General features: G+C 69.2%; 53 protein-coding genes and 2 pseudogenes (1 of these 55 running past the window's edge). 25 read left to right on the top strand and 30 right to left on the bottom strand.

Features of this window, described 5'->3' with window-relative positions:
- The 3 genes in view from ABZX61_RS41065 to ABZX61_RS41055 are tightly spaced (at most 3 nt apart) and all read left to right on the top strand, a layout consistent with a single transcriptional unit that may run on beyond the window.
- Nucleotides 1-1,076 carry the 3' portion of an activator-dependent family glycosyltransferase gene (locus tag ABZX61_RS41065; protein WP_355202125.1) on the top strand. The gene continues 490 nt to the left of window position 1, outside the view, so 1,076 of the gene's 1,566 nt are visible here — the last part of the coding sequence; the start codon falls outside the window, past its left edge; its stop codon occupies nt 1,074-1,076.
- Nucleotides 1,077-1,078: 2 nt separating this feature from the next.
- Nucleotides 1,079-2,347: an activator-dependent family glycosyltransferase gene (locus ABZX61_RS41060; protein WP_355202122.1), complete on the top strand. Its 1,269-nt coding sequence runs from the start codon at nt 1,079-1,081 to the stop codon at nt 2,345-2,347.
- Between the two features lie 3 nt (nt 2,348-2,350).
- Nucleotides 2,351-3,598, top strand: coding sequence for an activator-dependent family glycosyltransferase (locus tag ABZX61_RS41055; RefSeq protein ID WP_355202119.1), 1,248 nt, complete (start codon nt 2,351-2,353; stop codon nt 3,596-3,598).
- A gap of 5 nt (nt 3,599-3,603) precedes the next feature.
- Here ABZX61_RS41055 and rfbB read toward each other — a convergent pair whose 3' ends face one another.
- Both rfbB and rfbA read right to left on the bottom strand, forming a co-directional pair.
- Nucleotides 3,604-4,584 carry a dTDP-glucose 4,6-dehydratase gene (gene rfbB / locus ABZX61_RS41050; protein WP_355202116.1) on the bottom strand — a complete coding sequence of 327 codons (981 nt, stop codon included), beginning with the start codon at nt 4,582-4,584 and terminating at the stop codon, nt 3,604-3,606.
- A 14-nt stretch (nt 4,585-4,598) separates the two neighbouring features.
- Nucleotides 4,599-5,471, bottom strand: coding sequence for a glucose-1-phosphate thymidylyltransferase RfbA (rfbA, locus tag ABZX61_RS41045; protein WP_355202113.1), 873 nt, complete (start codon nt 5,469-5,471; stop codon nt 4,599-4,601).
- Between rfbA and ABZX61_RS41040 the strand changes: the two genes are divergently transcribed.
- On the top strand, nt 5,410-6,813 hold the full coding sequence (locus ABZX61_RS41040; protein WP_355202110.1) for an activator-dependent family glycosyltransferase: 1,404 nt from the start codon (nt 5,410-5,412) through the stop codon (nt 6,811-6,813). The genes rfbA and ABZX61_RS41040 overlap by 62 nt on opposite strands.
- 27 nt (nt 6,814-6,840) lie before the next feature.
- Here ABZX61_RS41040 and ABZX61_RS41035 read toward each other — a convergent pair whose 3' ends face one another.
- From ABZX61_RS41035 to ABZX61_RS41025, 3 genes are all read right to left on the bottom strand, one after another.
- The gene (locus tag ABZX61_RS41035) at nt 6,841-7,791 is read right to left on the bottom strand and encodes an aldo/keto reductase (protein ID WP_355202107.1); all 951 of its coding nucleotides are present in this window, start codon (nt 7,789-7,791) and stop codon (nt 6,841-6,843) included.
- A gap of 94 nt (nt 7,792-7,885) precedes the next feature.
- The gene (locus ABZX61_RS41030; protein ID WP_354914796.1) at nt 7,886-8,017 is read right to left on the bottom strand and encodes a hypothetical protein; all 132 of its coding nucleotides are present in this window, start codon (nt 8,015-8,017) and stop codon (nt 7,886-7,888) included.
- Between the two features lie 49 nt (nt 8,018-8,066).
- Nucleotides 8,067-8,189 (bottom strand): hypothetical protein, encoded by a 123-nt coding sequence (locus tag ABZX61_RS41025; RefSeq protein WP_354914798.1) that lies wholly within the window; start codon nt 8,187-8,189, stop codon nt 8,067-8,069.
- A 135-nt stretch (nt 8,190-8,324) separates the two neighbouring features.
- On the opposite strand from ABZX61_RS41025, the gene ABZX61_RS41020 reads away from it, so the two are divergent.
- The 7 genes and pseudogenes from ABZX61_RS41020 to ABZX61_RS40990 all read left to right on the top strand — a co-directional run bounded on the left by ABZX61_RS41020 (nt 8,325) and on the right by ABZX61_RS40990 (nt 16,206).
- Entirely contained in the window at nt 8,325-9,566 is a 1,242-nt protein-coding gene (locus tag ABZX61_RS41020; protein WP_355202104.1) for a beta-ketoacyl-[acyl-carrier-protein] synthase family protein, read from the top strand.
- Between the two features lie 56 nt (nt 9,567-9,622).
- Nucleotides 9,623-9,856 carry an acyl carrier protein gene (locus ABZX61_RS41015; RefSeq protein ID WP_354914802.1) on the top strand — a complete coding sequence of 78 codons (234 nt, stop codon included), beginning with the start codon at nt 9,623-9,625 and terminating at the stop codon, nt 9,854-9,856.
- A 14-nt stretch (nt 9,857-9,870) separates the two neighbouring features.
- Entirely contained in the window at nt 9,871-11,010 is a 1,140-nt protein-coding gene (locus tag ABZX61_RS41010; protein ID WP_355202101.1) for a long-chain fatty acid--CoA ligase, read from the top strand.
- Nucleotides 11,007-12,551 carry an aromatic amino acid ammonia-lyase gene (locus ABZX61_RS41005; protein ID WP_355202098.1) on the top strand — a complete coding sequence of 515 codons (1,545 nt, stop codon included), beginning with the start codon at nt 11,007-11,009 and terminating at the stop codon, nt 12,549-12,551. The genes ABZX61_RS41010 and ABZX61_RS41005 overlap by 4 nt, the downstream gene beginning before the upstream one ends.
- Nucleotides 12,552-12,577: 26 nt before the next feature.
- On the top strand, nt 12,578-13,690 hold the full coding sequence (locus tag ABZX61_RS41000) for a nucleotide disphospho-sugar-binding domain-containing protein (RefSeq protein ID WP_355202095.1): 1,113 nt from the start codon (nt 12,578-12,580) through the stop codon (nt 13,688-13,690).
- A gap of 231 nt (nt 13,691-13,921) precedes the next feature.
- Nucleotides 13,922-14,545: pseudogene (locus ABZX61_RS40995) on the top strand (transposase family protein); the annotation flags it as partial.
- A gap of 926 nt (nt 14,546-15,471) precedes the next feature.
- The gene (locus ABZX61_RS40990; RefSeq protein ID WP_355202092.1) at nt 15,472-16,206 is read left to right on the top strand and encodes an LmbU family transcriptional regulator; all 735 of its coding nucleotides are present in this window, start codon (nt 15,472-15,474) and stop codon (nt 16,204-16,206) included.
- 144 nt (nt 16,207-16,350) lie between these two features.
- Here ABZX61_RS40990 and ABZX61_RS40985 read toward each other — a convergent pair whose 3' ends face one another.
- Both ABZX61_RS40985 and ABZX61_RS40980 read right to left on the bottom strand, forming a co-directional pair.
- Nucleotides 16,351-17,202 (bottom strand): alpha/beta hydrolase, encoded by an 852-nt coding sequence (locus tag ABZX61_RS40985; RefSeq protein WP_355202090.1) that lies wholly within the window; start codon nt 17,200-17,202, stop codon nt 16,351-16,353.
- Between the two features lie 120 nt (nt 17,203-17,322).
- On the bottom strand, nt 17,323-17,475 hold the full coding sequence (locus ABZX61_RS40980) for a hypothetical protein (protein ID WP_355202087.1): 153 nt from the start codon (nt 17,473-17,475) through the stop codon (nt 17,323-17,325).
- A 410-nt stretch (nt 17,476-17,885) separates the two neighbouring features.
- Between ABZX61_RS40980 and ABZX61_RS40975 the strand changes: the two genes are divergently transcribed.
- Entirely contained in the window at nt 17,886-18,731 is an 846-nt protein-coding gene (locus ABZX61_RS40975; protein ID WP_355202084.1) for a hypothetical protein, read from the top strand.
- Nucleotides 18,732-18,755: 24 nt separating this feature from the next.
- A pseudogene (locus ABZX61_RS40970) lies at nt 18,756-19,094 on the top strand (tyrosine-type recombinase/integrase); the annotation flags it as partial.
- A 927-nt stretch (nt 19,095-20,021) separates the two neighbouring features.
- Here ABZX61_RS40970 and ABZX61_RS40965 read toward each other — a convergent pair.
- On the bottom strand, nt 20,022-20,264 hold the full coding sequence (locus ABZX61_RS40965) for a hypothetical protein (protein ID WP_355202677.1): 243 nt from the start codon (nt 20,262-20,264) through the stop codon (nt 20,022-20,024).
- Between ABZX61_RS40965 and ABZX61_RS40960 the strand changes: the two genes are divergently transcribed.
- Nucleotides 20,224-21,012 carry a DUF5994 family protein gene (locus tag ABZX61_RS40960; protein ID WP_355202081.1) on the top strand — a complete coding sequence of 263 codons (789 nt, stop codon included), beginning with the start codon at nt 20,224-20,226 and terminating at the stop codon, nt 21,010-21,012. The genes ABZX61_RS40965 and ABZX61_RS40960 overlap by 41 nt on opposite strands.
- Nucleotides 21,013-21,132: 120 nt before the next feature.
- Nucleotides 21,133-21,456, top strand: coding sequence for an STAS domain-containing protein (locus ABZX61_RS40955; RefSeq protein WP_355202079.1), 324 nt, complete (start codon nt 21,133-21,135; stop codon nt 21,454-21,456).
- A gap of 197 nt (nt 21,457-21,653) precedes the next feature.
- On the opposite strand, the gene ABZX61_RS40950 is transcribed toward ABZX61_RS40955, so the two are convergent.
- The 4 genes from ABZX61_RS40950 to ctaD all read right to left on the bottom strand — a co-directional run bounded on the left by ABZX61_RS40950 (nt 21,654) and on the right by ctaD (nt 26,415).
- A complete protein-coding gene (locus ABZX61_RS40950) occupies nt 21,654-22,946 on the bottom strand; it encodes an ISL3 family transposase (RefSeq protein WP_355202076.1) in 1,293 nt (430 codons plus the stop codon).
- Complete coding sequence (locus tag ABZX61_RS40945) at nt 22,859-23,062, bottom strand: transposase family protein (protein ID WP_355202658.1); 204 nt, start codon at nt 23,060-23,062, stop codon at nt 22,859-22,861. Before ABZX61_RS40945 ends, ABZX61_RS40950 begins: the two co-directional genes overlap by 88 nt.
- Nucleotides 23,063-23,617: 555 nt before the next feature.
- Entirely contained in the window at nt 23,618-24,181 is a 564-nt protein-coding gene (locus ABZX61_RS40940) for a hemerythrin domain-containing protein (protein ID WP_355202073.1), read from the bottom strand.
- Between the two features lie 542 nt (nt 24,182-24,723).
- Nucleotides 24,724-26,415, bottom strand: a complete 1,692-nt coding sequence (gene ctaD, locus ABZX61_RS40935; protein ID WP_355202655.1) for a cytochrome c oxidase subunit I — start codon at nt 26,413-26,415, stop codon at nt 24,724-24,726.
- Between the two features lie 345 nt (nt 26,416-26,760).
- Between ctaD and ABZX61_RS40930 the strand changes: the two genes are divergently transcribed.
- The gene (locus tag ABZX61_RS40930) at nt 26,761-26,946 is read left to right on the top strand and encodes a hypothetical protein (RefSeq protein ID WP_355202070.1); all 186 of its coding nucleotides are present in this window, start codon (nt 26,761-26,763) and stop codon (nt 26,944-26,946) included.
- On the opposite strand, the gene ABZX61_RS40925 is transcribed toward ABZX61_RS40930, so the two are convergent.
- The gene (locus tag ABZX61_RS40925) at nt 26,913-27,866 is read right to left on the bottom strand and encodes an LLM class F420-dependent oxidoreductase (protein ID WP_355202067.1); all 954 of its coding nucleotides are present in this window, start codon (nt 27,864-27,866) and stop codon (nt 26,913-26,915) included. The two genes, ABZX61_RS40930 and ABZX61_RS40925, sit on opposite strands and share 34 nt — an antisense overlap.
- A 498-nt stretch (nt 27,867-28,364) precedes the next feature.
- On the opposite strand from ABZX61_RS40925, the gene ABZX61_RS40920 reads away from it, so the two are divergent.
- Nucleotides 28,365-29,390 carry a DNA topoisomerase IB gene (locus ABZX61_RS40920; RefSeq protein WP_355202653.1) on the top strand — a complete coding sequence of 342 codons (1,026 nt, stop codon included), beginning with the start codon at nt 28,365-28,367 and terminating at the stop codon, nt 29,388-29,390.
- Between the two features lie 12 nt (nt 29,391-29,402).
- Here ABZX61_RS40920 and ABZX61_RS40915 read toward each other — a convergent pair whose 3' ends face one another.
- Complete coding sequence (locus ABZX61_RS40915; protein ID WP_355202064.1) at nt 29,403-30,902, bottom strand: PucR family transcriptional regulator ligand-binding domain-containing protein; 1,500 nt, start codon at nt 30,900-30,902, stop codon at nt 29,403-29,405.
- Between the two features lie 138 nt (nt 30,903-31,040).
- Between ABZX61_RS40915 and ABZX61_RS40910 the strand changes: the two genes are divergently transcribed.
- Together ABZX61_RS40910 and ABZX61_RS40905 are read left to right on the top strand one after the other, a co-directional pair.
- Nucleotides 31,041-32,132 carry a Zn-dependent alcohol dehydrogenase gene (locus ABZX61_RS40910; RefSeq protein ID WP_355202061.1) on the top strand — a complete coding sequence of 364 codons (1,092 nt, stop codon included), beginning with the start codon at nt 31,041-31,043 and terminating at the stop codon, nt 32,130-32,132.
- 13 nt (nt 32,133-32,145) lie between these two features.
- Nucleotides 32,146-33,573: an APC family permease gene (locus ABZX61_RS40905; RefSeq protein ID WP_350737900.1), complete on the top strand. Its 1,428-nt coding sequence runs from the start codon at nt 32,146-32,148 to the stop codon at nt 33,571-33,573.
- Between the two features lie 194 nt (nt 33,574-33,767).
- Here the strand turns inward: ABZX61_RS40905 and ABZX61_RS40900 are convergent, their stop codons facing one another.
- The 8 genes from ABZX61_RS40900 to ABZX61_RS40865 all read right to left on the bottom strand — a co-directional run bounded on the left by ABZX61_RS40900 (nt 33,768) and on the right by ABZX61_RS40865 (nt 40,721).
- Nucleotides 33,768-34,049 (bottom strand): YciI family protein, encoded by a 282-nt coding sequence (locus ABZX61_RS40900; protein ID WP_192783864.1) that lies wholly within the window; start codon nt 34,047-34,049, stop codon nt 33,768-33,770.
- 94 nt (nt 34,050-34,143) lie between these two features.
- Nucleotides 34,144-35,052, bottom strand: a complete 909-nt coding sequence (locus ABZX61_RS40895) for an amidohydrolase family protein (RefSeq protein WP_355202056.1) — start codon at nt 35,050-35,052, stop codon at nt 34,144-34,146.
- Between the two features lie 5 nt (nt 35,053-35,057).
- Nucleotides 35,058-36,173: a VWA domain-containing protein gene (locus ABZX61_RS40890; protein WP_355202053.1), complete on the bottom strand. Its 1,116-nt coding sequence runs from the start codon at nt 36,171-36,173 to the stop codon at nt 35,058-35,060.
- Nucleotides 36,166-37,023 carry a MoxR family ATPase gene (locus ABZX61_RS40885; RefSeq protein ID WP_355202050.1) on the bottom strand — a complete coding sequence of 286 codons (858 nt, stop codon included), beginning with the start codon at nt 37,021-37,023 and terminating at the stop codon, nt 36,166-36,168. The genes ABZX61_RS40890 and ABZX61_RS40885 overlap by 8 nt, the downstream gene beginning before the upstream one ends.
- The gene (locus ABZX61_RS40880) at nt 37,013-38,029 is read right to left on the bottom strand and encodes a molybdopterin cofactor-binding domain-containing protein (RefSeq protein ID WP_355202047.1); all 1,017 of its coding nucleotides are present in this window, start codon (nt 38,027-38,029) and stop codon (nt 37,013-37,015) included. The genes ABZX61_RS40885 and ABZX61_RS40880 overlap by 11 nt, the downstream gene beginning before the upstream one ends.
- Before the next feature lie 3 nt (nt 38,030-38,032).
- Nucleotides 38,033-39,412, bottom strand: coding sequence for a molybdopterin cofactor-binding domain-containing protein (locus tag ABZX61_RS40875; RefSeq protein ID WP_355202044.1), 1,380 nt, complete (start codon nt 39,410-39,412; stop codon nt 38,033-38,035).
- Complete coding sequence (locus tag ABZX61_RS40870) at nt 39,412-39,912, bottom strand: (2Fe-2S)-binding protein (RefSeq protein ID WP_355202042.1); 501 nt, start codon at nt 39,910-39,912, stop codon at nt 39,412-39,414. Before ABZX61_RS40870 ends, ABZX61_RS40875 begins: the two co-directional genes overlap by 1 nt.
- 11 nt (nt 39,913-39,923) lie before the next feature.
- Nucleotides 39,924-40,721: an FAD binding domain-containing protein gene (locus ABZX61_RS40865; RefSeq protein ID WP_355202039.1), complete on the bottom strand. Its 798-nt coding sequence runs from the start codon at nt 40,719-40,721 to the stop codon at nt 39,924-39,926.
- Between the two features lie 90 nt (nt 40,722-40,811).
- On the opposite strand from ABZX61_RS40865, the gene ABZX61_RS40860 reads away from it, so the two are divergent.
- From ABZX61_RS40860 to ABZX61_RS40840, 5 genes are all read left to right on the top strand, one after another.
- Nucleotides 40,812-41,483, top strand: coding sequence for a GntR family transcriptional regulator (locus ABZX61_RS40860; RefSeq protein ID WP_355202036.1), 672 nt, complete (start codon nt 40,812-40,814; stop codon nt 41,481-41,483).
- A 232-nt stretch (nt 41,484-41,715) separates the two neighbouring features.
- Nucleotides 41,716-42,930: an ROK family protein gene (locus tag ABZX61_RS40855; protein WP_355202034.1), complete on the top strand. Its 1,215-nt coding sequence runs from the start codon at nt 41,716-41,718 to the stop codon at nt 42,928-42,930.
- Between the two features lie 223 nt (nt 42,931-43,153).
- Nucleotides 43,154-46,390: an AAA family ATPase gene (locus tag ABZX61_RS40850; protein WP_355202032.1), complete on the top strand. Its 3,237-nt coding sequence runs from the start codon at nt 43,154-43,156 to the stop codon at nt 46,388-46,390.
- Between the two features lie 63 nt (nt 46,391-46,453).
- Complete coding sequence (locus ABZX61_RS40845) at nt 46,454-46,882, top strand: transposase (protein WP_355202029.1); 429 nt, start codon at nt 46,454-46,456, stop codon at nt 46,880-46,882.
- 122 nt (nt 46,883-47,004) lie between these two features.
- A complete protein-coding gene (locus tag ABZX61_RS40840; protein WP_355202027.1) occupies nt 47,005-47,331 on the top strand; it encodes a hypothetical protein in 327 nt (108 codons plus the stop codon).
- A gap of 328 nt (nt 47,332-47,659) precedes the next feature.
- Here the strand turns inward: ABZX61_RS40840 and ABZX61_RS40835 are convergent, their stop codons facing one another.
- From ABZX61_RS40835 to ABZX61_RS40800, 8 genes are all read right to left on the bottom strand, one after another.
- Complete coding sequence (locus ABZX61_RS40835; protein ID WP_355202024.1) at nt 47,660-48,082, bottom strand: lasso peptide biosynthesis B2 protein; 423 nt, start codon at nt 48,080-48,082, stop codon at nt 47,660-47,662.
- Nucleotides 48,079-48,354 (bottom strand): lasso peptide biosynthesis PqqD family chaperone, encoded by a 276-nt coding sequence (locus tag ABZX61_RS40830; protein WP_350737859.1) that lies wholly within the window; start codon nt 48,352-48,354, stop codon nt 48,079-48,081. The genes ABZX61_RS40835 and ABZX61_RS40830 overlap by 4 nt, the downstream gene beginning before the upstream one ends.
- Nucleotides 48,351-50,165 carry an asparagine synthase-related protein gene (locus tag ABZX61_RS40825; protein ID WP_355202021.1) on the bottom strand — a complete coding sequence of 605 codons (1,815 nt, stop codon included), beginning with the start codon at nt 50,163-50,165 and terminating at the stop codon, nt 48,351-48,353. Before ABZX61_RS40825 ends, ABZX61_RS40830 begins: the two co-directional genes overlap by 4 nt.
- 13 nt (nt 50,166-50,178) lie before the next feature.
- Nucleotides 50,179-50,292 (bottom strand): lasso RiPP family leader peptide-containing protein, encoded by a 114-nt coding sequence (locus tag ABZX61_RS40820; RefSeq protein ID WP_355202018.1) that lies wholly within the window; start codon nt 50,290-50,292, stop codon nt 50,179-50,181.
- An 82-nt stretch (nt 50,293-50,374) separates the two neighbouring features.
- Entirely contained in the window at nt 50,375-50,500 is a 126-nt protein-coding gene (locus ABZX61_RS40815; RefSeq protein ID WP_355202015.1) for a lasso RiPP family leader peptide-containing protein, read from the bottom strand.
- Between the two features lie 305 nt (nt 50,501-50,805).
- On the bottom strand, nt 50,806-51,018 hold the full coding sequence (locus ABZX61_RS40810) for a hypothetical protein (RefSeq protein ID WP_355202012.1): 213 nt from the start codon (nt 51,016-51,018) through the stop codon (nt 50,806-50,808).
- Between the two features lie 403 nt (nt 51,019-51,421).
- Nucleotides 51,422-51,994, bottom strand: coding sequence for an NUDIX domain-containing protein (locus ABZX61_RS40805; protein WP_355202010.1), 573 nt, complete (start codon nt 51,992-51,994; stop codon nt 51,422-51,424).
- Between the two features lie 649 nt (nt 51,995-52,643).
- A complete protein-coding gene (locus ABZX61_RS40800) occupies nt 52,644-53,987 on the bottom strand; it encodes a GRAS family protein (protein ID WP_355202007.1) in 1,344 nt (447 codons plus the stop codon).
- Between the two features lie 501 nt (nt 53,988-54,488).
- Here ABZX61_RS40800 and ABZX61_RS40795 point away from each other — a divergent pair.
- Nucleotides 54,489-55,532 carry a hypothetical protein gene (locus tag ABZX61_RS40795; protein ID WP_355202004.1) on the top strand — a complete coding sequence of 348 codons (1,044 nt, stop codon included), beginning with the start codon at nt 54,489-54,491 and terminating at the stop codon, nt 55,530-55,532.
- The last annotated feature ends 138 nt before the right edge of the window (nt 55,533-55,670 follow it).

Below are 55,670 nucleotides of genomic sequence, written 5' to 3'. Positions count from 1 at the left end.
CGTTCGAGGGCCGGGAGAACGTAAGGAACTCGCGGACCGCGCCCCCGTTCCATCTGGTGGGGGAGCCGGTCGAGAAGATCTCCGCGGCGGAGTTGCAGGAAGGCTACTACGAGACGGTTCGCTGGTGGTGGCGGCTGGTCAACGATCCGATGATCGAGGACCTGGTGGAGTTCTGCCGGTTCTGGCGGCCGGACCTGGTGATCTGGGAACCGGTGACCTACGCCGCTCCGGTCGCGGCCACGCTGGTCGGCGCCGCGCACGCGCGCATGCTCTGGGGCCTGGACGTGTTCGCCCACTTGCGCGGCCACTACCTGCGGCTGCGTGCCGGGCAGCAGCCGGACGGCACGGAGGACGTGCTGGCGGGCTGGCTCGACATGGTGGCCGCCAAGTACGGCGGCGGGTTCCGCGAGGAGATGACCTCGGGCCAGTTCACGATCGACCAGTTGCCCCCGTCCGTACGGCTGGATACGGACGTGACGTATGTCCCCATGCGCTACGTGCCCTACAACGGGCGATCGGTGGTGCCCCGCTGGTTGTGGGAGCCACCTGAGAGGCCCAGGCTCGCCTTCACCCTCGGCACCAGCGCCGTCGAGCGTACAGGCGGGTACGTCGTGCGCGTGGGCGACCTGCTTGGCGCGCTGGCGGACCTCGACGCGCAGATCGTGGCGACCCTGCCGGCCCAGGAGCGGGACAAGCTCGGGCCGCTGCCGCCCAATGTGCGTGTGGAGGAGTACGTGCCGCTGCGCGCGCTCGCCTCCACCTGCGCGGGCGTGATCAGCCACGGCGGGTGGGGAACCGTGCTGACCAGCGCCATGGCCGGTCTGCCGCAGCTCACCCTCACCCACCAGTTCGACGAGCCGCTGCTGGGACGCAAGCTCGCGGAGCAGGGCGGCGCGCTGACCATGGGGGCCACGGACGTCACTCCGGACGGTCTGAGGGAAATGGCCCAGCGCCTGCTCACCGACGCCTCGCTCAAGGCCGGCGCCGCCTCGTTCCGCGACCAGTTGACGGCCATGCCCACCCCCGCCGCGCTCGTCCCCGAGCTGGAACGGCTCACCGCCGTGCACAGGAGCTGACGATGCGCGTACTGATGACGTACTACTCGGAGCGCACCCACCTGTTCTGCATGGTCCCCCTGGCCCAGGCGCTCATCGCCGCGGGGCATGAGGTCCGCGTGGCCAGCCAGCCGAGCCAGGCCGAGTTCATCATGGACACCGGACTGCCGGCCGTGGCCGTCGGCAAGGACCACGTGGTCTGGCGGCTCGTACAGGCCCGCGAGGACGTCTTCGCCAATTTACGCACCATGGGATGCCCGCCGTTCGACCGCACGGACGAGCCCATGGAGAACATTACCTGGGACGACCTGGCCGAGGGCTACTCCAGCATCGTGCCCTGGTGGTGGCGGCTGGTGAACGATCCGATGATCCCGGACCTGGTGGAGTTCTGCCGGTGCTGGCAGCCGGACCTGGTGATCTGGGAGCCGGGCACGTACGCGGGGGCGGTGGCCGCCCGGGTCACCGGGGTCGCCGGCGTGCGGGCGCTGTGGGGGTCGGACATGTTCGGCTACATGCGGCAGCTCTTCGTCCGGCTGCGCGACGCCCAGCCGGAAGGCAGCCGGACGGATCCGCTCGCCGACTGGCTGGGACGCTGGGCCAGGAAGTACGGCGCCACCTTCGACGAGGAGATGACCTGCGGTCGGGTGACGCTCGACCAGCTGCCCGAGTCCGTGCGGCTGCCCACGGGGCTCCCGATCCGGTCGATGCGGTACGCGCCCTACAACGGGCGATCGGTGGTGCCGCGCTGGCTGTGGGAGCCGGCCGAGCGCCGCCGCGTCTGCCTCACCCTTGGTACGAGCTCCTCCGAGCGTATGGGGGGCTACTCGGCCCCCGTCGAGGACATCCTGGGCTCGCTGGCCGAGCTGGACGTCGAGGTCGTGGCCACCGTGCCGGAACGGGAGCGGGCGGGACTCGGGACACTGCCGCCCAACGTGCGGCTGGTGGAGTTCGCGCCGCTGCACGCGCTGGCGGCCACGTGCGAGGTGGTGATCCACCACGGCGGGTGGGGATCGGCGTCCACGTCAGGGATCAACGGGGTTCCGCAGCTTGTACTGGCGCAGCAGTTCGACGCGCCCCCGCTGGCGCGGAGGCTGGCGGCCAGGGGCGGGGCGCTGCAGATGCATGAGTCGCAGGCGACGGGCGCGAACGTGTGCGAGCACGTGGTACGGCTGCTGGAGGAGCCCGCCTTCGCCCGGGAAGCCGCTGGGCTGCGTGACGAGATGCTGGCCATGCCGTCCCCGTCCGAGATCGTCCCGGAGCTGGAGCGGCTGGCGGCGGAGCGGCGGAGCTGAGACATGCGGGTGTTGTTGGCTGCGTACGCGGCGAGATCGCACCTGCTGCCCATGGTGCCGCTCGCGCAGGCGCTGGCGGCGGCGGGGCACGAGGTCCGCGTGGCCAGCCAGCCCGCGCTCGCCGGCGACATCGCCGCCGGCGGGCTGACCGCCGTGCCCGTCGGCCGCGACCATATCGTCAGGCGCGTGCTGGGCGCTCGCCCCGACATCGCCGGCCGGCTCAGGAACGCCGGGATGCCGCCGTTCGATCTCGCGCAGGGCCCGCCGGAGAGCGTCACCTGGGAGGCGCTGTCGGCGGGCTACCGCGATTTCGCCGTGCCGTGGCTCTTCAGGCTGGTCAACGAGCCGATGCTGGCCGATCTCGTGGAGTTCTGCCGCTTCTGGCGGCCCGACCTGGTGATCTGGGAGCCGATCACGCTGGCCGCGCCGCTGGCTGCGGCGGCGGTGGGCGCCGCGCAGGTGCGGCTGCTGTGGAGCGCCGACCTGTTCGGCCACCTGCGGGCGAGCTTCACCGAACTGCGCGGGACCCGGCCCGTGGAGGATCGGGCCGACCCGCTCGCGGAGCTGATGGAGCGGTGGGGCGCCCGGTACGGGGTCACCTTCACCGAGGAGCTGCTCTCCGGTCGGCTCACCGTGGACCAGACACCCCCGTCCATCCGGATGGAACCCGGGTTGCCCTGCCTGTCCATGCGTTACGTCCCCTACCACGGTCCCAGCGTCCTGCCCCGGTGGTTGTGGCGGCGGCCGGAGCGTCCCCGCGTCTGCGTCACGCTGGGCATCACGGACGGCCAGTTGCACGGCCGGTCGAGCCTGCCGCTGGATGAGCTACTGTCGGCGCTGGCCGGCCTCGACGCGGATGTCGTCACGACGCTGCCGGCACACCACCACCGGAAGGTGCCGGCGAACGTCACGGCCGTCGGGTGGGTGCCGCTGCGCGCCCTGGTGTCCGGCAGTTCCGCGGTGATCCACCACGCTGGATGGGGGACGGTGTGCACCACCGCGTACTGCGGCGTGCCCCAGCTCGCCCTGGCGCAGCGGGAGTTCGACGGGCCGTTGCTGGCCCGGTCGGTCGCCGCCCAGGGGGCCGGGCTGGTGCTGGAGCCGGAGAACCTGGAGGGTGACCGGGTACGCGACTGCGTGCGCAGGCTGCTGGAGGATCCGTCCTTCCGGCGGGGCGCGGCACGCCTGCGCGAGGAGATGCGCTCCATGCCGTCCCCGGCCGAGGTGGTGGCGGAGCTGGAAGGTCTCTGATCACGTCATCGGGGTGCGCTCTTCAACGGAGCCCACCAGGCGCGGTTCTCGGAATACCACCGGACGGTCTGGGCGAGGCCGTCGGCGAAGGACGTCGCCGGCCTGAACCCCAGCTCCGCGGCGATCTTCCCGGAGTCGAGCGAGTACCGCCTGTCGTGGCTCTTGCGGTCCTCGACGTACTCGACCATGGAGCGGTCGTGATCCAGGAGCCGCAGCAGCAGGTCGGTGACCTCGCGGTTCGTCATCGTGTGACCGCTGCCGACGTTGTAGACGTGGCCGGCTCGCCCACGGTGCGCCGCCAGCGCGATCGCCCGGCAGTGATCATCGACGAACGTCCACTCTCTGACGTTGCCGCCGTCGCCGTACAGGGGCACTTTCCGCCCGTCCAGCAGGTTGGTGACGAACAGCGGGATCAGCTTTTCCGGGTGCTGGTAGGGCCCGTAGTTGTTGGACGACCGCACGATCGTCACGGGGAAGCCGTGGGTGTGGAACAGGGCGCGGGCGAGCAGGTCGCCGGCGGCCTTCGAGGCCGAGTACGGCGAGGTGGGATCGAGCGGATGGTCCTCCGGCCAGGAGCCGGCGTCGATCGATCCGTACACCTCGTCGGTCGAGACGCTCACGCAGGTGTCCACCCCGTGCCGGCGCGCGGCGTCGAAGAGCGTGTAGCCGCCCAGGACGTTGGTCCTGACGAACTCCAGCCCGCCGTCGATCGAGCGGTCGACGTGGGATTCGGCGGCGAAGTGCACGACCGTGCGCACGCCGTGCATGACCTTGTCCACCAGTGCGAGGTCGCAGAGGTCGCCTTCCGCGAACTCGAGCCGGGGGTCGTCGATGACGGGAGCGAGGTTGGCCAGGTTGCCGGCGTAGGTGAGCCGGTCGACGACCACGACCTCGCCCCCGGGCAGCCAGGGGTAGCCGTCCGACAGCAGCCGGCGGACGAAATGGGAGCCGATGAAGCCCGCGCCCCCGGTGATGAGATAACGCATGCCAGATCCTCCGATCACGCGATCGAGCCAGCGATGCTCATCACATATCTGCCGTACTCGGAATTAGGCATTTCCGCTCCCAGGCGATAACAGGAATCCGCGTCGATAAGACCCATGCGCAGCGCGATCTCCTCGATGCAGGCCACTCGCACGCCCTGGCGGCTCTCCATGATGCGGACGTATTCGCTCGCCTCCAGCAGCGAAAGCTGGGTGCCCGCGTCTATCCACGTGAATCCGCGGCCGAGCTCCATCACCTTGGCCCGGCCGTCTTTCAGATAGATCCGGTTGATGTCGGTGATCTCCAATTCACCGCGTGCCGACGGATGCAGCTCGCGAGCTATGTCCACGACGTCGGACCCGTAGAAGTAGAGCCCGGTGATGGCATTGCTGGACAGCGGCCGGACCGGTTTCTCCTCGATGGAGACGAGATTGCCGTGCGCGTCCAGCTCGCCGACGGCGTAGCGCTCCGGGTCGGTGACGGGATAGCTGAACAGCGTGCAGCCGTCGAGGCTCTCCCATCCCCGCAGCAGCAGCTTGCGGAACCCCGAGCCGTGGAAGAAGTTGTCCCCGAGGATGAGGGCCGAGGGCTGTCCCGCCACGTGGGCGGCGCCCAGGAGATAGGCCTCCGCGATGCCCCGCGGCTCGGGCTGGGCTCGGTAGCCGATCGACAACCCCAGATGGGAGCCGTCACCGAAGAGCCGCTGGATGTCGGGCAACGACTCGGGGGTGGAGATGATCAGTATGTCGTGGACGCCGGCCAGCATCAGGGTGGCCAACGGATAATAGATCATTGGTTTGTCGTAGACAGGTAAGAGCTGTTTCGACATGGCCAGAGTGAGCGGCTGCAAACGCGTTCCGCTGCCGCCGGCCAGAAGAATTCCCTTCATGGCGCCGTCCATTAACGGTAGATATTGGATGGGGCCCTATCGTAAGGCTGTCGCGAAACTTTCGGGAGGTGTCATGAGAATTTTGTTCGCCACTTATGCGGAGCGTACTCATTTCCATGCCATGGTGCCGCTGGCCAGGGCGCTGGAAGCGGCCGGTCACGAGGTCGTGGTGGCCAGTCAGGCGTCAATGTCGGGCGTTATATCGGGCGCCGGTCTCACGGCTGTCGCGGTGGGCCGCGACAGTAATCTGTGGCGCGTTCTCCAGCTTCATGCGGAGGCGTGGAAATCGGCTCGGACGGAGCTGTTCCCGCCATTCGACCTCCTGTCCGCCCCACGGCGGGAACGGGTGTACCCGGCCTTCCGCCACGGTTACGAGCAGGTGGTGAAGTGGTGGTGGCGGCTGGTGAACGACGCCATGGCCGGTGAGCTGACCGCGTTCGCCCGGCACTGGCGTCCGCGACTGGTGATGTGGGACGCGGGTACGTTCAGCGCGGCGATCGCGGCCTCCGCCGTGGGCGCGGCGCACGCGCGGATCCTGTGCGGCCTCGACCTGTACGGAGCGGCCCGCCGGGAGTTCCTCACCCTGCTGGAGCGGCAGCCGCCGGAGGAGCGGGACGATCCGCTGGCCTCCTGGCTGGGCCTGTGCGCGCACCGGGCGGGGGTGCCTTTCGCCGAGGAGATGACGACCGGGCACTTCACCGTCGACCAGCTTCCCCCCTTCATGCGCATGGAGACCGGCCTGCGCCGCCTGCCCATGCGGTACGTGCCCTACAACGGCGTGGCCGTCGTGCCCCGCTGGTTGTGGCGGCGCCCCGAGCGGCCCCGCGTGTGCGTGACCCTCGGCACCATGAACGCCGAGCGGCTGGGCGGTTCCCCGATCTCCGTGCGCCAGGTGCTCGACGCGCTGGCCGACTTCGAGGTGGAGGTCGTGGCCACGGTGCCGCAGGCGGAGCGGGAAGGGCTGGGAGCGCCGCCGGCCAACGCCAGGATCGTGCCGCACGTCCCGTTGCACGCCCTGATGGGTACGGTGGCGGCGGTGGTCCATCACGGGGGGTGGGGCACCATGAGCACCGCGGCGCTGTGCGGCGTGCCTCAGCTCGTGCTGGCTCAGCAGTTCGACGCCCCGATGCGCGGGCGGCGGCTGGCCGGGCAGAGCGCGGGGTTGTGCCTGCCGCTGGACGAGGTCGGCGTCGAGCGGCTCCGGGAGTGCGTGCGGCGCCTCATTGAGGACCCGGTGTTCGTGGCGGGGGCTGCGGGGGTGCGGGAGCAGATGAGGGCGATGCCGGCGCCCGCCGCGGTGGCCGCCGAGGTGACCGCGCTGGCGGCCGGGTTCGGCTCGTGACCCCGAGATCTCGCCGGCCGGGGCCGGTCAGCTCCAGCGGCGATGGCCGGCCGGGCGGGGCACCGCCGCGAGCTCCCGCAGATCGTCGGGACCGAGTTCCAGCTCGGCCGCCGCCACGTTCTCCCGCAACCAGCGCATCTTCTTGGTGCCGGGGATCGGGATGACGTCCTTTCCCTGAGCGAGCACCCAGGCGATCGCGACCTGCGCCGGAGTGGCGTCCAGCCGGCGGGCGACCGCGCGGACGGTCGTCAGGATCCTCTCGTTCGCGGTCATCGCCTCCACGGTGAAGCGCGGGTCACGGGAGCGCGAGTCGTCGCCGGAGAAGGCCGCGGGCGGGAGCCTGCCGCTGAGGTACCCGCGTCCGATGCAGGCGAAGGCGAGAAAGGCCGCTTCGTGCCCGCGGCACCAGGGGATCACGTCGCGCAGCGTGTAGTCGGCCCAGATCGACAGCTCGTACTGGACGGCCGAGACGGGGTGGATGGCGTGCGCCTCGTCGAGTTCCTCGACGGTGGCGTGCGAGATCCCGAGGCGGACGACCTTTCCCTCCGCGACCAGCTTGGCCATCGCACCCCATGTCTCGGACAGGGGTACGGCGGGATCGATGCGGTGCAACTGGAGCAGGTCGATGCGATCGGTGCGCAGCCTGGCCAGCGAGGCGTCACACGCGGAGCGAATGTGTTCCGGGGTGCCGTTCCTGCGCAGGACGCCCCGGGGACCGGAGACCAGGCCGCACTTGGTGGCCAGGACGACCTCGTCGCGGCGCGTGCGCAGGGCGCGCCCGATGAGTTCCTCGTTGGTGTACGGCCCGTAGATGTCGGCGGTGTCGAAGAGCGTGACCCCGAGGTCGACCGCGTGGTTGAGCACGCTGACGGACTCAGCGTCGTCCCGTTCGTGCGGGCTGTAGGCATGCGACATGGACATGCAGCCGAGCCCGATGCGGCCGACTTCCACTCCGTCGGGCAGGACTGTCGTGCGCATGGCACCTCCCAGAGAGGCTGAGCGGGTACGGAGGCGAACAGAGAAGGGGTGCGCGGGCCGGCGCTGAGCGGCCGGCCCACGCACCCCTCGGCAATTAGATGCGCGCGTAGCCGTAATCCACGGTCGCGGCCTCGACCGTGTCGGACGACTCACGCTTGTCAGCACCGGCCAGAACGTCGTTGTCGTCGGCTGTCCATGAGGCGCTGGTAATGGTCAGATTACGCATCTTGTCACCTCCTCAGGCTGAACCAGATGGAATTGCGGGGCAGGCGGTATCAGATACGCGCGTATCCGTACGAGACCTCGGCGGCCTCGACGGCGTCCGCCGAGTCGTGCCGACCGGCCTGCTCGTTTTCGTTGAGGTTCCAAGAGGGCTCCTGGACGGTGATATTCCGCATTTCCTTTCACCTCCTTCGGGCTTTGGGGTGAGAGTAATGACCGCAATCGGCGATGACAATTCTCCGGGCTTCCTATATTCCATTGGGAGATGTCCCGCCGGCGGGACGGCCGTGGATTGGAAGAGGGGTGCGGAAATGCGGAAAGTCGTTGTCACCGGGCGCGGTGCGATATCGCCGATCGGTCTGACCTGGGCCGAGACGTGGGCGGGCATGTGCGCCGGCCGCAGCGGCATTCGGCGGCTTTCCGGAATCGACGTCGCCGGTCTGCCCGTGCGGATCGGGGGGCAGATCGACGGGTTCGACCCTATGGAGCACCTGCCTGCCGCGCTGGTCCGCCGTACCGGCAGGACGGTTCACCTGGCCCTGGCCGCCGCCAGGGCGGCCCTGGACGAGGCCGGTCTGCCGGAGGGCGGGCTGGGCCCGCGCGCGGCCGTGGTGATCGGCTCGGTCGGCGGTCACGGCCAGAGGGCCGCCGAGGCGCGGAGCGCCTTCGCGCGCAACGGAGTCAAGGGCCTCAGTCCCTACACGTTCGCGGCCACGGGCATCGTCGGACCGGCCTCGGAGGTGGCCCTGCTCGTCGGCGCGCAGGGGCCCGTGAGCACGGTCGCGACCGCCTGCGCGACCGGCGCCACCTGCGTAGGCGAGGGGATGAGGCTGATCAGGGAGGGCCGGGCCGACGTGGTGCTGGCGGGCGGCGCGGACGACACGCTGACCGCGTTCGACCTGGCGGTGGCCGCCCGCGCCGGCGCGCTGTCGCGCAGGAACGATCACCCCGAGGCGGCGAGCAGACCGTTCGACCGGGGCCGCGACGGCTTCGTGATGAGCGCGGGAGCGGGCGTCCTCGTGCTGGAGAGCGCCGAGCACGCCGCGGCACGCGGGGCGAGGGTGTTCGGCGAGTTGGCCGGATACGGCGCCACCACGGACGCGCACCATCTGACGGCGCCGCACCCGCAGGGCACGATGGCGCGGGAGGCCATGCGGGCGGCCCTGGCGGAGGCCGGGGTCGCCGTGCGCAGTGTGGGCTACGTCAACGCGCACGGCACGAGCACCAGGCACAACGACGCCACCGAGATCGTGGTGCTCCGGGCGGTGCTGGGAGAGCGCGCGGCGTCCGTACCCATAAGTTCGACGAAGAGCGTGACCGGGCACATGCTCGCGGCGGCGGGCGCCGTCGAGGCCATGGCCATGCTCGAGGTCATTCGTACCGGCATCGTCCCGCCGACGGCGAACTGTGACGATCCGGAGGACCCGGAGCTGGATTTCGTCCCGCAGCACGCGCAGGCGCGCCGCGTGGACGTGGCCGTGAGCAATTCATTCGGCTTTGGCGGGCACAATGCGGTGCTCGTCGGCAGCGGCGCGGGCGTTGACAGGGGTTGAATCAGGAAGTAATTGTTCGTAGATGTTTCGCGCCCCTCGACAGAAAGGTGGGACCAGTGCCGGAGAGCGATCCCGAGAAATTTGAAGTCCTCGTGCGGACCTTTCATGAGGTGGCCGGGGTGTCAACAGACTCCATACGGCCGGACAGCCTTCTCATCGAGGAGGTCGGCCTGGACTCGCTGTCGCTCGTCGAGGTCGTTTACGTGTTGGAAGACCGCTTGAAAATCGCCGTACCCGAGCAGTCACTGACGGACGTGAAGACCGTCAAGGACCTTTTTGACCTTTTCTGACGCTGGAGGCTCCCGTGTCATTCACCGAATACACGCCCACGGAGTTGCTCAGGCTCGGGCTGGACCATCCGAAAATCACGGACATCCCCTGGACGGTCCGCTGGAACGAGGTCGGCGCCCCCGTGCTCGCCAGGACCGACATCGCACGGCTCATGCTGAGCCTGTTGCCGGTCACCACCCGGTTCGGGACCTCGGGCAGCACCGGGGAAAGCCAGACCTGGCTGCGCACCCGTGAACAGTTGTGGACCGAGGCCGGCTTGCTGGCCGGGCTGCTGGCCGCTGACCGTCCGCAGGGACTGTTGTCGTTCGCGCCGCCGCGCCATTTGTACGGAGCCCTGGCGACGGTGCTGCTTCCTGCCCTCCTGGGAGTGCCCGTGTGGTACCGGCCACAGTACTTCGGCGCGATGCCGCCCACCGGGCCGCGCCGGTGGGCGGTCGTGGCGGTGCCCTGGACGTTCTCGATCCTGCGACGCAACGCGAGCTGGCTGACCGGGATCGACCGGCTGTCGGTGCTCCACAGCACGGCGATCCTGCCCGAGGCCGCGGGGCAATTCGTCAGCGAGGTCGGTGCGGATCGCATGAGCCTGGTCGAGATCTTCGGCTCGACGGAGACCGGGGGCGTGGCCCACCGCAGATGGCGGCCGGACGACCCGGACTGGGAGCTCTTCCCCGACGTGCGTTTCGGCGGTGATCTCAGCCTGGACGTGCCGGGGGAGCAGCCGCTGGTCGTGAGCAGCCCGCGCCTGGCCTACCGCGCGAACGGCAAGCGGCTGGAGTGCTGGGAGATGGACGACTACGTCGTCAAGTCCGGGGAACGCGGCTTCGTCTTCTCAGGGCGGCGAAGCCGGCTGGTCAACCTCAACGGCCGTCGCGTCGATCTCGACGAACTCGAGGTACGGGCCAGGGCGCTGCTCGACTGCCGGGACATAGCCTTCCTACCCATCAGACATGAGATGTCTGGGGAACACGTGGAGATGCTCGTCGTCCCGAACGACCACGTCGCGCTGACAGAGTCCACCGTCCGCGCCGCGTTGACGGCACTGAGCGTGCGACCGCACCGGGTGCATCTGGTGGATCACATCGACCGGTCGGAGACGGGCAAGTTGCTGAAGAAGAGTTCATTTCCCTCGATGAGCGCGGGAGCGACATCATGAGCGCGGTCAACGGGAGCCGCGCGTCCCTCGCGTCGCTGGCCGACGTGCTCGCCGCGGCGGGAAGACACGCCGAGCTGCCCCCGTGCGACGTGGAGACGGCCACCCGGATGCGAGAGAGCGTCGCCGTCCTGGCCAAGGCGCTCGTCGCCGACGAACCTGTCTATGGCGTGACGCGCGGCTTCGGCCCGTTCGTCGTGTACGACGCCGATGAGTCCGCCGTCGCGCAGGGCCGGGGTCTCATCTCGCACCTGGCCTCCGGCCAGGGCCGCCCGTTGGATCCCGGCATCAGCCGGCTGGTGGTGTGGCTGCGCCTGATGAGCATGCGGCAGGGGTACTCCGCGGTCTCGCCGGAATTCTGGCACGTGCTGGCCGATCTGTGGAATCAGGGCTTCACCCCCGCCATCCCACGCGACGGCACCGTGAGCGCGAGCGGCGACCTGCAACCCCTCGCCCATGCCGCGCTGAGCTTCGCCGGCGACGGGGAGGCCTGGATCCCGGAGCCGGGCGGCGGCTGGAAGCCGGCGCCGGCGGATGAGGCACTGCGGGCGGCGGGGGGCCACGCGGTCGAGTGGCCGGCGCGCGAGGCGCTCGCCTTCGTCAACGGCGGCAGCGTCGCTCTGGCCGTCACGATCAGCAACCACCAGCAGGTGGCCAGGCTCAGCCGGGCGGTGGCCGTCCTCACGGCCCGGATCGTGGACCTTCTGGGCGCGAGCCTGGAGGCCTACCATCCGGGGATCAGCATCGTCCGAGGCCAGGCGGGTCAGGCGCGGGCCGCCGAGTGGATCAGGCTGGACGTGCCCGCGAGCTTCGCGCGTGACACGACCCGCCCGCTCCAGGAGCCGTACAGCCTGCGGTGCGCCCCTCAAGTCCTGGGCGCGGTCCTCGACCAGCTCGCCGCCACAGAACAGATCCTCCTGCGCGAGGCCACGGGCTGCACCGACAATCCCATCTGCTTCCAGGGAGAGCTGCTGCACGGCGGCAACTTCCACGCCATGCCGGTCGGGCTGGCCTCCGACCAGATCGGCCTGTGCCTGCAGCAGGTCGCCTTCCTCGCCGAACGCCAGCTCGCCCTCATCTGCGCGTCCGCGACGAACGGCGGCCTGCCGCTGATGCTCACCCCCCGTCCGGGAGCCGGCAGCGGCCTGGCGGGCGTGCAGATCAGCACGACCTCGTTCGTGTCGCGCATCAGGCAACTCCTCTACCCGTCCTCCCTCACCGCGCTGCCCACGAACGGCGGCAACCAGGATCACGTTCCGATGGCGCTCAACGGCGCGAACGCCGTTACCGACGCGGTCGAGCTGGCCTGGCACGTGGTGGGTTCGCTGGCCGTGGGCGTGACCCAGCTCGCCGCGCTCAAGCGCCGGCCGATCGGCACGGGCGGCCTGTGGGCGGAGCTGGCCCGGATCTCCCCGCCTCTCGCTGCTGATCGGCCGCTCACCAAGGAGGTACGCCTGGCCGCTGACCTGGTCGCCGGGCACGCGGCGGAGCTGCTGAGCATCGAGACGGCGACCGGTCGTTACGCTATGGCCGACGACCGCTGACGAGATCGAGAGCTGGGCGAGGTTTTATGCGTGTCCTGTTCACGTCGGTGCCGCTGGCCGGGCACTTTCTCCCCCTGGTGCCACTGGCCTGGGCCTTTCGCGCCGCGGGACACGACGTGCTGGTGGCCTCGACCGAGGAGCTCCTCCCCGCGGCGTTGAGATCCGGCCTGCCGGCGGTGGCGTGCGTGCCCGCGGGCCGCTTCCACGAGCACCTGGCCGAGGTCGTGATGTCCGAACCCGGCCGGCAGCGCAGCGCGCACGGCCGGGCCTTCGGGGCCCTCGCCGCGGATGGCCGCGAAGGCATGGGCGATCTGCTGCGGCGTTGGCGCCCCGACCTGGTGGTGAGTGAACGGGCCGAGTTCGCCGGGGCGCTGGCCGCCGCCGAGAGAGGTGTCCCGTCAGTGCGCTACCACTGGTCGGTCTCCGACGAGTACGAGCTCAACCGGGCGGCGGCGGAGGTACTCGGCGGCGATCTGACGAACCTGCCCGATCCCGTGGCGGTGCTGGACCCCTGGCCGATCGGGCTGCGCCTGCCGCAGGCGAGGCAGCATCTCGGCATCAGGCACGTGCCGCACCACGGTGACACGGCCATTCCCTCCTGGGTCTTCGAGCGCGGGGAGCGCCCGCGGATCTGCCTGACGTTCGGCACCGTCCTGCCCAGGTTCGGCGGGGACTCGGCGTCCAGGCTGATCGTGGCGCTCCTGGAGAGCCTGAGCCGCCTGGACGTCGAGCTGGTCGTGGCGGCGGATGACGAGCTGGTCGCCACCTGGCCGCCGTTGCCCGTCACGTACGCCGGCCGCATGCCGCTCGGCGCGGTGCTGCCCACCTGTGCTGTGGCGATCCACCACGGCGGGCAGGGAACGGCGCTGACCGCGATGCTCGCCGGCTGCCCGCAACTGGTGCTGCCGCAGGTGGACGACCAGTTCGACAACGCGCGGGCGGTGGCGGGGTCCGGCGCGGGACTGGCCCTGGCGCCGGACGAAGCCACGCCTGACCTGGTCGTGAAGGCGTGCGGGGAACTGCTCCGGATCGCGGGCTACCGCACCGCCGCGGTGTCACTCGCGGCGTCGGCGGCCGCTCTGCCGGCGCCCGCCGAGGTCGTCACGCTGCTGGCGGAGGGGCGTACCGACCGCCGTTGACCCGCTGCGCGTCGATCCCGGAGAGCGGAATGACGAGCGGGAGAATCGCCGGTCCGGCGGCCGGGATGGCCGTTACTATAGGCGTGGAATGGCGATGACGATGAGGCGTACCGAATAATGCTCTAGATGGCAAACGTAGATTTGCCCCCATTGAACCTTTTTCAGGCTCCTTGGCGAGCACTCCTGGTCACAGCATGATCGCGATGCTGGTGTTCGGCTGGTGACGTACAGAAGCTCGGCGAGACGTTCCACGAGCTCGGAGCCGGGTTCGGGGTGTCGACGGCGACCGCGTGGCGGTATGTGGAGGAGACGGTCGCGCTGCTGTCGGCCCGCCGCCCAAGCTCGGCCAGGCGCTGCGCAAAGCCAAGCGGGACGGGCTGCACTACCTGGTGCTGGACGGCACGCTGATCCGCACCGACCGGGTCAAGGCCGACCGGCCGTACTTCTCCGGCAAGCATCGCGTGCACGGGATGAACGTGCAGGTCATCGCCTCACTGGACGGGACGATCGTGTGGACCTCCGGAGCGCTGCCCGGCAAAGCCCACGACCTGAGCGCCGCCCGCATCTGGGACATCCTGCGCGCGCTGCAGCAGGCCGGCATCATCACCCTGGCCGACAAGGCGTATCAAGGAGCCGAAGGCCCGATCCGCATCCCATACAAGGGCAAGAACAAGCCTGTATCCCAGAAGCAGGCCAACCGTGCTCACGCAAGGCTTCGGGTCCCGGTGAACGAGCGAACGCCCAGCTGAAGAGCTGGAAGATCCTCCGCAAGCTACGCTGCGGCCCGAGCAAGGCCGGCACCTCTGCAAGGCCATTGCCGTCCTTCAGAATCACCGAGCTCCGCAGGCAGCGTGAGGATGAAAAAGGGTCATTGGTACCGCTTTTGTACGCCTCTTCAAGGGATTGGCTGTCCCCTGTCAACACCGCCTTATTCAAGGCTCGTCGACATCCCCCGCTGACAGCGCTTCGACGAAGAGCCCATGAATGCTTTTCTTCCTCGCGCCGCCTGCGCAACTCGGTGGTTCTGAAGGACGGCCACGGCCTCCGGGCGAGCGCGCGAACGCCCCCTTGAAGATCCGGAAGACCCTCCGCAGTCGCGAATCCTGGCGTGCGCGCGGACTGCGGCGGCACGGCGTTGGAGGTGTTCCTGCCCGCAGGCACTCAAGGAGATGGGGCGCTAATCCCGCGACCGGCGCGGCTTTCAGGGCGAGCATTAAGATTTTATATAGTCGCCGATGCATATACTGACGCCTCAAGCGCGGGCGAGCAGGCTTCCCGCGGGTGTACAGGCAGGTGGTAAGGGGGAACGAGAGTTCTTCGCGCTAGCCCTTCTGCATTTTCTGATGTCCAACGAAAACGACTGTGCGACCCTGACGACCCAACAGAGCATGGGATGACTGTGCGACACACGCAGACGGCCGCAGGACTGTTACCCGATCTTCTCGGCCTCCCGGTCGAGGACAGACACGCTGTCCACCCGGATCCTGACGGCCGCCACGTCGATAGTCGCCCAGGTCCCGGCACTCCCGCCGGCGGACCGTGTCGAATCCTTCCCCTGATTCGCTCTCAGCACCACCGCCACGCCGGCGGGGATCGTGAGCGTGGCGGTGACCCGGTTCGATTCGTCAGGGGTTTCAGTTGTGGCTTTCAACCTGGAGGAACGGGGCTGCGCCAGGTCCTGCCCGCCTGGGCGAGCAGGAAAAATCCGGTCGTACGACCTGAGCCGAGCGTGGGGAACGACGCTTCGGCGAAGGCGGAACTTAAGGGAAGAAGGAAGAAGGATGACCGATGAGAGCCAAACGCTCACCAGTCGGAGAAGACACGAGGCAGTTCGTGTCGCCCAACCAGGGTCGGGGGAGCAGCCAAGGCTCGGCCTCGACCGTACCGTCATCCCGCGCAGGACCGGATTGCAGTTTCCTGTGCCCATCGCGCTGGACTGCTGGGAACGGATCGGGCGTCAGCTGTCGCTCATCTCCGACTCTTCCTCCTGGTGGCTGGGCGACTGGCTGGTCTACGGAGAGAGCCAGTACAGCGACCGATACCGCACCGCGATCCAGCGCACTTCCCTCGACTATCAGACGCTGCGCAACTACGCCTGGGTGAGCCGCCGTTTCAGCCTGCCCCGGCGCAGGGACAAGCTGAGCTTCGCCCATCACGCCGAGGTCGCCGCGATGAGCGAGGCCGAGCAGGACTTGTGGCTGGACCGGGCGGAGAAGCTCCGCTGGTCCAGGAACCGGTTACGGAGAGAACTGAGGGGCGCGAGCACGCCCGAACACCAGGAGGAACACGAACAGGAGGCCACCGAGGCGCGCCCCGTGGGCCCGATGCGCGGTGACGCGTCCGGGCTGGCGTTGAGCCCCAGCCAGGAGCAGCTCGAACGCTGGCAGCTCGCGGCGCGACTGGAGGACTGCGAACTGTCGAACTGGGTCATGCAGGTGGCGGAGTCGTTCGCCCTGGAGATCATCAAGCGGCACCATGACGACGGCCGCGAGAAGCTCTCCATCCGCAGCTCCTAGAACAGAGTGTCCGTGGCCATGTAGAAGCCCCTGCGAAGTGGCCGGTTCGGGGTCACCACTGATGGCCGGTCCAGGTCTCCGCTCGTCCTTCGGCTGGTGGGTGTGACACGCGGCGGTGTGCTCCCTGAGCGGATCGTGACAGTGTCAGCCAGTCACTGGATCACCGCTCAGGGCCCGCTCGGCGACCTCGGCCGCGTTGTCCGCGACGCCCGTGCGACCGGGCGCGTCGTAGGCGGTGCGGAGGCGGTCGCCGATCATCGTGATGGCCGTGCGGGCGCTCTTCACAGGCTTGATGTGGGTGAACCCGTGGTCGGAGCCGGCAAACTCGTGGTGGTTGACCTCGGCGCCGTTCGCGCGCGCCTCCTCGGCGAACGCTCGCATGTCATGGCGGAGGGTGCCGAGGCCGCCGGTGAGGACGAGCAACGGCGGGAAGTCTCCCAGTTTCGGGTACTTGGCCGGTGACACGACCGGGTCGGTCAGGTCGGCGCCCAGGAGGTAGGTTTCGCGGATCGTGCGCAGCATCCAGGGGCCGATGACCGGGATCTTGCGCGGGGAGGTGCGGCTCTCGTCGGGCAGGGAGAAGTCCGACGCGCCGTACTCCAGGCTGGCCGCCACCGGCGTGGGCGTTCCGTCCTGCAGCGCCTGGACGATCACGCTCAACGCGAGCTTCGCGCCCGCGCCGGCCCCGCTGGCCGATACCCGGTTCTCGTCCCAGCCCTGCGTACCGGCCTGTTCGAGAATCCATAGGTAAGCGTCGTAACACTCCTGCTCGGCAACGGGGAAGCGGACCTGCGGGCTCACGTCGTAATCGGGGAAGACGACGTAGCAGCCCACCTCGCTCGCCAGGTACCTGGCGACGTTGTCCTCCTGCTCCGGACGGCGTACCACGAAGGCCCCGCCGTGGAGGAGCAGGTGGACGGGAGGACGTCGCCCCGCCGTGAGCCGCGCCTTGATGGCCGCGGGGACCGGCGACCGGCGGGGACGGCAGGTGATCAAACGGCGGAAGGACCTCCACCAGGGTGGCGAGGGCCTGCCGCCGGGCAGATACCGGCTGGCCTCCCCTTACGACCTCGACACCCGCTGGGCGGCCAAGGGCAGTGAGCTGCTGTGGAACGGCTACAAGGTGCACATCAGCGAAACCCGCCACCCCGCCGCCGACGCGCAGGCCGGAACCGACAGCACCGGCGCCGGCACGAGGCCGCCGAACCTGATCACGAATGTGGCCACCACCGACGCCACCGTGCCCGACACGGCGATGACCGAGGTCATTCACCAGCACCTGGCCCGGCGCGGGCTGCTGCCCGCCGAGCACTACCTGGATGCCGGCTACTCCTCCGCCGAACTGATCGTCCAAGCCCGTGAGCTGCATCAGATGGCGCTGATCACCCCATTGCGGACCGACAACTCCGTCCAGGCCCGCACCCACAACGGCTACGACCGCACCACCTTCACCATCGACTGGGAACGCCGGCAGGTCACCTGCCCGCAAGGACAGAGGAGCACCTCCTGGACACCCTGCCGGCAAAAGGAACAGCCGATGATCGTCGCCGCCTTCCCGCTCAGCACCTGCCGCCCCTGCCCCGTCCGGCCTTATGCACCAGCGCCCAGCGCAGCGGCCGCCACCTCACCCTGCACCCGTACGGCGCAAGGTCCGCACCCGACAGGACCTCAATCCCACGGTGACCGTGGCCGAGTGGATGCAGGAGTTCCTGCGGCGCAAGCGGAAGATCGACGCTACCACCCGCTGCTCCTACGAGGCGCACATCCGCCTGTACTTCACCCCCTACCTCGGCGACGTCCAGCTGGATCGGCTGCGGGTGTCCGATACCGCGGGCATGTTCGATGCGATCGAGGAGTTCAACGACGTCATCACCACCGCCCGCACCAGCGGCGACCCAGAGGAGTGGGCCAAGGTCCGATACCGGCGGCCGGTCGGCCCGGCCACCATGCACCGCATCCGCGCCACCCTCCGGCACGCCCTCAACATCGCGATCAAGCAGGACCGGCTGATCGACTTCAACCCCGCCGCGGTCGTCGAACTCCCCGATGCCGAACGCCCCAAGGCTCTGGTGTGGACCGACGAACGGGTCGCCGCCTGGAACCGCGACCTGCAGCACCGGCTCGACGCCGAGGCGCGGCGGCGCGGGGCCCGGCTCAGCCGCGCCAGCATGATCAACGTGTACGCGTCCGTGCCGAGGCCGTCGCCGGTGATGGTGTGGACGCCCTCACACACCTTCGCCTTCCTCACCCAGGTGGCCACGCACCGGCTGTCCGCGCTGTACCGGCTGATCGTCCTGCGCGGGCCGCGCCGCGGGGAGGCGGTCGGGCTGCGCTGGAAGGACGTCGACCTGACGGCTGGGACGGCCGGGGTGCATTGGCAGATCACCCAATTGGGCTGGGAGCCGGTGCAGGGCAGGCCGAAGACCGAGACCAGCGACCGCACCATTGCGTCGGATGAGGACACCGTCACCGCGCTGCGTGCGCATCGCAAGCGTCAAGCCGCCGAGCGGTTGATCGCGGGGTAGGCCTGGACCGACAGCGGGTTCGTCTTCACCGACGAGATGGGGCGGCCGCTGCATCCGCAGCAGGTCAGCGATCAGTTCTACCAGTTGGCCTTCCAGGTGGGGCTGCCGCCGGTGCGGCTGCATGACCTGCGCTATGGGGCTGCCTCGCTGATGCTGGCTGCCGGGGTCGATCTGAAGGTCGTGCAGGAGACCCTCGGCCACGTGTCGTCCACCTTCACCCGTGACACCTACACCAGCGTCTACCCAGGGGTGGCCCGGGCCGTCGCGGAATCCACCACCGCTCTCGTCAATACCGCTGCCAGCGGCGCTCAGACGGCTCGGCTGATCACCCTGCCGACCCAGATCGGAGATGCCACCAGCTGAACCACTGAACCCAGGCAGGCCCGCCGATCCTCCGGCGGGCCTGCTTTATGTCCTCGGCAGCCGCCCTATGGATGGCGCGGCCGATCGAGCCTGAGTGGCACGGAAACGGGTCGAGCGCATCGCTGCGAGAAGCAGCGGATCTTTTATCTGCTGGTCGCGAATGGCCTGGTGGGCAAGACGAGCCGACTTCGACAAGGCTTGACCGTACATATGGCCACCGCTGACGAGCGATGAGGAGTAGACCTTCTGGCTTGATCTTCTGTTGCTCATCACTGGGGTCTGAGTTGACGATGGACACCTAAATGATCTACCGCGATACACAGTCCGTGCACAAGAGCAACCACCGAGCAACCAACCATGATCAACAACGTGATCGAAGGCTGGGGAGAACCGAGAAAGCCCAGGTCGGACGCGGTATTGAAGAGTAGGGCGGGTGGGACTTGAACCCACGACCCACGGATTATGAGTCGGCTCGATTGGTGTCGCCCAGTCCGCCGGGTGTTGTTTTGTATCGCTGTAGCCGGAATTCTCCCCACTGTCGTGTCGGCCTGTGACGACATGTGCCGTGCTGTATTGCGTACACGCGAGCAACCATGCGTTCTTGACCATCGGCACTATGTGCCATTTGTTCCCTACTCGGCACGGCTGTGCAGGCCAGAATGACGTGATGAGGCTCGAGCCTCACGGCAGATCGAACGCGTCCGAGCAACTATCGAGCAGTCACCGGCCGGCGATTTGCGTCCGCGAGCCAGGATCACTTGCAGTGATCTCGAATGCGATGCGCGGCCTGCTCGACGTGCATGGCTATGGTTTGTGGCAGGCGCAACGCTGGTGGGGACGCGGGTGGTGTTGTTTGGGCTGACGTTCAAGCCGGGCACGGATGACGTGCGGGAGGTGGGCTTGAACCGGTTTGACGGACATCCGAGATCAGGGGCTCGTCCCCGGAAGGATGTCCATGATGGAGAGCATGGGGAAGAAGCCGCGTCCTCGCCGCTCGTTCACGCCGGAGTTCAAGGCCGAGATCGTCGAGCCCATGAGGGCAGGGAGGTTCCCGTCTCGGTCTCGGATCAGATAGCGCGCCCGGCCGCCCGCATCGTCCAGGTCCATCACCAGATTCTTTATCGCCTGGATGACCCAGTTCGCGCTCCGGTGGGTGATGGTGCCGAGCACGTCACGTACTCGGGCTGCTTCCGGAATTACAGAATTTCGGAAGCACGCGGTAGTGTCGAAGATACCGAGGTCTTTTCGAGCGTTGGCATTCAGGTCTGCGTCGCCCCCGGCGAACCACTCACCGCGGCCCTCCTCTTGGGGCTGGACAGGTCAGACGACCATGACGCCAACACTTGTTTCTCAGCCTGTACCGTTGAGCTCCGCCTCGTCCGCGATGCCTCGGGTCGATTCTGAGCTACGGCTGAGTCTCCACCCGGTGCTGGAGCGGCCGGCCGTGGTGAACGGGGCCTGGTGGCCCTACTCCCGCGACGCGGCCGCCGAACTCCCCGATCTCATCGCCACCGTCGACCAGCGGCTGCAGCGGACTACGCTGCTGGTAGGCGTGCATCGGGACGCGTGGCGGCGCATCCCACGTCGGATCCCGGCACGTGGACGGACGGTCCGCATCGGTGGGTTCCGGCATGGCGACCCTCACGTGATCGTTCTGTTCTCCGCCTCCGACGAGCCGGTCGCCCTGCTGATCATTCCGCCGGACACCGCCGTCGGCCCTGCCGAGGACGCGCTCAAGCTCACCGCCCAGAACACCGCCGACTTGACCGACGATGCCATCTTCGCCCTCGCGCACCTGCCGTCCGATCCCGCTCTCCGCGCGACAGCCGACAGGGTGGCCCGCTGGGAGAGCGAGAGCGGCTCGGTCAGCGGGCAGGAGGCGCGGCACTCCATCAGACGGCCATCAGCTCCGGGATAACCCACGTACCGTCCGCCGACCTGATCGAGCCGGTTCAGCCATGGCAGACCCGGCGGCGGGTCAGCTTTCCAGCCGGAGGGCATCTCATCTCATTTCAGCTTCTCCAAAGGAGAGACTTCCATGACCGCCATAGACACCGCGCCACTTGGCGGGGTCGACCCTTCAACGCCGACCACCGTCCACCTGTCGGGCGAGATCGACATCTTCACCAGTGCAGCGCTTCGCCGGCAACTGATGAGCACGCTGCAGAACAGCGCGAGCCTGCTCATCCTCGACCTGTCGAAGGTGTCGTTCTGCGACGCCGGCGGCTTGGCCGTCCTGGTCGGCATCCAGCGCCGCGCCCGGTCGATGGGCATCACCGTGGCCCTGACCGCGCCCCGCCCGTTCATGTCCCGGCTGCTGCGCATCACCGGCCTGGGCCGCGGCCTACCGATGGTGGCGTGAGCGGGGTGCGCACCGTGTGGGGCTCAAGAACTCGATTCAATCTCCAGCGCAGCGCCTGTAGGGCTCGAACATTTGATTCATGTGCTGATCTGCAGTCCTTGGCAGGCTTGCGGGATGCTCGCCCAGGGTTGCTGTAGCCGCACTAGGAAGTGTAAGAACAACGACTCTGGCCCACTTTCGGTGGTGACGGAGTGTGGTTAGCCGAGCAGGATGCGATGGCAGAAGAATGCGAAGCCGGCTCGCCCGTACATCTGCCTCTTGATCATTTTTGTTTTGGTGTTGACGCCTTCGGTACCGCCGTTGTGGAACGGCAGGCTGAGCGCGGCGTTCACTGCGGCGCGGTCGTAGTCCAGGCCGCGGGTGAAGGCGTGCACGTGCGGCAGGTCGACCTGTCGTGCTTGCTCTATCCAGGCGGTCAGCAGCTGGTCGTTGCCGTCCTTGGGGTCGAGGAGGGCCGCGAAGCCCCGGATGAGGTCGCTGAGCATAGTCATCTCATGGCAGGCGCCGGTGGCGGCATCGAGCCGCTCCCGCTGCTCGTCCTTCAGTGTGCCTGGTTCGGTGAGGAGCAGGCCGCCAGCCCGCTTTGGCGAGATCGCGGGCTGGTCGCACTCGACCCTGCCTTGGTTGATGTACCGGTACAGCAGGTTCTGGCTGCTGGTGTAGCGGAGCTCCTTGATCTCGGCGAGCAGTTGTTGAGCCGAGGCAGCGGGCTCTTCGGCACGGCGTCGCCGCAGGTGCTCACGGAACGGATCGACGAGCGTGGGCCGGTACTTCGGGACCCGGAGGAGCCTCTCGGGCTCACCGATGCGGGCATACCGTTTGACGGTGTTCAACGCCAGACCGAGACGGCGGGCGCATTCCAGCAGCCCGACGCCCTGGTCGAGCAGGGCGTGGATCTTCCACCAGCGCTCGCGCGTGGTGGCGGACCGCACCCCTTCCTTTGGCTGCGGGCCAGTCTTGCCCCAGCAGGAGGAGTGCGCGGCGACCTCCTTCACCACGGTTTCGGCCAGGTTGTGCCAGATATGCCAGCGATCACCGACCTGCACCGCTTCAGGCAGGGCGCGACGGATTGCCTCGGCGTAAGCGCCATTGCTGTCACGGCACACCACCCGCGCACCGGGATGGGCGCGCAGCCACGCCTCCAAGGTGTCGGCCTGACGATCGGTGAGCACATCGATCCGCTCTCGCGTTACCGCGTTGATGATCAGCGTGGCGTAGCGGTGCCGTTTGCGGAGCGCGAAGTCGTCCACTCCGATCACCTCCGGCGTCGGACGGACCGGCAGTGGCAGACGCAGCAACGACCGGACTGCGGTCTGTCGCGAAATCCCGACTCCCAGCACGGCCGGCAACCGAGATCCCGCCCGCCCGGCAAACTCCCGCACCACCGCCCCCACCTGCGTGGTCAAGGCGATCGTGCGGCGCTGATACGGCTCGGCCAGCCCGGGCAGCGACTCACGGAACGTCTGCCGCTCGCACCCGACGTCGCGCACCTCAACCGCCGGAACCGTAGTCGCACCAGCACCCGCTGCCCGCTAAACGGCGGGTCAGCCAGCTGCCGATCCACATAGCCGTGCACCCGGCCGACGGCCCCGCAGCCGGGGCACATCACCGGCGCGTCCCGGGACGCGACATGCACCACGATCGCCCTGGTCCCGACCTCAGCCTGAACGCTGCCAATGACCATGTCGGCCAACTGCGGGAACACCAGCCCTGCAAGACCCTTTACGTCACACCGGCGTCACGCTGGCACAGCACTCCGAGATAGCCATGGACCGACACGAGCTATCACGTTCCGTAACCACCGAAAGTGGGCCAGAGCCGTTAGCCGGACACACCCTTCCCGATTTCGACGCCGCTGTGTAGGGGCAGGATTTCGTGACGAGGCCCCAGCCCCACGGCAGATCGAACGCGTACGAGCAACCACCGAGCAGCCATCGGTAGGCGATGTGCGTCTGCTTGCCAGCAGAACTTGTAGTCGCTTCGAAAGTGATGCAGAGCCTGATTGACGTGCATGGATGTGGCTTTCTGCAGGCGCAGAGCCGCTGCGGTCCGGTGATGGATGCCCATCAAGGCAGGGCACCGGTGGTAACCAGGTCTGTGCCCTGCCGGGCTCGAATCGGCCGTTCGTGATCCGCGTGGTTCTCGCCCTCGCGTGCGTCTGTCAGGAACGTCCCCGGCCGGTGAGGATGTCTCGGATGCGGTCCACCAGTCCTGCGCCTGGCGCCAGCAACTTGTTGGCGGGCGGGGTGTCCGGCGCGGACGGGTGCGGCCGCGTGGGGGCCATCTTCTTGGCCCGCTCCACCTTGGCGCCAAGCTCGACCAGTTGATCGGCCGGGCACGCCTCACGGAGGCGTGGGAACAGGTCGTTCTCCTCCTCCTGGATGTGTGCCCGGATCTGGCCCATCAGGAGTTGCATGGTGGGCCAGAAGTCGGCCTGGCCCGGCTCCAGCGCCTCCAGCCGCTTCATCGTCTCTTCCGCGTCGGCGTGCTCGGCGATCTCCTGATCGGCCAGCTTGCCGCCGCCGTGCACGTGTTCGCGGACGGTCGGGTAGAGGTACTCCTCCTCGGCAACGGAGTGCCGTACCAGCTCGATGACCACTTTCTCGGCCAGCGTCTTGGCCTGCTCACCGCCGTCCCCGGTCATCCGTTCGAGCTGGGTGAACATCTCCTCGACCTCGCGATGATCGATGACGAGGACCTCGATCATGTCCTGCTGCGTGCCCATGACAGCCTCCCTCGTGGTTGGCGTGCGGTTGGCATGGGCCCCGCCGCTGCGGCACCTGTAGTCACAGTGCCAGCCAGGGACGCGGGCGGAGCCTCCCCGCCCTTGTTCCCACTGACAGGGGCTGAAACGTGCACGTGCCGGGTTGCGTCGTGTTCTGACGGCTCAGCCGGGCAGGAGTGAGTGGAGACTTGCCGTGCCACGTCGGTGGCGCCGGTGACCTCTTTCTTCATGTGCGCGACCCACCGACGCCGGCACGCCGCAGGTTGTCGGAGATATCCGACCGCAAGCGTGCCAGTTCCTGCCGTACCGGTCCGGTCGCGTCGGCGGCCGGCTTGCCTGCGGCGTCTTCCCCGGCTTGAGGTGGATTGTTGTGGCTTGTCAGCTCCGCGTACCTCCTTACCGCCCCATGCAATCTCCCTCACTCGCTTCACGTGACCGGGTACCCGAACCCGGGGCGAGGGCCAGCGCACGGCAACCGGTACCGCTCTTGCCGCCCCATCGCCTGTGCTGACCATGGGTGGCGGGCGGAATGAGGCGGCCGGTCATGGCGGCGGGACCTCCGTCTGCGGTTCGGCGGGCAGTTGTGGTTGGCCGGTGTACGGGTGGTGCAGGTCGAAGGCCGGGCGTTCAGTACCGATGCGGGGGAGGAAGGTGAAGTTGTGCCGCGGTGGCGGGCAGGACGTGGCCCACTCCAGAGAGTTCCCGAAGCCCCATGGGTCGTCCACGCTCACTTTGGGGGCGTGGCGGTGCGTCCAGTAGATGTTGTAGAGGAACACCAGGGTCGAGGCCCCGAGCAGGAACGCGCCGACCGAGGAGATCGCGTTGAGCGTGGTGAATCCGTCGGCCGGGCTGTAATCGGCGTACCGGCGCGGGAAGCCGAGCACGCCGAGCCAGTGCTGGATGAGGAACGTGGTGTGGAAGCCGATGAACAGCGGCCAGAAGTGCAGCTTGCCCAACCTGTCGTTGAGCATCCGGCCGGTCATCTTCGGCCACCAGAAGTAGAAACCGGAGAACATCGCGAAGACCACGGTGCCGAAGACCGTGTAGTGGAAGTGGGCGACGACGAAGTAGGTGTCGCTGATGTGGAAGTCGAGCGGCGGCGAGGCCAGGATGACGCCGGTGAGGCCGCCGAACAGGAATGTCACGAGGAAGCCGACGGAGAACAGCATCGGCGACTCGAAGGACAGATGGCCGCGCCACATGGTGCCGGTCCAGTTGAAGAACTTCACCCCGGTCGGGACCGCGATGAGGAACGTCATGATGGAGAAGAACGGCAGGAGCACCTGCCCGGTGACGAACATGTGGTGGGCCCACACGGTCATCGACAGTCCGGCGATGGCGATGGTGGCGCCGATCATGCCAAGGTAGCCGAAGAGGGGTTTACGGCTGAAGACCGGGATCACCTCGGTCACGATGCCGAAGAACGGCAGCGCGATGATGTACACCTCGGGGTGGCCGAAGAACCAGAACAGGTGCTGCCACAGGATCGCGCCGCCGCTGGCCGCGTCGAAGACGTGGGTGCCCAGCTTGCGGTCCGACTCCAGCACCAGCAGCGCCGCCGCCAGCACCGGGAACGCTATCAAGACCATCAAGCTGGTCAGCAGGGTGTTCCAGGTGAAGATCGGCATCCGGAACATGGTCATGCCCGGCGCTCGCATGCAGATGATGGTGGTGATGAAGTTGACGGAGGCGAGGATGGTGCCCAGCCCGCTGAGTGCCAGACCCATCACCCACAGGTCGCCGCCGATGTTGGGGCCGGGGGTGAACTCCACCGTGGACAGCGGGGTGTAGGCGGTCCAGCCGAACGGGGCGGCGCCGCCGGGCAGGAGGAAGCCGCTGATCACTATGAGTCCGCCGAACAGGAACAACCAGTAACCGACCATGTTCAGTCGAGGGAAGGCGACGTCCGGGGCGCCGATCTGCAAGGGCATGACGAAGTTGGCGAACCCGCCGAAGAGCGGGGTCGCGAACAGCAGCAGCATGATCGTGCCGTGGATGCTGAAGAGCTGGTTGAACTGCTCTCGCGTGACGAACTGCAGTCCCGGACCGAGCAGTTCGGCGCGGATCACCATCGCCATGATCCCGGCCAGGAGGAAGAAGATGAAGCTGGTCGAGAGGTAGAGATACCCGACCACCTTGTGATCGGTGGTGGACAACCACGAGGTGATCAACCGCCCGGCCCTGGTCCGGTGGCTGACCTGGACAGGGGTCGTGGGCTCCGGCTGCTGCTCGATCTTGGCCACGACACGTTCCCTCCCGACGGCTGCCGGGGGGACGGAACTTGGACTTCCCGCTATGCCTTACGCCTAATCGATGCGAAGTCCTTGAAGCCGGTCATGTCATGGTGAGTCGGCAAAGGGTCCCGTCAAGGAGCTCGACGTCTGTGCGATCGATTGACCTCGGGTGGGCGGGGCGAGCCTTGAGCGGTCGCGCCTGCTGGCGAACCTTTTCCGGGTGCGAGGTGGCGCTTTGCATGCGTTACCCGACCGAGGTCAACCTCGTCGGCGACGCCGCCGAGACGCTGCGGGCGCTGATCCCGCGCCTGAACCCGCAAACAGGACAGGTCCTGGCGCGACACCGTGGAGGGGAACCTGGCGCGCTGGTGGAGCACGGTCGAACGCCAGGCCAGGGTGGAGGCCGACCCGGTCAACCCGATGCTGCTGTTCTGGGAGCTGAACTCGCGGCTGCCGCAGAACGCCATCGTGACCGCCGACTCCGGCTCGGCCGCGAACTACCGCAGCCGGGGCAGGACCTCGCGGGCGTAGAACTCGAAGAAGGCGTCCTGCTCCGTGCCGATCTGGCTGACATATACCTCGTCGAACCCGGCATCCACGTACTTCTGGATCGCCTGGACGTGCACCTCGGGATCGGGGCCGCACGGCGTCGAGGCGGTGGCGTCCTCCTCGCTGACCATCTCCGCCAGCTGCGCGAAATGCCGTGGCAGGGGGAGCAGTTGGGAGGCTTCGCCCTTGATGCCTTCGGTCGGCCACAGCCGGTGCACGGTCTTGCGGGCGGCGGCCTGGTCGTCGGCGTAGCAGACCTTCAGCCCGCCCTGCGCGGGTTTGCCCGCCCCGCCGGACTCGCGGAACAGCTTGACCAGGTCGGCGTCCGGACCCGTGGAGATGTAGCCGTCGCCGATCCGCCCGGCCAGCCGTACCGACTTCTCGCCGAAGCCGGAGATGTAGACGGGCGGCGGGTTGTCGGGGAGCGTGTAGAGGCGCGCGCTGTCGACGGAATAGTGCCTTCCGCGGTGGGTGGTCAGCTCGCCGCTCCACAGCCGGCGCATCACCTCGATCGCCTCCTCCAGCATCTCCAGCCGTTCGGCCGCCGGCGGCCAGCGGGATTCGACGATGTGCTCGTTCAGCGCCTCGCCGGTGCCGACGCCGAGCTGGAAACGCCCTCCCGTCAGTACGGCGCTGGTCGCGGCGGCTTGCGCGATGACGGCGGGATGGATGCGTACGAGAGGGCAAGTGACCGCGGTCGTGATCGGCAACGTGACCGCCTCGGCGATCGCTCCTATGGTCGACCAGACGAAGGGGCTCTGCCCCTGTTCGTCGAGCCACGGATGGTAATGATCGGAGATCCACAGGCCTTCGAATCCTGCCTGCTCGGCGAGTTTCGACTGCCGGACGAGCTCCTTGGGCCCGTGCTCCTCGCTGCTCAGAAAGTATCCGACGCGTGCCATTGCAGAGCCCTCCTGGCCGTGCTGAGCTGGGAGCCGATCATCGGTTTAGGCGCCGGTTCCCTTGATCAGATGAGACTGGCGCATGGTCTCGGATGGGCTGTCGAGTGTGGGCTACCCGATGCGTTCGCGGTAAACGACCCGCACGGTAGAGCTTTCACGGCGAGGAGCGCTGAGGCGTTGCCTGGATGGATGTGGTTACTCGTATGAGGCTGTGCCGTCGGCAGCCCTGTGGAGTGGGCATGCCACAGCTGCGAGCGGGCGGGCTCTCGGCACCGATCAAGTTCATCGGAAGGCCCACCGACGATCCGAGCGTCCGCAGGACCGGCCCGGCCTGGGCGCGACCGAGCTGGGCCGGCGGCCGGTCGTTGGGCTGGACAGTTGGAAACGCCCTCGCACGCGAGCGGCAAACCGTTGCATGCGCACAGACCGATCGCATGAATCGTCGCTGCCCGGGCAGGGCGGCTACGAGCAGCTGGAGAAGGCCGTCCGGCGTTCTTGATGTGGGGGCAATGCCGGATGGTCATCGCCGTATCGGCCAGATGGGAAATGACCGCGTTGCGACACAGCAGCCCGGAAGAACCGGGAATCACGCGCCGGCGTCGTGGCCGCGCGTTCAGTTACCACTACGCAGACGGCCGCCAGGTGCGAGACTCCCACGTCCTGACCAGGATTCGCGCGCTGGCGATCCCGCCCGCGTGGCGGCAGGTGTGGATCTGCCGCGATCCCGACGCGCACCTGCAGGCCGTGGGCACGGATGCGGCAGGGCGCCGGCAGTACCGCTATCACGACGCCTGGCGGCAGGAGCAGGACCGGATCAAGTTCGACCGGGTCACCGAGATGGCCGAGCGTCTGCCCGCCTTCCGGCACCGTCTCCGCGAGCAGATCGCACAGCGGGGATTGACCAGGGAGCGCGTGCTGGCCGCCGCCTCCTCGATGCTGGACCTGGGCCTACTACGGGCCGGCGGGGCTGAGTACGACTCCTTCGGCCTGGCCACGCTCAGGGCCGAACATGTCACCTGCACCGGCGACGTTGTGCGGTGCCGCTTCGAGGCCAAGGGCGGCAAGCAGCAGGACATCGAGATTCACGACGGCGAGGTGAGCGCCGTCGTGGCCGCACTCCTGCGTACAGGCCACGAGGGCGAATTGCTGCGCTACCGAAACGGTTCAGGCTGGAAGGACGTACGGGCCGAGGACATCAACGACTATCTGCGCGACCTGCTCGACTGCGAGGTGTCGGCCAAGGATTTCCGCACCTGGCACGCCACCGTCATGGCCGCCGAAGGGCTGGCCCGCGTACGACGTCCGCGGGGCAGGCTGGGACGGCGGCGGGCCGTACGGCGGGTGATCGAGGAGGTGGCCGGGCGCCTGGGCAACACGCCGGCCGTGGCGCTCGGCTCCTACGTCGACCCGCGAGTCGTGCTGGCCTTCGAGCGGGGCAGGACGGTCGCGGCCGACGGCGACCTCGAGGCGCAGGTCATCGAGCTGGTACGCGGCACCCGTCGCGGCCGGGTGGACAGGTCTTAGGTGGCTTCTCGTTCAACGGCGGTGAGCATGTGTTCGGTTGGCGGCGTCCAGCGGCGGCTGATGGGTCACCAGTGCCTGCAGCGCCAGCCAGGCGATCACCCGGTCCTCGGTGGCGTTGATCGACAGACCGGTCAGCTCCTCCACCCGGGCTATGCGCTGGCGCAGCGTGTGCCGGTGGATGCCGAGCTGTGACGAGGCGGCCTCCCAGCTGGCGTTCTCGCTGAGGAACACCTGCAGCGACCGCAGCAGCACCGGGTTGTCCAGCAGCGGCAGCAACGGTGAACGCAGCGCCGCCTGCGCGGCCGGGTCGAGGCGCTGCAGCACCAGCCGCCCGGTGGCCAGCTCGCCGAAGGCGACCATGGGCTCGGCGTCGGCGACGGCCACGGCCAGCGCCTGCTCGGCCTGCTGGCGGCTGAGCTCGGCGCGCGCGAGCGGCTGTGCCGTACCCACGCCGCAGCGGGCAGGGACGCCGTCGTCGGCGGCCGCGCGCACGCGATCGGCCCAGCGGCCCAGCTCATCCTCCGGGACCAGCACCGTGACCTGGGCGGAGTCGGAGCTGACGAGCTGCGGCAGGTCCAGCTGGGTGCACCAGTCCAGCACGTTCTCCTCCAGCGGTACGGCACGCGAGCGCGAGCGCAGCAGCGCCACGGCCACGTTGCCGGCCGGCAGGTTCCATCGGGCGGCCACCCGCTCGATGAGTCCCTGATCCCCGGACATGAGCGCGTCCACCGCGTCTGCCCTGGTCAGATGCCAGGTGTCGCCGCCGCTGAGCGGGTTGAGCGCCAGGTCGAGCAGGAGCGCGGCGTGCTGGGCCAGCTCCCTGGTGAGGCTGATCCGGTCGGGGCGCGCGGCCACGACCAGGTGAGCGCGCGGCCGGATGGGATCGCCCACGCCGTACGCGGTGATGTTGGGGTGCCTGATGCGGGAGCGCTGGCCGGAGGCGGCGGCCCGGGCGTCGTCGAGGTGCACCCGTGCGGCGCCCACGGCCGCGTGCACCTTGCCGTGCCGGTCGAGCAGTACGGCCCAGCTGTCGATGCGGGCGGCCAGCACGGTGACGATGCCCTGCGTGCCCGCGCTGCGGGCCACCCGGGTCATGGCCGAGACGCCCTCGGCGATCAGCCGGGCCTGTGCCGCGTCGGAGCGCAGCAGGTCGGCGTTGAGCTCGAAGGTGACATCCTGGAAGGCGACCCCGGCGGGCACCTCGAGGATCGGCAGGCCGCACGCTTGCGCCGCGTCGACGAGGGCCTGCGGGGTCCTGGCGTGGTGTGGCCCGACACCGAAGCCGATCGCGGCCACTCCGGCCTTGACCAGCCGTTCGGCATAGGCTCGCTGCCCGGCGGGATCGTCGAGGGTGAGGCCGACGGTCAGCAGCAGCTCGCCGCCCTGCAGCCACGGGGTGGGGTCGGCGAGCTCCGACAGATGGGTCCAGCGGATGGGCCGGTCGAGCGCGGAGTCGCCGGACAGCACGCGCAGCCCGAAGCGCCGAGCGACGTCCCCAACCGTCTCCAACATAGCGAATCGTCGCCCTAATCCCTGGTCAATGGACATTTGGCCACATGCGTCATCAACGCGGCAATTCATACCATGACCATCACGTTCCGTAACGCCGGGTGTCATCTTCCCTATTCCCGGCCCTATCGAGGAGGTCAGGTGCGAGCCGCGGTATTCGAGTCGGCGGAGTCCCCCGTCGTGATCCAGGACGTGGACCTGGCCCCGCCCGGTCCGGGCGAGGTACGGGTGAAGATCGCCGCTGCCGGGGTGTGCGGATCGGACCTCCACGTGCGGCGTGGCGAGTGGGACGTCCAGGCTCCCCTGGTGATGGGCCATGAGGGCTCCGGCGTCGTCACCGCGCTCGGGCCGGGCGTCACCAGCCTGGCCGAGGGCGATCACGTGGTGCTGTCGTGGGTCGCCCCCTGCGGCCGGTGCCGGTACTGCCGGTCCGGCCACGAGGCCCGCTGCCAGGTCGCGGCCAACGTCGTGGCCCCGGGCGGCGTGCTGCAGGACGGCACCAGCAGGCTCAGCCGCGGCGGCGAGACCGTCTACCACTACCTGGGTGTCTCGTCCTTCGCCGAGGAGGCCGTCGTGCCCGCCTCCGGCGCGGTCAAGGTCCGCGACGACGCCCCGCTCGACACGGTCGCGCTGGTCGGCTGCGCGGTCGCGACCGGGGTGGGCGCCGTGACCAACACCGCCGCGGTGGTGCCGGGCAGCACGGTGGCCGTGATCGGCTGCGGTGGCGTCGGGCTGTCCGTCGTGCAGGGCGCCAAGCTGGCCGGCGCCGAGCGGATCATCGCCATCGACACCCGGCAGGAGAAGACCGCCCTGGCCGCCGCCCTCGGCGCCACCGACCAGCTGCCGGCCGAGGACCCGGTCGAGGCACTGCACGACCTGCTGCCCGACGGCGTCGACTACGCCTTCGACGCGGTGGGCCACCAGTCCACGCTGGAGGCCGCCATCAAGATGCTCGGCCTGGGCGGCGCGGCCGTCGCGGTCGGCCTGCCACCCAAGAACACCCTGGCCCGCTTCGACCCGCTCGTACTGGCCGAGGCCGACCAGCGCATCCTCGGCTCGAACTACGGCAGCGTCCGCCCGGCGATCGACATCCCCGCGCTGGTCGACCGCTACATGGACGGCCTGCTCCGGCTCGACCAGCTGGTCAGCCGCCGCGCCGCACTCAACGAGGCCCCCCTCGCGCTGGAAGCCCTGGCCAGCGGCGAGGCACTGCGTACCCTCCTGATCCCCTGAGGAGACATCCCCCATGACCCAGACACCCGTAGTGCAGGCCGAAAGCGGCCTCAAGAAGGGCGCGATGTCGGCCGGCGAGGTCGTCGCCCAGGCCCTCGCCAACATCGCGCCGAGCGCGGTCATCGCCTTCAGCGTGGCCGGCATCTACGCCAGCTCGGGCAACGCCTCGTGGCTGTCGTTCACGCTGGCCACGATCGTGATCCTGGCCGTCGGCTACTGCATCGCCCAGTTCGCCAAGCGGCGCGCCTCGGCGGGTTCGCTCTACAACTACGCCGCGCAGGGCCTGGGGCCCTTCGGCGCCTACCTCACAGGCGTCACGCTCATCATCGGCTGCTTCGGCATCGCGGCCGGCTCGCTCGGCGGGGCCGTCTACCACTTCACCGTCTTTTTGTCGCAGATCGGGCTGCCGATCGAGGGCACGGCATGGAACGTTCTGCTGGCCGTCGTGATCGGCTCGCTGGCCACGCTGTTCACCGTGTGGGGCATCCGGCTGTCGGCCAGGATCTCGCTGATCCTGGAGGTCGTCTCCATCACGATCATCACGCTGATGTTGGTCGTGGTGCTCTTCTGGGGCGGCGGCCCGGTCGTGGACACCGACCAGCTGACGCTCTCGGGAGCCGCCCCGCACGGCGTCGCGGTCGGCATGGTGCTGGGCATCCTCGGCTTCGTCGGCTTCTCCAGCTCCGACGCGCTCGGCCGGGAGGCCAAGGACCCGTTCAAGGCCATCCCGCGGGCCATCATGTGGAGCGCGTTCGGCGTCGGCCTGCTCTACATTTTCGCCTCCTACGTGCAGGTCGCCGGCTTCCACTCGCTCGGCGACCTCGGCGCGAGCGCGAACCCGCTGGACGAGCTGGCCAAGGCCGCCGGGCTGCCCGACTGGATCAGGCCGGTCCTCAGCCTCGGCGTCACCGCGTCGTTCTTCGCCGTGGTGGTCGCGCCGATCAACGTCATCGGGCGGATCGTGTTCGTCATGGGCAAGGAGGGCGTGCTGCCCGCCTCGCTCGGCCGTACCCACCGCACCCAGCAGACGCCGCACCGCGCCATCCTGGCCGTCGCGCCCGGGGTCGTGCTGCTCACCGCGGTCCTGTTCGCGCTCGGCGTGGACGGCATGGAGATCGTGGTCAACGTCGACACCTACGGCACCTACGGCTACATGATCGCCTATGCGGTCGTCGCGCTGGCCACGCCGATCTTCCTGCGCCGCGAGGGCGTACGGCTGCCGCTGGTGTGGCCCTGCGTGGTGGTGTCGGTGGCCGGGATGGCCTACGTGTTCTGGGTCAACGTGGTTCCCTGGCCGCAGTGGCCGCTGAACTTCGTGGTCCTCGCGTTCTTCGCCACGGTCCTGGTGACACTGGCCTGGTACGGCTACCTGCGTTCGGCACGACCGGCCGCGATCCGGGCGATCGGCACCACCGAGACCGACTTCCCCGAGATGGCCTGAAGCCGGGCAGGAGCGTGCTCAGGTTGTCGGCTCCGGTCGTCCGGGCGCCGCGGGCAGTGCCTGCCGAGCACCTGGGACCCGCCGAGACGATCAGCGCTACTCCCGCAACCTCGGCGGCAGGAGTCGCGCCGGCGCGGCCAGGACCGCTCGATCAGCCCAGTGGGGCTGGCGTCGGACGACCTTGGGGGTGAACTCTAGCCAGAGCCGAGCGAGCCGACCGTCACGCGCCACTGGCGCAGCCGGCGATCCCTGGTGACCTGTAGTTGTGTGTACGGGTCCTGGTCGACGAGCGCCTGCGCCGCGGTCTCGTCCTCGGCCTGTAGGACGATCATGCCGGCCGTCAGGTCCGTGTAAGGGCCGGCCGCGACGAGGCTGCCCTGCTCGAAGAGCTTGTTCAGGTGTGCGAGATGGTCTTCGCGGCGCTCCGCTCTCAGCGGGGTGTCGTTGTAGCCGTAGGTCAGGACGAACAGTGCCATTCCGAGATACTCCTTTTCACGTCAATCCGGGACTATCTGACGTCGCCGGTCCAAGCCCTCCGGGCCCCGCGGCCCGAGTCCCAGCAGTTTCAGGTCAGCCCTCCAGCCCGTACACCCGTCGTGCGTTGCCGGCGAAGATGTCGTGCTGGTCGGCGGGTGGGAGATGAGTCAGTGCGTTCTTCCACGCGTCGACCAGGTGCGGCATCGTGGTCCAGATCTTCTCGACCGGGAAGTTGGTGCCGAACATGGCTCGGCCGGCGCCGAACCAGCCGATCACCTCGTCTGCGACGAAGGAGATGAGGCCGGGATCCACCCGGTGGACGAAGGTGCCCTGCCCGGTGAGCTTGACGACGATGTTCTGCCGCTCGGCCAGCGCGGCCATCCCGGACCGCCACGACTCGAGGCACTCGAGCCCGATGAGCATGCCCGCGTGCACCAGGACGAAGGTGACGTCAGGGAAGGCCGCCGCCAGCTCGACCGCATCCGGCATCTGTTCGGGAAAGACCTGCAGCTCGAACAGCCAGCCGTGGTCGGCGAGCGCGCCGATGTTCTTACGGAAGACGGGATCCTTCATACGGTCGGGCGCAGCGGCGAACCGGAACTCCGGTCGCTCGTGCCAGTGCAGTTGCTGACGGATCCCCCGGATCAGCGGCGTGAGCGCGGCCTGTCGTCGCATGGTGTCCGGAGCGCTCTCGTCGAACATGTCGGCCGATCCGATGACGGCCATCGGCCGGCCTGTCTCCTGATGAACCTCGTGAAGCCAGCGCACCTCGTCCACAACCCGGTCGAGCGGCCAGTTCGTCTGCACGTAGACCGACTCGCTGATGCCTGAGGCCGTGGCGTCGGCGATGTACTCGTCGATCAGGTAGTCCCGCCTGATCGGCTCGTACGGGCCGAAGATCCGCGGCACCATCGGTCCGGACAGCCAGGGCAGGTCCCCGGCCCGCCAGATGTGGTGATGCGAGTCGACGATGTCGCCCGAGTAGCGGGTCGCCTCCGGCATGACGATCACTCCCTGATCAAGGTCTGTACCTGCTCGTACGCCGTACGCAGGTCGCGCACGCCCGCGAGCGCGTCCACGCTGCCGAGCACGGCCGACATGCCGCGGGTGATCGGCTGGTACGCCGGGTCGCAGGCGAGCGGCGACCACCACAGCAACCGGTGGCTCAGCAGCGACAACCGCCGTACGGCCGCCTGCATGGGCCGGCAGTCGCCGCGTTCCAGGCCATCGGAGAGCACGATCGTCAGGGCGCCGCGCGCCACGGTGACATGCCGGGCGTTGGCGAGGAACTCCTGGAGCGAGGCGCCGATCCGCGTCCCGCCCTCGGCGTCCAGGACGACGTCGCTCAGCGAGCCGACGGCCGCGTCGACATGCCGTGCGCGCAGCTGCTCGGTGACGCGGGTCAGCCGGGTGCCGAAGGTGAACACCTCGACGCGGTCGAGCCGGCCGACCACGGCGTGGGCGAAGCGGAGGTAGTGGGCGCTGTGCTGCTTCATCGACCCCGACACGTCGATGAGCAACAGCACACGGCGCTGCCGCCGCGGACGGTTGCGCCGGCGCAACGTCACGATCTCCCCGTGGCTGCGCCTGGACTCACGGCAGATCCTGGCGACGTCGATCCACGGACCTCGCCGGGCAGGCCGCCGACGTCGCGACCGGATCGTCGGCACCGCTCCGGGTAGTTCCCGCCGCAGCAGCGAGAGCACGGCCCGGTCGTCCTCGCTCGCCGGGCCGAACACCGGGCGTCTCTCGCGCTCCGAGGAGCCGGCCTTCAGGCCCGCCTCCCCGCCGAACGTCGCCGTGAGAGGAGCCTCGTCCCCCTTCCCGCGCGGCGCGGAGGCCTCGTCGTCGGAGAACTCCTCATCGGGGACGCGCCGTGCCGTAACCTCCCCGAACCAGTGCTCGAACGTGGGGGAGTACACCTCCAGGTCCTCGTGGGAGGTGGTGAGTGTGGCCACCCCGATCCAGTAGAGGTGCGTGGCGTCGCGCGGGCCGACGGCCTCGATCGCCTGAAGGAAGACCCGCTGTTTGGGCACCGGTACGGGCAGGCCCCGATCGTGCAGGTCCCGCAGGAACCCGTGCACATGATCGCCGATGCGTACGAGGAGGGACTGCTCAGTCACCGAACACCTCCGCGGTGTGGCGGCCGAGGAGCGCGAGGTCCTCCTCGTGCTTGACGAGCAGCCCCGCGGACCGGCGCATCGCCTCCAGCCAGCTCGAACCCTCGCGGGTCAGCGTCTGCACGCCGCGGGCCCAGGAGACCGACTCGGCGATGCCCGGGCGTTTCAGCAGAGCCAGCCCGCGGATGCGATGCACGGCGGCCACGAGGCGCGCCGCGCTCCTCTCGTCCAGGCCCGGCGCCTGCGCCCGGATGATCGCTCGCTCCCGTTCGGCGTCGGGAAAGGGGATCCAGTGGTAGAGGCACCGGCGCTTGAGCGCGTCGTGCAGTTCGCGGGTCCGGTTCGAGGTGAGGACGACGAACGGGACGCTCGCCGCCGTGATGGTGCCGATCTCCGGGATGGTGATCTGGAAGTCGCCGAGGAACTCCAGAAGGAAGGCCTCGAACTCACTGTCCGCCCGGTCGATCTCGTCGATCAGCAGCACCGCGCCGGACGCCGCCCGCAGCGACCGCAGCAACGGCCGCTCCAGCAGGAACTCCTCGCGGTACAGGTCGCCGACGCCGCGCCCCTCCACCTCGGCGGCCCGCAGGGACAGCAACTGTTTGGGGTAGTCCCACTCGTACAGGGCCTGGGAGGCGTCCAGCCCTTCGTAGCACTGAAGCCGGATCAGCTCGCGGCCGAGGATCCGGGCCAGGACGTTCGCGACCTCGGTCTTGCCGACCCCCGGCTCGCCCTCCAGCAGCAGCGGGAGCCCGAGCGTGCCTGCCAGGTGAAGGGCGGTGAGCAGACCCTCGTCGGCGAGGTAGCCCTCCGCGCCCAGCCGCCGGTTCAGCGTGTCCTGATCAACCAGCACGGCCGGCCCGCAGCTCGTCGAGTCCGCGCAGCACCTTCTCCGGGGTGAAGGGCATGCTCGTCAGCCGTACGCCGACCGCGTCGTACACGGCGTTGGCGATCGCGGGGATCGGCGCGTTCGCCGTCATCTCGCCGATCCCCTTGGCCCCGAACGGCCCGTTGTCGGCGGGCCGTTCGAGGAACAGGCTCGTCTGCGCCGGGATGTCGGCCGGCCCGGGCATCAGGTATTCCGTGAAATCGACCGGGCCGTGCTCGCGCGAGTGCGGATAGTACGGTTCGGTCGATTCGAACAACGCGTGCGACAGGCCCATCCAGGCGCCGCCCTCGACCTGCTGCGTCGCGAGGGCCGGGTTGAGCGCCCGGCCGATCTCGTAGGTGTTGTAGAGCCGCAGCACCTCGATCACGCCGGTCTCGTCGTCGACCGCGACCTCGGCCACCGTGCACGCGTGCGCCTGGCAGGAGTCCGGGTCCATCTCGCCGGTCTCCGGCACCGGGGAGCTCGGCTCCTTGAGGTAGATGCCCCGGCCGGAGATGGTCCGGCCCTGCCGGAAGTGCGCGGCGAGCGCGACGTCGCTGATGTGGATCTTCTTTTCCGACGATCCCTTGAGGCGGACGAAGCCCGTGCCGTCGGTCTCCAGGTCCTCCGCGTCGACCTCCAGTTCGTCGGCGGCGACCTGGAGCATGACCTCCCTGGCCTCGCGCGCCGCCATGATCACGGCGTTGCCGACGCGGTGGGTGCCGCGGCTGGCGAACGTTCCCATGCAGTGCGGGCCGGTGTCGGTGTCGGCGGTGTCGACGATGACGTTCTCGATCGGGATGCCGAGTGTCTCGGCCGCGCATTGGGCGATGACCGTCCGCAGCCCCTGGCCGAGATCCACCGAGGAGAGCGTGACGACGAATCCGCCCATCGTGGTGGCGTGGACGAGTGCCTGCGACGGGTCCCCGCCGAGGTTCATGCCGGTCGGGTAGTTGACCGCCGCGTATCCGCGGCCGTGCCGTAACGCCATCGCTCAGCCCTCCGGTCGTTCGGTCGAGGACATTGCCCGGTACTCCGGCGGAAGGTCGTGCCCCACCAGGCCGGCGGCGCTCTGGATCACCTCGACCAGCGCCGTGCCGGACGCGATCTTGCGATGAGCTTTCATGTCGCCGTCCCGGTAGGCATTCTTGAGCCGGAGCCGCAGCGGGTCCAGGTTCAGCTCCCGGGCGATGCGGTCCATGTGCGACTCCAGCGCGAAGTCGCCGATCGTGACGCCGAACCCGCGCATGGCGCTGGACGGCGTGCGGTTGGTGTAGACGCAGTACGCGTCGACGTGGACGTTCGGGATCGTGTACGGGCCGGGCATGTGCGCCGCCGCCTTGGTGGTGCCGTACGGGCTGTGCCGGGAGTACGCGCCCGCGTCCACGTAGAGCGTGATCTTGCGGGCGACGATCCGGCCGTCGTCCATGACGCCGTCCTTGATGGAGATGCGCTCGGCCGCTCGGGGGGACGACACCTGCATCTCCTCGGCGCGGCTGTAGACGTACTTGGCCGGCCGGCCGGTGAGCATGGCGGCGATGCACGCGAGTGGCTCGACGATGACGTCGACCTTGCCGCCGAAGCCGCCCCCCACGGTGCCCCCGACGACGCGCAGGCTGGTAGGCGGGACGCCGAGGATGAGCGCGGTGTTGTCGAGGGTGAAGAAGGCGGCCTGGGTGTTGGTGTGTATGCGCAGCCGGCCGTCGCCCTGAGGGACGACGATGCAGCCGGTCGGCTCGGTCGGCGCGTGTTCGATGGGGGAGGAGCTGTAGCGGCCCTCGATGATGCGGTCCGCCTCGGCGAAACCTCGCTCGACGTCGCCGAAGCGGATCCGGCGGCAGTGATGTCCCTCGTACACGAAGTGGTTGGCGCCCGCCTGTTTGATGATCGGGGCGCCGTCGGCCAGCGCCTCCTCGACGTCGAGGACGGCGGGCAGGTCGGTGTAGTCGACCGTGACCCGGGCCGCGCCCTCGCGGGCGGCGTCCTCGGTCTCGGCGACGACGGCGACGATCGGCTCGCCGCGGTAGAGGACCCGATCCTCGGCCAGCACCGGCTCGTCGTCAGGTCCCACGCCGATCAGGCGCAGCACGGTGTACCAGTTGTTCGGCACGTCCTGGTGGGTGATGACCCGAAGCACGCCCGGGACTGCGAGGGCGCCGGAGACGTCGACCCGGTTGATGAGGGCGTGGTGCCGCGTGGACCGGTGGATCTTGACGTGCGTCATCTCCGGCAGCGCCATGTCCTCGAAGAAGACCGTGCGGCCGGTGACGTGAGCGCGGGCGTCCGAGCGCGGGACGGCGGAGCCGATGACGGCGAAGTCGTCCGCGCGCTCGCCCTTGAAGTACGCGGTGTCGATCGGGGTGAGGCGCGCCATCAGACCTCGGCCTCCGCGTTCGTGAGCGGGGCGCTGCGGCGCTGCGCGGCGGCGAGGACGGCGGCGATGATCGGCTCGTATCCCGTGCAGCGGCAGACGTTCCCGCAGATCGCCTCGGTGACATCTTGGCGGGTCGGATCCGGCTTCCGGTTGAGCAGGGCCGTGGCGGACATGATCATCCCCGGGGTGCAGAACCCGCATTGCGTCGCGAAGAGGTCGACGAACGCCTGCTGTACGTCGCCGAGCCGGTCGCCCTCGGCCAGGCCCTCGATCGTCTCCACGGCAGAGCCGTCGATCGTCACGACGGGGATCAGGCACGAGACCACGGGCCGGCCGTCCAGCAGCACCGTGCAGCTGCCGCAGCCCCCTTGCGCGCAGCCGCGCTTGGCCCCCATCAGCCCCAATGTGTCGCGCAGCGCGCTCAGCAGCGTCGTCGACGGCCGGGCGATCAACTCCCGCTCGGTGCCGTTCACCTTGAGTGTGACGATTGTCGAGGGCATGCGATCCCCTTTCAGGCCCCCAGCAGGGCGCGACGCAGGTGGACGGGGTAGACCCGAGCGCGGTACCAGGCGGAGGCGTAGGCGTCGTCGAACGGCTCGATGACGTCGGCGCCGGCTGCCTGGGCGACGACCTGGGCGTTCAGCGGCGCGTCCAGCAGAACGCGCTCGGCGCCGACCGCGCGTACCAAGCGCCGCGCCAGGCCGCCGAGCACGAGACGGATGTCACCGACCAGGCCGTCCTCGATCGTGATCCGGGCCGCCACCGTCACGATGGATCCCGAGTTGAGCCGCCGCCGGCTCGCCTTGTAGAACCGGAACGCGTCCTTGGCCGGAGCGGTGAACCGGACGCGGGTCACCAGGTCGCCCGCCCGCAGGCCGCCGGTGACGACCCGCTCGAGCGGCTCGCGGCGGGCTCCGCCGGCGCCGAGCACGTCCAGCTCCGCGTCCAGGGCCAGAAGAGCCGCCGCCAGGTCGCCGTACGGTTGGGGCACGAAAAGGTTGCCTGCCACGGTGGCGAGGCTGCGGACCGGCGGCGCGGCGATCGACCGCACACAGCCGGACAGGTAGCTCAGCCGATCGTCGTCCTCGATGTCGGCGAGAGTGGTGGCCGCGCCCAGGGTCACCGTGTCGCCTTCGACGTCGATGCCGGACAGTCCCGCCCGGCGCAGGCTGACCAGCCGCAGGTCGCGGCCGGCCTGATCGTCCAGGCGGGCCAGCAGGTAGGTGCCGCCGCCGAGCGGCACGGCGCCGGCCTGAAGCGCCGCATGAGCCGCTTCGGGAGTCTCGGGTGTCTGAACGGAGGTCAGCATGTGCACTCCACTTATCGATATCGATAATTAACTTACGTGGCATGATCGAAGAGTCAAGGGCCCTCTGGGCCCGCAACGTCAGGAGGTTTCTTGTCGGAACCCACGGGGAGCCCGCGCTCCGCGCGACCGACGCTGAGCCGACAGATCCGCGACGGTCTGCTGCAACGGATCGTCTCCGGCGAGCTCGGCGAGGGCGACCGGCTCATCGAGACGAAGATCGCCATCGAGTTCGGAACGAGTCAGGCCCCGGTCCGGGAGGCGCTCCGGCAGCTTGAGGGCCTCGGCCTCATCGACGGCCGGCCTCGTCACGGCAGCCGGGTGCTTCCCTTCGCCGAGCAGACCATCCGCGAGGCGTACATCGTGCGGGCGGCCCTTGAGGAGACCGCGACGCGGCTCGCCATGCTGGCCGGAACCCTCCCCTTCGACCGGCTGGGGGAGGCGGTCGAGGAGATGTACCGCAGTGCCCAGGACAACGACGTGCACGGCATCGGCCTGGCCAGCGCGCGATTTCACCGGCACGTCGTGCAGGCCGGCGGCAACGGGCTGCTGACCCGCGCCTGGGAGGCGCTGCAGATCGAGGCGCGCACGGCCATCGCTCTCATGGTCACCAGGCCGAAACTCGAGCGGGTCGCCGACGAGCACCGCGAGCTGCTGGACGTCATGCGCGCCGGGGACGTCGAGGTGGCCTGCCGTCACGCCCGTGACCATCAGTGGGCCTACGCCGACACGCCGCACGACCCTTACGGAACGCCGAAACATTAGGGGTCAGCACCCTTCTCGACGCCGGCCGGTGTTCCCCGCTACCGTGCGCGACCGCGCCGTTGATCAGCGCTGAGTCAATGAGATCATTGGCAGGCGCAGAGTTCACCGGTACTCGATGATCGCGTCCTTCCCTGAGATGTGGCTCCTCGCCTCGGAACGCTTGTTGCCAGTGCGTCGCGCTCATGGCTGTCCTGCTGTTCACAAGTACCGACCCCGGCCTAGGCTGGCGGGGATGACGGGATCGGTGGCGGGCGCGCGGACACAGGAGCAGATGCGGCAACGAAACCTGAGTGAGGTGCTGCGGCGCGTCCACAAGGACGGGGCCGTGTCACGGGCCGCGCTCAGCCGCCGGATGGGCCTCAACCGCAGCACCATCATGGACCTGACCGCCGAACTCGCCGCCGCCGGGCTCGTCCGGGAGGATGTCCCCATCGGGCGGGGTCGCGCTGGGCGGCCGTCCATCGTCGTCATGCCCGAGCAGGGGACGCTGTACGGGCTCGCGTTCGACGTCGCCGTGGACCGGCTGCTCGCGGCCCGTGTCGGGCTCGGCGGCCGGGTCCTCGACCGCCGCGAGGCCGTGCGCACCCGCGCCGGGGTCGACCTGGAGGACGTCGTCGGCGTCCTCACCACCTTCGGCCGCGAACTGGTCGTCGGGGCCGGTCCGGGCGCGTTGTGCGTGGGTGTGGGCGCGTCGTACTGCGGGTTGATCAGGCGCGCCGACGGCACGGTCCGGTACGGGCCGCACCTCGGCTGGGTGGACCAGGCGTTCGGCGCGGAACTCGCCGCCGGGCTCGGTCTCGGGCTTCCCGTCGAGGTCGGCAACGAGGCACACCTGGGTGCGATCGCCGAGCACGTACGCGGCGCGGGATGCGACGTCGACAACCTCATCTACCTGCACGGGGACGTCGGCGTCGGCGGCGGGATCATCGTCGGCGGCAAACTCCTGGACGGAGACGGAGGCTACGGCTGCGAACTCGGGCACATGCTGGTCAACCCGTTCGACGGGCGGCCCTGCCTGTGCGGGTCGCGCGGCTGTCTGGAGGCCGAGGTGGGGGAGGAGGCGCTGCTCGACTACGCGGGACGGTCCGGCGAACTCGTCGGACGCGACGGTATCCGGTCAGTCGTCGCCCTCGCCGGGACCGGCGACGCCCGCGCGCGGGACGCCCTCGACCGCATCGGCGACTGGCTCGGTGTCGGCGTCGTCAACCTCATCAACCTGTTCAACCCGGCGCTCGTGGTCTTCGGCGGGATGCTCCGCGATGTCTACCCGGGCGCCGCGTCACGCGTCCGTGCCCGGATCGACGCGCATGTCCTGCCGGTGTCGCGCGAACGTGTCCGCCTGGCCGTGTCGGCCCTCGGCGACGACACCACGCTCGCCGGTGCCGCCGAACTCGCCTTCGCCAACCTCCTGGACAACCCCCTCGACACGCTGGCCACCCTGCGCTGATGGGATCGGGACGGCCGCGCCGGCAAGCCAATCGGCACAGCCGTGCCGTAAACGATTGAGGTCGTAGCCGTCGATAACGGCGGCGACTCGGCGACGGTGGTGGTCGGCTGGGGTGCGTGCCTGGTCGGATCGACGTTTGATGGGTTTCTGGGCAGGATTTGGACCGGTAGGCTGGTGCGCGCTACAACTCCGCGTTCGACGGCTGGTCAGCCGACGATCTGTCATGTTCTCGGGGGTCGGCGTGGCCTTGCCAGTTCATCCGGTCCAGCCTGACGACGAGGGGCGGCCGGTCGGTGGCGTTGGTTTGCGCCTGCAGGTCCTCGGCCCGTTACGGGTGTGGCGGGACGGTGTCGAGCTGGATATCGGTCCCCGGCAGCAGGCGTATCTGCTGGCCTTGCTGCTGGCTCGGGTGGGCAGGCCGATCAGCGCGAGCGACTTGATCGATCTGATCTGGGGCGACGGCGTCCCCAGCAGCGCGCTCAACATCATCCAGAAGTACGTCGGCGCGTTGCGGCGGCTGCTCGAACCCGCGATCCCCTCCCGTAGAACCGGCTCATACCTGCACCGCCGCGGCAACGCCTACCTGTTCACGGCGCCTTCCGGCATGTTGGACCTAGTCGCCTTCCGGGAGCTCGTCGAGACCGCGAAAGAGGCCCTCGCAGAGCATCGTCACGAAACGGCGCTTGATCGCTACATCGAAGCGCTCGGCCTGTGGCAGGGCCGTGCGGGCGACGGATTCACGCATGGGCCGACCGCGTTGCCGATCTTCGCGGCCCTCGACGACGAGTTCCACGCCGCGTGCGCTGCAGCGGTCGAACTGGCGACGTCGCTGCGCCGGCCGGTGCCTGTGCTGCCGGCGTTGCGGCTGGCCGCATCGATGGCGCCGTTCCATGAACCGGTGCAGGCCAGCCTTATCGCCATCCTCGGGGCCGCGGGACGCCGTGCGGAGGCACTGTCGGCGTTCCGCACGGTCAGTGACTGCCTTGCCGACGAGCTCGGTGTCGAGCCCGGCCCGGCGCTGCAGGCCGCATATCTGCAGGTACTGGCGCAGCCTCCGACGTCGCCGGTCGTGACGGGTGCGGACGTCGGGGGTGACGGCGCGTCGGCGCGAGCGGCGGCCAGGCTGGTCGGCCGGGCCGAGGAGCTCGCCATCCTGCGGCAAGCCGTCGAGATGGCACTCACCGGCCGCTCGGCGCTCGCCATCGTCGAAGGCGAACCAGGCGTGGGCAAGACCCGCCTGCTGCAGGAAACCGCCGCCGAGGCGAGCCGGCTCGGCCCGTTCGTGGTCTGGGGTTCCTGCTTGGAAGGTGATGGAACACCGCCGATGTGGCCGTGGGAGCAGGCGCTCCGTCCGATCCTCGACAGCCTGCCGGCGCCGTTGCGGGAGAAATGGCTCGCCAGTGATCTCGGCGGCCTCCTCGAACCGCGAAACGACAGCGCGGCCGCGCCAACGGTTCCTGACAGCGGCGCCCAGTTCCGCCTGCTCGAACAGGTCGTCACCGTCGTCGGGCAGGCCTCGGCGCAACGGCCCACGCTGCTGATCCTCGATGATCTCCAATGGGCTGACACCGCCTCGCTCCAGCTGTTCGGCCACCTCGCGGCCCGGCTACCCGCCGGCACGGTGATCATCGGCGCGCTCCGTGATCGCGCACCCGTACCCGGCTCTGACTTGTCGCGGGTCCTGGCCGCGGCCAGTCGGCTGCCGGATCACCGCAGGATCCGGCTCGGCCCGCTCAGTTTGACCGAGGTGACCGAGCTCATCCGCCGCGAAATCGGCCAGGACCCGGGCGCTGATGTCGCCAGCGGCATCCATACCCGTACGGCCGGCAATCCGTTCTTCGTCCGGGAGCTGTCCCGGCTCCTGAGCGATGGCGGCTCGCTGCGCGACGGCGAGGCAGCAGTGCCGGCTGGGGTACCGGCCACCGTACGAGACGTCATCCGCGACCGGATGGCCGGTCTCGACGACAGCGCTCGCGACCTGCTGCATGTCGCCGCGCTCATCGGCCGCGACGTGGACCTCGCCCTGCTCGCCGCCGCAGGCGGCGTCGACGTCGAGGACTGCCTCGAACGCCTCGAACCGCTGCAGGCGCTCGGTCTGCTGGAAACCAAGCCGGAAAGCCCGCACTCGCTACGGTTCGCGCACGACCTGGTCCGCGAGTCGGTCACCGAGACCACGACGCGGCAGCAGACCGTCCACCTGCATCTGCTGGTCGCCGACGCCCTCGAACGCACCCATGTGGACGACGAGTCTGTCGCCGAACGCCTGGCCTACCACCTCTGGGCAGCCGGCCCGCTCGCCGACCCGGCTCGCACCGCGCAGGCACTGGCCCGTGCCGGGCGCCGTGCGGCGACCAAGCTCGCGTTCGCGGACGCCGCTCGGCACCTGGAATCGGCCGCCCAGATCGCGCGCACGGCCGGCCTGCGGGACCTGGAGCTGTCGGTGCTGTCACTGCTCACCCTTGTTGCCAGCAGGCACGGGGGATACGGCGGTTCGGCGTTCGACCTGCTGGAGCGGGCCGAGTACCTGGCCCGCATGCTCGGCCGCGAGACGGAGGCCGTGCACTTTCTGTTCGTTCGGCTCGTCGGGGCCTACACCTCGATCGAGAAGGACCGCGGGAGGTGGGCTCGCCGAGTGTACGAGCAAGGACAGGCGTCCGCCGACCCGATCATCCAGGAGTACGGTCGGCATGCCTGGGGCCTGTACCAGTGGGACATCGGCAACATCGGCGAGGCGTACCGCTTCTTCAGCGCGCAAGGCCACACCAGCCCGCACCATGGTGCCGGCGACCTCGGATCGTGGAAGGTGCCGAATGAACGGATCGGTTGGCTGGCCGTGATCACCGCGCTGCACGGCGATGTCGAGACGGCACGGTCCGCGATCGACAAGGCGTACCTAGCCGACGAAGACCTGGTTGCGATGTCGGTCTGGGCCTATTACCACACCATGGCGGCCTCGATGGCCGGTGACGCGCGATGGGTGATGTGGGCGGCCGAGCGGTGGATCGCGGCCGGCGCCGACCGCTCCGGCGTCGCGCAGGAGCACTACATCTGGCTGGACTGGCACTGGGCCTGTGCACTCACCGGCGACGACCCGGCCGGCAAGGCGGCAGAGGCCGAACAACTCCTGGCCGCGACCCTCCTCGACCCGCCGCGATGGGGCATCGCATACCACTACGGACTGATCGCCGAGATGTGGCTGGCCGCCGACATGCCCGACGCGGCCGCAACCGCCCTCGACCGAGCCGACCAGGCCCTCACGACCTACGGCCAACGTTTCGCCGAAGGGCTCCTGCTGTTGCTGCGCGCGCGCCTGCTGCACGCCCGCGGCGAACCCGTCGACGTCGTGCGAGCCGCCGCCGAAGCAGCCCGCGCCCGATCGGACGAACGCGGGGCCTACCTCTTCGCGCGCCGCTCCGAGCGGTTCCTGGCCGAAATCGACCAGGAATCGCCGGACATTTGATCGCGCGCTGGACGGTGGGCTGAGCCTCTGATGTTCGGGCGTGTCGAGATCGACAATGAGCGGGTGGTTGACCAAGAAAAACCGGAGACCACCGGGGACATCGTGACCACGATAGCGGTGACGAGGCGGCACGACCTGACCGACGCGCAGTGGGCGGTGCTGCTGCCGCAGCCTCGGAAGCCGGGTCGGCCGCCGCAATGGAGTGGGCGGCAGCTCATTGACGGGATCCGGTGGCGGGTCCGGGCCGGGACGCCGTGGCGGGACGTCCCGGAGTGTCACGGGTCCTGGGCGGCGGCGTACAGCGTGTTCCGCCGCTGGCAGCGGGACGGGACGTGGGCGCGGATCCTGACCGCGTTGCAGGCTATCGCCGATGCGGCGGGCCGGATCGTGTGGGACGTGTCGGTGGACTCCACGATCGCTCGAGCGCATCAGCATGCCGCCGGGGCGCGAAAAGGGGGATGTGCAGGCCGAACCGCCGGGCGGGGTTCGTGAGGAGCCGGCTGATCATGCGTTGGGCCGGTCTCGTGGCGGGCTGACCTGCGCGGCCCGTACTCGGGCACTCATGTCCGAGCTGTCTCGTTAGCTTGGTGAGGCAAAGATCAAAAGGAGCTTGGGTGTCGGAGAGCGTGCATATTTGGCGGGACGCGGAAGGCGTGGCGCGAGGCGTCAGGGTCACGGACTGGCTCTGGCCCGCCTACAACTACACGATCCGCTACGACCGGCGCGGCGCCCAAGTGCACCTCGAGGGCAAGGCGCTGATCGGGACCGCCGGATACGTCGCCGAGCTGGGCTGCTATCGATTCACCGCCGTCGGCTTCCAGCCCGACCACATGCTGAGCGAAGGGCGATGGCCGACGCTGGCGGACGCGGCCGCCGGAGCCGCCCACGCACACGCGAGGCACGACACCATGGAGATGTCGACGATGATCGCCGTCATGTAGGACGCAGGGCCTCTTTCTCCTGCCCGCTAGATCCAGCCGCGCTCCCCCGTGCCGTCCAGGGGAAACTCCCGCCGCGGCGCCGGTGACTCCCCTCCCGAACGGTTCTGGTGCTCACCGACGATGGACGGCTCACACATGCCACCGGCTGGACGCATCGTCCTCACCCGAGCTGCTGGTCGGGACGGCGATCTGAGCTGCACTCCTCGGCGCCACGCCGGGCCGCCGCCGGCGTGGGTGAGGCGATCCAGAACCGCGCTTCCAGCGGCTCGTCCATTCAGCGATCTCCTCGATCGAGGTGGCCGCCCGCTCCGGCCCTGCCATCGGACCCTCATCTTCGAAGCTCTCTGTCCGGGGCGATGGCGATCGTGACCCGGTAGCGGCGGGGCGGCTCGTCGACGGGTTGGCCGTCGGCCTCGATCCAGGCATGGGCGCCGAACGGGTGGACCCGTATACCCGCGCACCAGGTGGGCCAGCATCCGCGCAACCGGCACAGCAGGGCGGCGGCGATGGAGCGGGGCAGGCAGCCTTCCCCGGCACACGACAGGCTGACCGCGATCACCGCGTCCCGTGCCGCTCTGGCCTGCTCGGCGGTCGCGGGTGTGGCGCCGCGGCGGGCGAAGGTCAGCGCCGCGCGGATGCGGGCCGGCGGCAGACGGGCGATCAGGTGTGCGGCGGCCACGGCGGCCAGCGCCGGCGGGCGGCGGCGCCAGGGCAGGGCGGGCCGGTCGGCGGGCACCATGGGCACGCTCATCGCGGCTGCTCCCGGTCGACGGTCTCGACGATCAGGTTCGCGGCGCGCAACTGCGCGACGAGCGCGGCGATGTCCGCCTCGGCGGTGGGCGTTGCGGCCGGATGGGTCCGGACGAGGTCGCGGGCGGCCTCGTCCTGGCCGTGTCCCGCCAGCAGGCTGCGCAGGACGAGCGCGGCGGTGGCGTTCAGTTGGCGGTAGCGGCCGGTGCGCTCGTCCAGGAGCACGGCAACCTCGTCGATCGGGGTGAGAGTGACGCCGGGGCGAAGCCTCACGCACACGACTCCTCCTGGGTGGGGTAGGCAAGAAGGGCTCGTAGCCAGTTCTCGGCGGCGATGAAGACGTCGAGTGCCATCACGCCCGGCCCGCCCTCGGCCGGGGTGCGCACGCAGGCCCGGCGCAGGGCGGCGGCGTCGGCCAGGCCGCGCTCCACCAGCAGCGAACCGTCGAGCAGGGTCAGGAGTTGGTCGCGGTGGCGGAGCAGCCCCTGGTAGATGTCGGCCGAAAACTCGCCCTTGGTGGTACGTTCCAAACATTCGGCCGGCATGACGGGACGCATCGCGGCCCGGGTGAGCGGCTTGTAGGCGCCCGGCACCGCCCGCTGGTCCAGCCGCACGGCCAGGCAGGCGGCGACGACGTGGTCGTCCAGATAGGGGGCGTGCACGGGGGCGCCCACGCGGCCCGTCAGGCCCCGCACGCCGTCGAGGGAGGCGGCGATGGTACGGACGTTCGACAGGCTCTGGTGCTGGGCGCGCAGAGGGGAGTACGGCTCGGCCGGGCACGTGACGAGCCGCCGGCGGACCGTGTCCGTCGCAGCCTCGGTCGTCCAGTCAGGCAGGCGTAGCGGTTGCTCCCATCCGAAGTCCGGCCGGAAGCGGGACAGCGGCGCGCTGAGTGTCTGCGCCTGATCCGCCAGCCAGGCGGCATAGGGGCGCCGGTCGGCCAGGGCGCGGGCGCACGCCCACAGCGGCCATCGGGCCCTGGACCGCCGCTCGCGCAGGTGGGGCCAGAGCGCCGCCGGGTGGCGACGGGCCAGGTCGTGCAGGTAGCAGTCGGGCAGCAGCGTGACCTCGTCACCGCCGTGCCCGGTCAGGCGCACGGCCGCGCCCAGCCCGGCCAGCAGTGCCGAACTCGCCAGCTCGCGGGCCAGCGTGCGCAGCCACCGCGTCGGCTCGTCCAGCCCGGGAGCGGCCTCGGCTGCCCCGGCGAACCACTTGGGCACCTCACCGGGCCGGGCCACCCCGTGCTCGCCCGGGAGGTGCGCCCGCGCCCGAGCCGCCCACTCCGCGTCGTCATGCTCGGGATCGTCGATGGCCAGCACGAACGTGATCAGCTTCGCCGACCGCTCCCCGGCCGCCGCGGCGGCAAGGAAGCTGACCGGCGTGGAATCCAGCCCGCCGGACAGATCGCTGGCCACCACCGCGCCTTCGCCGATCCGGGCGGCCACGGCCTCCTCAAGGGCCGCCCTCACCACGGGAGCGCCCTCCTCCAGCGCCACCTCCGGCTCCGGCGCCCGCCACCAGGCGCGCAGCCGCACCCCGTCCGCGTCGATGTGCGCCGCCTCACCGGGCGGCACCATGGCGACCCCTTCCCACAGCGGCTCGGCCAGCGAGGGTGGAACAGCCATCAGCAACCGCATCGCCAGAGCCTGCTCGTCCACCGCCGCCCGCGTCAGCGCGGCCGGCAGCGCCGCCCGACCGGACGCGACCACCGTCCCGCCGACCCGCGCGTAGTACACCCGCCGCATGCCCGAAGCGGTGCCCTGCACCCGAACCTGCCCGCCCACGACGGCGACCAGATGGAAACTGCCGGGCAGCGCCGCGGCCACCGCGTCGGCGTCCGCCAGGCACCCCAGCCGCGCCGCCATCCGCCGGAGCCGGCCGGCGGTGACCGGGCACGTGCCGATCACCGCCAGCCGCGCGTGGCCCGCCTCCGCGTGGACGATCTCGCCGGGCGAGGCGGCCAGCAGACAGGGACGGCCGGACGCGTAGCTCAGCACCACCGCGCCGTGCAGCGCCTCAGCGAGGGCTTCGCCGGCGGCGCTGTCGGACAGCACCGCGAACTCCTCGCCGCTCAGCTTGCGCACCGGACTCCTCGCCTCACTGGTAGTAGTAGACCGCGTCCATCAGCGGCCCGGCCATGCCGCGGGTCAGCTCTCCGAACTCGCCGAGGTCGAGCATCCGCGGGGGTTCGTACGGCTCGTTGTCGACCATGAGTGGTGCCTTTCTCCTGGGATGTGCCGGCTGTCCGGACCCGTACCGGACTCCGTGGGACTCGATGGGCACGGTGGCCTCACTACCCCGCGTAGTAGTAGGCCCAGTCCATGTTGAGCATGCCGTAGCCGCGGGTCAGCTGCCCGAACTCGCCGATCTCGAGCATCCGCGGGGGCTCGTACGGCTCGGTGCGCTCGTTGTCGATCATGACAGGTCCCTTCGTCCGTGCGGCGGATTGCCGCGTCACCGTCAGTGAAGACCTACGCTCTCGCTGTCCAACAGGAGGTCGGACACACTCGGACACACTCGAACGCCAGGCCCGGCACCGCGAGTGAAGAACGAAAGCCAAGGTTCACCGCGTACGGCGGAGCGGTGGCCATGGTGTGCCGGGTCAGGGCGATACCAGTAGTGCGCTGCCAGCCTGCTGTGTGGGCGAGCGGCAGGTGGAGTGGAGATGGCACTGCGCCCCCCGCGCGGCTGTTCATCGGCACGGCCCCGCCCCCGCAAGGCAGGTCACAGCCGGATCAGGTCGGCGACATCCTCGGGCAGGCCGGGTGAAGTCATGACATGGCCCATCCCGGGCACGACGCGCAGTACCGCGCCCGGAATCGCGGCAGCCAAGGCCTCGCCGTGACCGAGCGGATAGACCGGATCCTGGTCGTCGTGCACGATCGAGGTCGGCGCGGTGATCGACGAAAGCGGGGCGAGCAGGTCAGGGGCGTCCATCCACGCGGCACTGCGACGCATCATCGCTGACCGATCATCTCTCCACGCGCTCGAAAACCTTCGCGCATGCTGGGTCTACTTGCCTGACGTGCCCAACGGCCTTCATGTAACTGACCAGCAGGTTCGCTTGATGGCGGGGGCGACTGGCTGGTGCCTGGGATCAGCCGGATGCCGGCCGGCTCGTCGAGGATGAGCTTGCCGGTGGCGATGGCGGAGCGGCCTGCGTATAAGCCGTCGACCTGAGTGACATGCCCCGGATGTGCTGGACGCGCCAGTCCAAAACTAGCCGAGGGCCCTTCGGGGTGCTGTGGCGCTCACCGTGGTGCCTTCTCCTTGTACGCCATTGACGGTGAGGCTGCGCCATCCGAGATCAGGGGCTCGTCCCCGGAAGGATGTCCATCTTCTATGCCCGCCGCAGCGGGATGCCTGGGCCGCGTGCCGTGCGCGACGCCGAGCTGGCCGAGCGCGTCGCCGACGGCCGGCCCTCGTTCCCGGATATCAAATATCGGCGCAACGCCTCTCGCCCACCGGGAACGAAAGGCCATCGATCAACGGCCTCCCGCAGTTGGAGCTCTGTGAGCCAGGCATGCCAAGCGATCTCGGACGGGTCCGGAACCAATGGCTCGATGATCACGGCCTCATGCACCCCGAACCAGACAGGACTGACCCCATCCCGGCACAGGAACTTGAACATGAAACGCACCGGGACGTCGGCACCCAGCTCCTCGAACAGTTCGCGGGCCGCCGCGTCCTCATACGACTCGCCCACGACCACGGCACCGCCGACCATCACGTCATAGTGGCCGGGAAAGCGAGTGAGCTGTTCAGCTCGGCGCAGCACGAGGATCCGCCGCATCGGATCGCGACAGATCGTCGTCGCGATCCGATGCATCCATCGCCGACGCTCCGCCTCTGCCCGGTCCGCGACCCCCAGCACGCGGTCCCGTTCATCCACCCGCTCGACCAGCTCGCCCACGCAGGACACGATCGCAGGCACCACCGACAATCTGCCCTACGAGCACCCCAAGCCAGTGATCTGCATCACATGACCTACTCGGAAACGCAACACGAGTGACGGCCCCCAGCGCGAACACCCCGATGGAAAGCCACCTGCTCGATCGCCACACGAACACAACCGCACACAGCGAGTGCGGGCAGAAGGCGCGTGTCTGCTGGGATCAAGGCGGTCGCTCGGCGACATCAAGAGGCCATCTGGGCCCGTCAGCAGACGGTCAACCGGCTGCGCTCGCTGTTGCGTGAGTACTATCCGGCCGCGCTGACCGCGTTCCCAGTTCTGACCCACCGGACAGCCCTGGCGGTGCTTCGGGCCGTACCCGACCCGCGAGGCGCGGCCAAGCTGACGTTGCGCAGGGCCGGTCGACGAATCGACGCCGGTCCGCCTCAGCGCCTGACCACCCAACTCCGCCAGCAGCAACTCCGTCAGCCCGAAGAGGTAGAGCATGCCTTCGGAGTTGCCGCCGCGGGCCTCGTGGATGTCATCAGGGCCATGAGCAGCGTCATCGATGCGCTCGAAGAAGAGCCGGCTGTCCTGTTCGCCCGCCACGAGCAAGCTGCGATCATCACCAGCACGCCTGGCCTGGGCACGGTTCCCGCGAGGTCGCCGGCTACGTCCGCGCGGGCACCGCGTACAGGACGGCGACGAGTGACTCGCCCTCGAATCCGATGCGCACGCTGTCCGGATCCTGACGGATGGCGGCGGGAGTAGCGGCTTCCGGCATCGCGGACGGGGGCACCGGCATCGGGTGGAACCCGGCCTCACGTAGCCGGGCGAGCCAGGTGGCGGTCGGCTCGTGACGTTCGTAGCGCTCCTTGTCGTCGGCTGTGCCGACGATGTCGGCCACCTCGCGGCGGAAGAACAGCTTCATCGCGTTGCGGTCGGCGGCCGTCACCTCCAGCGCGTCTATCAGCCGGAAGACGGCGTGGAAGTGCTCCCACGAGTTGTGGAAACGCTCGGGGAGCGCCACCCGATGATGGTCGGAGTCCGGCTCGCACAGCACCACGACGTCCGGTTCGGCCGCCCGCAATCTCTCGAAGAACGTGTTCCGCTCGTCCACGCCGGACGGACTGTCTCGGAGATGGTGCAGCGCGAACGCGGCGTTCATGACCAGCGGACGTGGCGCACGGCGTACCAGGTCCCAGTCCTCGCCGGTCATGTGTTCGGCGAGTCGGGGCACTCCGTGGAAGTCCAGCGTGACACCGGTGTCGCGGATGGCTTGTTCGGCCTGGCGGAGGCTGGCCGCCGCGGGGTCCACCCCGATGACCGTCAGCCGTCCGGGTGCCTGATCGCGGTCCGCGAGCGCCCGCAGCACCGCCGCCTCCTGGCCGCCTGAGCCGATCCCCACCGACAGCATGGTGGCCTCGTCCTGACCGGCGAGGTGTCCGGCGAGGAGCGCGCCGCCGATGCGACCTGCCAGATTCACGATCGGCAGGTGTGCGGCCACCAGGTCGAACAGCTGGATCTGCGGACGCTCGAAGCTGCGGAGATAGAGATTGTCCCGCTCGTCTTGGCACGTTCCATGCCGGGCGGCCAAAGCGTCGTGATAGAGCAGATAGAGGAAGTCGTCGCCGCCTGCTTTCTCGGGGTTGATCACACTGCGGAGCTTTTCCAGCCAGCGCCCCGCCGTGTCGGCGCGGCCGGCATCCGTCTCCTCCACGGCACGGCACAGCAGGTCGAATGCGTGGGAATTCACGTTCAAGCCTTCCTTCGACGTCGGTAATGATCGAGGATGCCACGATGCTCTTGTCATCAACTTGGGATGCACTTGGCGGTCAGGAATGGACGAGGACGCGCCCGCGCGACGACGTCGGCGTGGCTGCCGGGCACCGGTCTCGCCCTCCAGGCCCGTCAGCGGGACCCGCGCACCGAGCTCGCGGGTGAGAGCGGGCAGCGCGATCGTGTACGGCTTCCTGGTGTTGGCCTTGTCGATCGTGGTCAGGAATTGCTCCACCGCGGCGCCGAGTTCGCGGATTTAGCCGACGGATGGTCCACATCAAGAGAATCTGAGCGGATTTCCGGGGATAGCGAGTGTTATCCGGGGGATCCGTGTTGTGGACCAACAGGACGCCATGATGGACAGCCATCTCGGTGGAGGCCGGACCGGATACGTCGAAGCGCACCAGTTCGTCGAGTCGTCATCCGTGGCGCGGCTGGTGGAACAGGAGCGATCGCGATCCAAATCGCCTGTCAGGCCGGGTACGCTTCATGACCCTAGCGAGGCCGCTCTCTGAGCGCTCGCCGCTGGTGTAGGGTGCAGGTGCTGGCGCTCCAGCCCCCGGTACGCGGGGACTCTGGGCTGCCCCTCCACGCGGGGGCGACACACCACCCCAGGGTAGTGGCGATGACGACGAGCGATTATCTCCGTCCCTTGAGTTTGGCGCCAACGCGCGTCTGCGGATCTCAACCAGGCGGGGCCAGGCGTGGACGGCCAGCCGCCGGACTGGAATGAGACATGCCGCACGACAACCGAGATTTCGGCCGCGAGGTCCGGGACCGTGTCAAGCGTACGGGCGAGAAGTACCAGGAGGCCCTCGCCGCCATTCGTGGTGGCCGACGCTACATCTTCGCCGATGACGTGGATCGATTCCTCGCCGGGGAGGGGCGGCGGGGTATCCCGCACGAGGAGGCCGAGGACAAAGAGTTCTTGCTCGCTTCTATGCGCAATGGGGTATCCGAGTGCTACACGTGCGGGGACCCTGGTGACGCCAGCGCCGAGGACATCACCGTACAAATCGTCGTCACCAGCTACGACCCCGACCTCAGCCCAGCGACCAAGCTGCTCGAGCTCCGACGCAACCACGCCCGCTGCGCGCCGTCCCAGCTGCTCTGGGTGAACCAGAGAGACATCTCGCGCGCGCCTGCTCATACAACGATGTGTCTGCGCGACCAGTCTCTGTCGGAAGGCACGCTCGCCATCACTCCCCGGCCGGTCATGCTGCCGCCCGATTTCGGCCTCGACCCGCAAGGCGCCCCAGAACCGGCCCTGTTCATCACCGTCGAGGTGACCGAGGATCGCGGTCGTGGTGCGGCACCGTGGCTGTCGGAGCTGGAGCGAGTTTTCTGGCTCCCCGCCGGGTTCGGCGAACGCTTCACGGAGGCAACCGTCGAACCTGGCTGGTCGGTGCGGCTCGTGCAGGGGTATCAGAGCAGCCTCGTTCCGAACTGGGTGGCCATACGGGTCGCCGAACCGTTCGAGGAAGATGAGCCGCCCGGCCACCTCTACCTGGGAGCGCTCGGTCTCCCGACGGCTTGGGCTGAAGCTCTGCCGGCAGCGGGCGCCCGTGGCAGGATCTTGGTGCTCGTCGGCCCCCGTGCCCTGAACCGTGAGGTCCCGCTCGTTTCGCCGGAATTCGAACCGGGACAACTCGGAGAACTGCTGGAACACGGTGCGTTCTTGGGGGCCTACCTGCCCTTCATCCACGATCGGGTCAGCACCGGACAGGGGGCGCCGCTCCCGGGCGCCTCCGATCACGTCCACGGGCCGAAACGGGGATGACACCCAGCACAAGATCCGACTGCTGTTCACGCCGACCTGCGCCTCCTGGGCCAACCCGATCGTGCGACACGAGGTCGCATGGAGTGAGTGGAAGACACGGAAGGAGGATCGGCTGATGTCGATCGTGTAGTTTCCGGT

This window comes from Nonomuraea sp. NPDC003709 (genome assembly GCF_040610775.1).
Classification (GTDB): Bacteria; Actinomycetota; Actinomycetes; order Streptosporangiales; family Streptosporangiaceae; genus Nonomuraea; species Nonomuraea angiospora_A.
The sequence above is the reverse complement of the archived record's forward strand: the minus strand, read 5'-3'. Positions and strand labels throughout refer to the sequence as shown.

What these genes read in the sequence shown, in the direction of transcription:
- ABZX61_RS41060 (WP_355202122.1), top strand. Translation starts at nt 1,079, where the DNA reads ATGCGCGTACTGATGACGTACTACTCGGAGCGCACCCACCTGTTCTGC.
- ABZX61_RS41055 (WP_355202119.1), top strand. Translation starts at nt 2,351, where the DNA reads ATGCGGGTGTTGTTGGCTGCGTACGCGGCGAGATCGCACCTGCTGCCC.
- rfbB (WP_355202116.1), bottom strand. Translation starts at nt 4,584, where the DNA reads ATGCGTTATCTCATCACCGGGGGCGCGGGCTTCATCGGCTCCCATTTC.
- ABZX61_RS41040 (WP_355202110.1), top strand. Translation starts at nt 5,410, where the DNA reads ATGGCCAGAGTGAGCGGCTGCAAACGCGTTCCGCTGCCGCCGGCCAGA.
- rfbA (WP_355202113.1), bottom strand. Translation starts at nt 5,471, where the DNA reads ATGAAGGGAATTCTTCTGGCCGGCGGCAGCGGAACGCGTTTGCAGCCG.
- ABZX61_RS41035 (WP_355202107.1), bottom strand. Translation starts at nt 7,791, where the DNA reads ATGCGCACGACAGTCCTGCCCGACGGAGTGGAAGTCGGCCGCATCGGG.
- ABZX61_RS41030 (WP_354914796.1), bottom strand. Translation starts at nt 8,017, where the DNA reads ATGCGTAATCTGACCATTACCAGCGCCTCATGGACAGCCGACGACAAC.
- ABZX61_RS41025 (WP_354914798.1), bottom strand. Translation starts at nt 8,189, where the DNA reads ATGCGGAATATCACCGTCCAGGAGCCCTCTTGGAACCTCAACGAAAAC.
- ABZX61_RS41020 (WP_355202104.1), top strand. Translation starts at nt 8,325, where the DNA reads ATGCGGAAAGTCGTTGTCACCGGGCGCGGTGCGATATCGCCGATCGGT.
- ABZX61_RS41005 (WP_355202098.1), top strand. Translation starts at nt 11,007, where the DNA reads ATGAGCGCGGTCAACGGGAGCCGCGCGTCCCTCGCGTCGCTGGCCGAC.
- ABZX61_RS41000 (WP_355202095.1), top strand. Translation starts at nt 12,578, where the DNA reads ATGCGTGTCCTGTTCACGTCGGTGCCGCTGGCCGGGCACTTTCTCCCC.
- ABZX61_RS40990 (WP_355202092.1), top strand. Translation starts at nt 15,472, where the DNA reads ATGACCGATGAGAGCCAAACGCTCACCAGTCGGAGAAGACACGAGGCA.
- ABZX61_RS40980 (WP_355202087.1), bottom strand. Translation starts at nt 17,475, where the DNA reads ATGACCTCGGTCATCGCCGTGTCGGGCACGGTGGCGTCGGTGGTGGCC.
- ABZX61_RS40960 (WP_355202081.1), top strand. Translation starts at nt 20,224, where the DNA reads ATGACCCAGTTCGCGCTCCGGTGGGTGATGGTGCCGAGCACGTCACGT.
- ABZX61_RS40955 (WP_355202079.1), top strand. Translation starts at nt 21,133, where the DNA reads ATGACCGCCATAGACACCGCGCCACTTGGCGGGGTCGACCCTTCAACG.
- ABZX61_RS40945 (WP_355202658.1), bottom strand. Translation starts at nt 23,062, where the DNA reads ATGTGCCCCGGCTGCGGGGCCGTCGGCCGGGTGCACGGCTATGTGGAT.
- ABZX61_RS40940 (WP_355202073.1), bottom strand. Translation starts at nt 24,181, where the DNA reads ATGGGCACGCAGCAGGACATGATCGAGGTCCTCGTCATCGATCATCGC.
- ABZX61_RS40925 (WP_355202067.1), bottom strand. Translation starts at nt 27,866, where the DNA reads ATGGCACGCGTCGGATACTTTCTGAGCAGCGAGGAGCACGGGCCCAAG.
- ABZX61_RS40920 (WP_355202653.1), top strand. Translation starts at nt 28,365, where the DNA reads ATGTGGGGGCAATGCCGGATGGTCATCGCCGTATCGGCCAGATGGGAA.
- ABZX61_RS40915 (WP_355202064.1), bottom strand. Translation starts at nt 30,902, where the DNA reads ATGTTGGAGACGGTTGGGGACGTCGCTCGGCGCTTCGGGCTGCGCGTG.
- ABZX61_RS40905 (WP_350737900.1), top strand. Translation starts at nt 32,146, where the DNA reads ATGACCCAGACACCCGTAGTGCAGGCCGAAAGCGGCCTCAAGAAGGGC.
- ABZX61_RS40900 (WP_192783864.1), bottom strand. Translation starts at nt 34,049, where the DNA reads ATGGCACTGTTCGTCCTGACCTACGGCTACAACGACACCCCGCTGAGA.
- ABZX61_RS40895 (WP_355202056.1), bottom strand. Translation starts at nt 35,052, where the DNA reads ATGCCGGAGGCGACCCGCTACTCGGGCGACATCGTCGACTCGCATCAC.
- ABZX61_RS40880 (WP_355202047.1), bottom strand. Translation starts at nt 38,029, where the DNA reads ATGGCGTTACGGCACGGCCGCGGATACGCGGCGGTCAACTACCCGACC.
- ABZX61_RS40875 (WP_355202044.1), bottom strand. Translation starts at nt 39,412, where the DNA reads ATGGCGCGCCTCACCCCGATCGACACCGCGTACTTCAAGGGCGAGCGC.
- ABZX61_RS40870 (WP_355202042.1), bottom strand. Translation starts at nt 39,912, where the DNA reads ATGCCCTCGACAATCGTCACACTCAAGGTGAACGGCACCGAGCGGGAG.
- ABZX61_RS40865 (WP_355202039.1), bottom strand. Translation starts at nt 40,721, where the DNA reads ATGCTGACCTCCGTTCAGACACCCGAGACTCCCGAAGCGGCTCATGCG.
- ABZX61_RS40855 (WP_355202034.1), top strand. Translation starts at nt 41,716, where the DNA reads ATGACGGGATCGGTGGCGGGCGCGCGGACACAGGAGCAGATGCGGCAA.
- ABZX61_RS40850 (WP_355202032.1), top strand. Translation starts at nt 43,154, where the DNA reads ATGTTCTCGGGGGTCGGCGTGGCCTTGCCAGTTCATCCGGTCCAGCCT.
- ABZX61_RS40835 (WP_355202024.1), bottom strand. Translation starts at nt 48,082, where the DNA reads ATGAGCGTGCCCATGGTGCCCGCCGACCGGCCCGCCCTGCCCTGGCGC.
- ABZX61_RS40820 (WP_355202018.1), bottom strand. Translation starts at nt 50,292, where the DNA reads ATGGTCGACAACGAGCCGTACGAACCCCCGCGGATGCTCGACCTCGGC.
- ABZX61_RS40815 (WP_355202015.1), bottom strand. Translation starts at nt 50,500, where the DNA reads ATGATCGACAACGAGCGCACCGAGCCGTACGAGCCCCCGCGGATGCTC.
- ABZX61_RS40810 (WP_355202012.1), bottom strand. Translation starts at nt 51,018, where the DNA reads ATGGACGCCCCTGACCTGCTCGCCCCGCTTTCGTCGATCACCGCGCCG.
- ABZX61_RS40795 (WP_355202004.1), top strand. Translation starts at nt 54,489, where the DNA reads ATGCCGCACGACAACCGAGATTTCGGCCGCGAGGTCCGGGACCGTGTC.